At 62.1% G+C, this 56,729-nt stretch carries 53 protein-coding genes (2 of these 53 only partly in view); 27 read left to right on the forward strand and 26 right to left on the reverse strand.

All coding sequences use genetic code 11. The features are described from left to right. Positions 1–20: the final stretch of a hypothetical protein gene (locus BUB62_RS12880; RefSeq protein WP_073110664.1), read on the forward strand. The gene continues 361 nt to the left of window position 1, outside the view; 20 of the gene's 381 nt are visible here — the last part of the coding sequence; its start codon lies off the left edge, out of view; it ends in the stop codon at positions 18–20. A gap of 205 nt (positions 21–225) precedes the next feature. Next, positions 226–924, forward strand: coding sequence for a carboxypeptidase-like regulatory domain-containing protein (locus BUB62_RS12885; protein WP_200799927.1), 699 nt, complete (start codon positions 226–228; stop codon positions 922–924). Between the two features lie 98 nt (positions 925–1,022). On the opposite strand, the gene BUB62_RS12890 is transcribed toward BUB62_RS12885, so the two are convergent. From BUB62_RS12890 to BUB62_RS12900, 3 genes are all read right to left on the reverse strand, one after another. Next, the gene (locus tag BUB62_RS12890) at positions 1,023–2,063 is read right to left on the reverse strand and encodes an SGNH/GDSL hydrolase family protein (RefSeq protein WP_200799928.1); all 1,041 of its coding nucleotides are present in this window, start codon (positions 2,061–2,063) and stop codon (positions 1,023–1,025) included. A 206-nt stretch (positions 2,064–2,269) separates the two neighbouring features. Further along, complete coding sequence (locus BUB62_RS12895; RefSeq protein ID WP_073110667.1) at positions 2,270–3,619, reverse strand: TonB family protein; 1,350 nt, start codon at positions 3,617–3,619, stop codon at positions 2,270–2,272. Beyond that, positions 3,588–4,007 (reverse strand): BlaI/MecI/CopY family transcriptional regulator, encoded by a 420-nt coding sequence (locus BUB62_RS12900; protein ID WP_073110669.1) that lies wholly within the window; start codon positions 4,005–4,007, stop codon positions 3,588–3,590. Before BUB62_RS12900 ends, BUB62_RS12895 begins: the two co-directional genes overlap by 32 nt. A 391-nt stretch (positions 4,008–4,398) precedes the next feature. Between BUB62_RS12900 and BUB62_RS12905 the strand changes: the two genes are divergently transcribed. Beyond that, positions 4,399–5,625, forward strand: coding sequence for an alpha/beta hydrolase family protein (locus tag BUB62_RS12905; RefSeq protein WP_234988691.1), 1,227 nt, complete (start codon positions 4,399–4,401; stop codon positions 5,623–5,625). Between the two features lie 153 nt (positions 5,626–5,778). On the opposite strand, the gene BUB62_RS12910 is transcribed toward BUB62_RS12905, so the two are convergent. From BUB62_RS12910 to BUB62_RS12920, 3 genes are all read right to left on the reverse strand, one after another. After that, complete coding sequence (locus BUB62_RS12910; protein ID WP_143164155.1) at positions 5,779–6,087, reverse strand: hypothetical protein; 309 nt, start codon at positions 6,085–6,087, stop codon at positions 5,779–5,781. Positions 6,088–6,195: 108 nt separating this feature from the next. After that, positions 6,196–8,640 (reverse strand): penicillin acylase family protein, encoded by a 2,445-nt coding sequence (locus BUB62_RS12915; protein WP_073110672.1) that lies wholly within the window; start codon positions 8,638–8,640, stop codon positions 6,196–6,198. 143 nt (positions 8,641–8,783) lie between these two features. Further along, positions 8,784–9,590 carry a septal ring lytic transglycosylase RlpA family protein gene (locus BUB62_RS12920; protein WP_073110674.1) on the reverse strand — a complete coding sequence of 269 codons (807 nt, stop codon included), beginning with the start codon at positions 9,588–9,590 and terminating at the stop codon, positions 8,784–8,786. A gap of 406 nt (positions 9,591–9,996) precedes the next feature. On the opposite strand from BUB62_RS12920, the gene BUB62_RS12925 reads away from it, so the two are divergent. The 3 genes from BUB62_RS12925 (at position 9,997) to rlmN (ending at position 14,380) form a co-directional block, all read left to right on the forward strand. Further along, positions 9,997–10,908 carry a DUF72 domain-containing protein gene (locus tag BUB62_RS12925; protein ID WP_073110675.1) on the forward strand — a complete coding sequence of 304 codons (912 nt, stop codon included), beginning with the start codon at positions 9,997–9,999 and terminating at the stop codon, positions 10,906–10,908. 251 nt (positions 10,909–11,159) lie between these two features. Next, a complete protein-coding gene (locus tag BUB62_RS12930) occupies positions 11,160–13,241 on the forward strand; it encodes a matrixin family metalloprotease (RefSeq protein ID WP_159437466.1) in 2,082 nt (693 codons plus the stop codon). A gap of 68 nt (positions 13,242–13,309) precedes the next feature. Continuing rightward, positions 13,310–14,380, forward strand: a complete 1,071-nt coding sequence (gene rlmN / locus BUB62_RS12935) for a dual-specificity RNA methyltransferase RlmN (protein ID WP_073110678.1) — start codon at positions 13,310–13,312, stop codon at positions 14,378–14,380. Positions 14,381–14,591: 211 nt separating this feature from the next. On the opposite strand, the gene BUB62_RS12940 is transcribed toward rlmN, so the two are convergent. The 11 genes from BUB62_RS12940 to BUB62_RS19680 form a co-directional block, all read right to left on the reverse strand. Further along, a complete protein-coding gene (locus BUB62_RS12940; RefSeq protein ID WP_073110680.1) occupies positions 14,592–15,347 on the reverse strand; it encodes a LytR/AlgR family response regulator transcription factor in 756 nt (251 codons plus the stop codon). Continuing rightward, the gene (locus BUB62_RS12945; RefSeq protein WP_073110681.1) at positions 15,286–16,440 is read right to left on the reverse strand and encodes a sensor histidine kinase; all 1,155 of its coding nucleotides are present in this window, start codon (positions 16,438–16,440) and stop codon (positions 15,286–15,288) included. Before BUB62_RS12945 ends, BUB62_RS12940 begins: the two co-directional genes overlap by 62 nt. A 109-nt stretch (positions 16,441–16,549) precedes the next feature. Beyond that, on the reverse strand, positions 16,550–17,209 hold the full coding sequence (locus BUB62_RS12950) for a hypothetical protein (RefSeq protein ID WP_073110683.1): 660 nt from the start codon (positions 17,207–17,209) through the stop codon (positions 16,550–16,552). Positions 17,210–17,355: 146 nt separating this feature from the next. Next, positions 17,356–18,150 (reverse strand): hypothetical protein, encoded by a 795-nt coding sequence (locus BUB62_RS12955; protein ID WP_073110685.1) that lies wholly within the window; start codon positions 18,148–18,150, stop codon positions 17,356–17,358. Between the two features lie 32 nt (positions 18,151–18,182). Next, positions 18,183–18,650, reverse strand: a complete 468-nt coding sequence (locus BUB62_RS12960; protein WP_073110687.1) for a hypothetical protein — start codon at positions 18,648–18,650, stop codon at positions 18,183–18,185. 5 nt (positions 18,651–18,655) lie between these two features. Next, positions 18,656–19,384: an ABC transporter permease gene (locus tag BUB62_RS12965; protein WP_084539056.1), complete on the reverse strand. Its 729-nt coding sequence runs from the start codon at positions 19,382–19,384 to the stop codon at positions 18,656–18,658. A 12-nt stretch (positions 19,385–19,396) separates the two neighbouring features. Then, a complete protein-coding gene (locus tag BUB62_RS12970; protein ID WP_073110689.1) occupies positions 19,397–20,257 on the reverse strand; it encodes an ABC transporter ATP-binding protein in 861 nt (286 codons plus the stop codon). Next, on the reverse strand, positions 20,244–21,119 hold the full coding sequence (locus BUB62_RS12975) for a SagB/ThcOx family dehydrogenase (RefSeq protein WP_073110690.1): 876 nt from the start codon (positions 21,117–21,119) through the stop codon (positions 20,244–20,246). Before BUB62_RS12975 ends, BUB62_RS12970 begins: the two co-directional genes overlap by 14 nt. Before the next feature lie 65 nt (positions 21,120–21,184). Next, positions 21,185–22,486, reverse strand: coding sequence for a YcaO-like family protein (locus BUB62_RS12980; protein WP_073110692.1), 1,302 nt, complete (start codon positions 22,484–22,486; stop codon positions 21,185–21,187). A gap of 6 nt (positions 22,487–22,492) precedes the next feature. Further along, positions 22,493–23,476: a TOMM precursor leader peptide-binding protein gene (locus BUB62_RS12985; RefSeq protein ID WP_073110694.1), complete on the reverse strand. Its 984-nt coding sequence runs from the start codon at positions 23,474–23,476 to the stop codon at positions 22,493–22,495. A 116-nt stretch (positions 23,477–23,592) separates the two neighbouring features. Continuing rightward, positions 23,593–23,718, reverse strand: coding sequence for a hypothetical protein (locus BUB62_RS19680; RefSeq protein WP_262490511.1), 126 nt, complete (start codon positions 23,716–23,718; stop codon positions 23,593–23,595). A 444-nt stretch (positions 23,719–24,162) separates the two neighbouring features. Here BUB62_RS19680 and BUB62_RS12990 point away from each other — a divergent pair, with 444 nt between their 5' ends. Next, positions 24,163–26,295 carry a TonB-dependent receptor gene (locus tag BUB62_RS12990; RefSeq protein WP_073110695.1) on the forward strand — a complete coding sequence of 711 codons (2,133 nt, stop codon included), beginning with the start codon at positions 24,163–24,165 and terminating at the stop codon, positions 26,293–26,295. A 105-nt stretch (positions 26,296–26,400) separates the two neighbouring features. On the opposite strand, the gene BUB62_RS12995 is transcribed toward BUB62_RS12990, so the two are convergent. Further along, the gene (locus BUB62_RS12995; protein ID WP_073110697.1) at positions 26,401–26,652 is read right to left on the reverse strand and encodes a helix-turn-helix domain-containing protein; all 252 of its coding nucleotides are present in this window, start codon (positions 26,650–26,652) and stop codon (positions 26,401–26,403) included. A 184-nt stretch (positions 26,653–26,836) separates the two neighbouring features. On the opposite strand from BUB62_RS12995, the gene BUB62_RS13000 reads away from it, so the two are divergent. The 5 genes from BUB62_RS13000 to BUB62_RS13015 all read left to right on the forward strand — a co-directional run bounded on the left by BUB62_RS13000 (position 26,837) and on the right by BUB62_RS13015 (position 32,796). Further along, positions 26,837–27,652: a LytR/AlgR family response regulator transcription factor gene (locus BUB62_RS13000; RefSeq protein ID WP_073110699.1), complete on the forward strand. Its 816-nt coding sequence runs from the start codon at positions 26,837–26,839 to the stop codon at positions 27,650–27,652. Continuing rightward, positions 27,649–28,812 (forward strand): sensor histidine kinase, encoded by a 1,164-nt coding sequence (locus BUB62_RS13005; protein ID WP_143164156.1) that lies wholly within the window; start codon positions 27,649–27,651, stop codon positions 28,810–28,812. Before BUB62_RS13000 ends, BUB62_RS13005 begins: the two co-directional genes overlap by 4 nt. Before the next feature lie 144 nt (positions 28,813–28,956). Further along, on the forward strand, positions 28,957–29,103 hold the full coding sequence (locus BUB62_RS19345; protein ID WP_159437467.1) for a hypothetical protein: 147 nt from the start codon (positions 28,957–28,959) through the stop codon (positions 29,101–29,103). Next, positions 29,103–29,465, forward strand: a complete 363-nt coding sequence (locus tag BUB62_RS13010; protein WP_073110702.1) for a hypothetical protein — start codon at positions 29,103–29,105, stop codon at positions 29,463–29,465. The genes BUB62_RS19345 and BUB62_RS13010 overlap by 1 nt, the downstream gene beginning before the upstream one ends. A gap of 226 nt (positions 29,466–29,691) precedes the next feature. Continuing rightward, positions 29,692–32,796, forward strand: coding sequence for a lantibiotic dehydratase (locus tag BUB62_RS13015; RefSeq protein WP_234988692.1), 3,105 nt, complete (start codon positions 29,692–29,694; stop codon positions 32,794–32,796). Positions 32,797–32,836: 40 nt separating this feature from the next. Here the strand turns inward: BUB62_RS13015 and BUB62_RS13020 are convergent, their stop codons facing one another. Further along, a complete protein-coding gene (locus tag BUB62_RS13020; RefSeq protein WP_143164157.1) occupies positions 32,837–33,766 on the reverse strand; it encodes a YihY/virulence factor BrkB family protein in 930 nt (309 codons plus the stop codon). 182 nt (positions 33,767–33,948) lie between these two features. Between BUB62_RS13020 and BUB62_RS13025 the strand changes: the two genes are divergently transcribed. Continuing rightward, positions 33,949–34,758: a hypothetical protein gene (locus tag BUB62_RS13025; RefSeq protein ID WP_073110707.1), complete on the forward strand. Its 810-nt coding sequence runs from the start codon at positions 33,949–33,951 to the stop codon at positions 34,756–34,758. A 101-nt stretch (positions 34,759–34,859) separates the two neighbouring features. Here BUB62_RS13025 and BUB62_RS13030 read toward each other — a convergent pair whose 3' ends face one another. Beyond that, complete coding sequence (locus tag BUB62_RS13030; RefSeq protein WP_073110708.1) at positions 34,860–35,588, reverse strand: DUF3891 family protein; 729 nt, start codon at positions 35,586–35,588, stop codon at positions 34,860–34,862. 155 nt (positions 35,589–35,743) lie between these two features. Further along, complete coding sequence (locus BUB62_RS13035; protein WP_073110710.1) at positions 35,744–36,748, reverse strand: NAD-dependent epimerase/dehydratase family protein; 1,005 nt, start codon at positions 36,746–36,748, stop codon at positions 35,744–35,746. Positions 36,749–36,890: 142 nt separating this feature from the next. On the opposite strand from BUB62_RS13035, the gene BUB62_RS13040 reads away from it, so the two are divergent. From BUB62_RS13040 to BUB62_RS13055, 4 genes are all read left to right on the forward strand, one after another. Then, positions 36,891–37,946: a patatin-like phospholipase family protein gene (locus tag BUB62_RS13040; RefSeq protein WP_073110712.1), complete on the forward strand. Its 1,056-nt coding sequence runs from the start codon at positions 36,891–36,893 to the stop codon at positions 37,944–37,946. Between the two features lie 126 nt (positions 37,947–38,072). Continuing rightward, entirely contained in the window at positions 38,073–39,320 is a 1,248-nt protein-coding gene (gene kbl / locus BUB62_RS13045; RefSeq protein WP_073110714.1) for a glycine C-acetyltransferase, read from the forward strand. 217 nt (positions 39,321–39,537) lie between these two features. Beyond that, positions 39,538–40,503 carry an L-threonylcarbamoyladenylate synthase gene (locus BUB62_RS13050; RefSeq protein WP_073110716.1) on the forward strand — a complete coding sequence of 322 codons (966 nt, stop codon included), beginning with the start codon at positions 39,538–39,540 and terminating at the stop codon, positions 40,501–40,503. Positions 40,504–40,542: 39 nt separating this feature from the next. After that, positions 40,543–41,385 carry a DUF6671 family protein gene (locus tag BUB62_RS13055; protein WP_073110718.1) on the forward strand — a complete coding sequence of 281 codons (843 nt, stop codon included), beginning with the start codon at positions 40,543–40,545 and terminating at the stop codon, positions 41,383–41,385. Between the two features lie 101 nt (positions 41,386–41,486). Here BUB62_RS13055 and cdaA read toward each other — a convergent pair whose 3' ends face one another. After that, positions 41,487–42,335: a diadenylate cyclase CdaA gene (gene cdaA / locus BUB62_RS13060; protein WP_073110720.1), complete on the reverse strand. Its 849-nt coding sequence runs from the start codon at positions 42,333–42,335 to the stop codon at positions 41,487–41,489. After that, positions 42,332–43,132 (reverse strand): dihydropteroate synthase, encoded by an 801-nt coding sequence (gene folP, locus BUB62_RS13065; protein ID WP_234988693.1) that lies wholly within the window; start codon positions 43,130–43,132, stop codon positions 42,332–42,334. The genes cdaA and folP overlap by 4 nt, the downstream gene beginning before the upstream one ends. A gap of 299 nt (positions 43,133–43,431) precedes the next feature. Here folP and BUB62_RS13070 point away from each other — a divergent pair, with 299 nt between their 5' ends. The 6 genes from BUB62_RS13070 to BUB62_RS13095 all read left to right on the forward strand — a co-directional run bounded on the left by BUB62_RS13070 (position 43,432) and on the right by BUB62_RS13095 (position 50,684). Beyond that, complete coding sequence (locus BUB62_RS13070; protein WP_073110724.1) at positions 43,432–43,986, forward strand: DUF1599 domain-containing protein; 555 nt, start codon at positions 43,432–43,434, stop codon at positions 43,984–43,986. 136 nt (positions 43,987–44,122) lie between these two features. Next, on the forward strand, positions 44,123–45,223 hold the full coding sequence (locus BUB62_RS13075) for a BT_3928 family protein (RefSeq protein WP_073110725.1): 1,101 nt from the start codon (positions 44,123–44,125) through the stop codon (positions 45,221–45,223). A gap of 138 nt (positions 45,224–45,361) precedes the next feature. Continuing rightward, on the forward strand, positions 45,362–46,417 hold the full coding sequence (locus BUB62_RS13080) for an ABC transporter permease (RefSeq protein ID WP_073110727.1): 1,056 nt from the start codon (positions 45,362–45,364) through the stop codon (positions 46,415–46,417). Positions 46,418–46,668: 251 nt separating this feature from the next. After that, the gene (locus tag BUB62_RS13085) at positions 46,669–47,190 is read left to right on the forward strand and encodes a shikimate kinase (protein WP_084539057.1); all 522 of its coding nucleotides are present in this window, start codon (positions 46,669–46,671) and stop codon (positions 47,188–47,190) included. Between the two features lie 79 nt (positions 47,191–47,269). After that, the gene (locus BUB62_RS13090; RefSeq protein WP_084539058.1) at positions 47,270–47,947 is read left to right on the forward strand and encodes a sterol desaturase family protein; all 678 of its coding nucleotides are present in this window, start codon (positions 47,270–47,272) and stop codon (positions 47,945–47,947) included. Positions 47,948–48,257: 310 nt separating this feature from the next. Beyond that, positions 48,258–50,684 (forward strand): T9SS type A sorting domain-containing protein, encoded by a 2,427-nt coding sequence (locus BUB62_RS13095; RefSeq protein ID WP_073110730.1) that lies wholly within the window; start codon positions 48,258–48,260, stop codon positions 50,682–50,684. An 85-nt stretch (positions 50,685–50,769) separates the two neighbouring features. On the opposite strand, the gene BUB62_RS19425 is transcribed toward BUB62_RS13095, so the two are convergent. The 3 genes from BUB62_RS19425 to BUB62_RS19065 all read right to left on the reverse strand — a co-directional run bounded on the left by BUB62_RS19425 (position 50,770) and on the right by BUB62_RS19065 (position 53,180). Beyond that, a complete protein-coding gene (locus tag BUB62_RS19425) occupies positions 50,770–50,940 on the reverse strand; it encodes a hypothetical protein (RefSeq protein ID WP_200799929.1) in 171 nt (56 codons plus the stop codon). 274 nt (positions 50,941–51,214) lie between these two features. Continuing rightward, on the reverse strand, positions 51,215–52,573 hold the full coding sequence (locus BUB62_RS13100) for a site-specific integrase (protein WP_073110732.1): 1,359 nt from the start codon (positions 52,571–52,573) through the stop codon (positions 51,215–51,217). Between the two features lie 10 nt (positions 52,574–52,583). Further along, on the reverse strand, positions 52,584–53,180 hold the full coding sequence (locus BUB62_RS19065; protein ID WP_143164158.1) for a hypothetical protein: 597 nt from the start codon (positions 53,178–53,180) through the stop codon (positions 52,584–52,586). A gap of 323 nt (positions 53,181–53,503) precedes the next feature. On the opposite strand from BUB62_RS19065, the gene BUB62_RS13105 reads away from it, so the two are divergent. From BUB62_RS13105 to BUB62_RS19070, 4 genes are all read left to right on the forward strand, one after another. After that, complete coding sequence (locus BUB62_RS13105; protein ID WP_073110734.1) at positions 53,504–53,830, forward strand: helix-turn-helix domain-containing protein; 327 nt, start codon at positions 53,504–53,506, stop codon at positions 53,828–53,830. Positions 53,831–53,880: 50 nt separating this feature from the next. Beyond that, positions 53,881–54,837 carry a hypothetical protein gene (locus BUB62_RS13110; RefSeq protein WP_073110736.1) on the forward strand — a complete coding sequence of 319 codons (957 nt, stop codon included), beginning with the start codon at positions 53,881–53,883 and terminating at the stop codon, positions 54,835–54,837. Between the two features lie 29 nt (positions 54,838–54,866). Continuing rightward, positions 54,867–56,234: a replicative DNA helicase gene (gene dnaB / locus BUB62_RS13115; protein WP_073110739.1), complete on the forward strand. Its 1,368-nt coding sequence runs from the start codon at positions 54,867–54,869 to the stop codon at positions 56,232–56,234. A 420-nt stretch (positions 56,235–56,654) separates the two neighbouring features. Next, positions 56,655–56,729, forward strand: the beginning of a protein-coding gene (locus BUB62_RS19070) for an eL24 family ribosomal protein (RefSeq protein WP_143164159.1). Its footprint extends 510 nt past the window's final position; only the first 75 of its 585 coding nucleotides appear in the window; the start codon lies at positions 56,655–56,657; the stop codon falls past the right edge of the window.

Genomic DNA, 56,729 nt, shown 5'->3' on the forward strand with positions numbered 1-56,729 from the left:
AGTCGGATCTGCTCAAGTAAGCGGCTTTCTCACGGCCCGGCGCGGTTGCGTCGGGCTCCGCTACTCCTTCCCCTTATCTATCCTGCCGGCAATACGGCAGCCGGGCGTAGGGCCGGGGAGTAATTACACGTGTCTTGTTTTCAACTGGCTCAGCGCCCCGCTTTTTGCGTGCGTCAGGCCGCGCTTTGTCCTTTTTTCACCATTTCAAGCCTCTTTCTTATGAAGTTGACAGCTTCTCCCTTCGATCCCGCTTCGGGAAACCTGCTACCCGTCTACCGCGACGCGTACCTGCGTGGCGACCTGTCGCGCCAGAACATCGCGGCCGTAGACCAGTACCTTAAAACCAACCGCCACCTGGCCGACGACACGCTCAGCCGCTTCTACGAGATGAAGCAGCAGGGCGAGCAAGTGCGCCCCGTGGGTTGGGTGAGCCGGCAGTTTGAGCTGATGCGCACCGAGCCCAAGCGGCTGCGGCAGCGGGCTGCCGCCATGGTAGCCGGAGTGGCCCTGATAGCCGGTGCTTCTATGGCCGCCACCAACCTGCCCACCGAGAATCTGCCGGCTACTGCGCCCGCTACGCTGGAAGCTGCTGCTGCCCCCGTCGCCGCCGAGGCCAGCAGCGCAGCTGGTATGCGCATGATGACCGTGCGCGGCCGCATTCTGGACGAAAACGGCCGCCCGCTGGTAGGAGCCACCGTGCTCGATAAGCTCTCGGGCCGCGGTGTGAGCACCAATGCCCAGGGCCAGTACGCTATGGTGTTGCCGGCCGGCAAGCCCACGAAGCTGCAGTATGGCTACGGCGGCTACGCCGACGACGAAGTGCAGGTGAAAGGCACTTCGCTGCAGAACGTAACGCTGGTGCCCCGCGAGCAGGCCCCGGTTGAAAAAGCCGCCAAAAAGCACCGCCGCTGGTTGCTGTTCTAGTCCCGGCTGCCGGGGTTTTTACCTCGAATAAACGAACAAAAAAAGGACGCTGATTTGATCAGCGTCCTTTTTTTGTTCGTGCCAAAGCAGCAGCTAGCTTACTGATACTGAATGTACAGCGGGGCTGGCGTGAGGGCAATGACCTCTTTTGGAGTCATCAGGTGGTGCGGCTTGGGTTTTGGGTCGTACTCGTAGAACAGCTTGAAGCCGGTATACTGCACGGGCTCGGTCTGGATGTAGTCGTGGTACGAGTCCTTTTTCAGCGTGGGCTCGCCGTGGCCGTCCATGTGCATCACAATCTGCACCCGCGGGTCGAGCTTGATGTTTTTGTAGTTAGTCACCATTTTCCGGGTGAAGCGGTGCACCGTCAAGACTTTGGGCGGCAGGTTGTTTTCGCTCACGATGCGGGCCAGGAAACTCACGGCGAAGTTGATGTCCTTGGCATCGAGGGTGCCGATGCGCTGGTTGGGGCGCACGCCGGGCATGGTAGCCAGCGAAAACTCGGGGTCGATGCCGAGGTGGATAGTGGGGTCCTTCAGGTATTCTTCCAGCTTGGGCAGCTCAGCCTGCAGGGTGCTGTGGCCGGGCTGCACGTCCAGAAACAGAATGCAGTTGTGCTCTTTGGCCCACTTGCGCACTTCCTCAATGGTGGCTTTGGAGTTCATCAGGCGCCACTTGCCGTCTTTGCCGGGCGTGCCCTGAGCCGTGATGGTCACGTTGTGAATGGCGGCCTGCACCGGCAAGCCTGGGTCGGCAGCCTGCCACTCGGCCAGCACCTTATCAAACTTGCGGAACATCTGATCCTTCGGCTCGCGACCCAGAATACCCATACCCTTCGAGCGGATATTGCCATAGAAGGCCACAATGCGGTGGCCCGGCAGAATAGCACCCGGCAGCTGCCCGCTTTTCTTCACGATGGAGTCGGCGCGGAGTGAGTCGCGGCGCATGGCCAGCTGCTTGAGCTTCACGGAATCAACCGGGGCCGGAGCCGCGGCGGCAGTCGTTTCGGCAGTGGCTTTAGCATCGGCGGTTTCGCCATCGGTGCGGGTGCCGCAGCCGGCCAGAGAAAGGGAAAGCACCAGGCCCAGCGCGGAGGCAAGCGGCGCGGCGAAGCGGGTAGAAGAAGTGAAGTAAGCCACTGAAAAGGGGAAGGTTGAAAGCAAAACTGGTCAGCAAGTTAGGGCTTTTTGCCGCGAAAAAGCGGGCCCTACCGAGTTTGCTATTCGCCCAGAGAATCAGCTAAGCTATTTTCAATCCCGAAAAAAGCCTGATTCCACCGCGCCAGCAGCGAAATCAGGCTTTCTCAAAACTGCCAGCCGGCCAACCAACCGGCTAAGCAATGGCTCTACCGCGCCGGAGCCGGCTCCGGCGCGAACGTGAGCGGAATAGTGTAGCTGACCGCCACCGGGCGGCCCTTGTGGCGGCCGGGAGTCCAGCGGGGCTGTAGTGCCCCGATGGCCTGCAGCGCGGCGGCATCCAGCTCCCGGGCCGCCGCTTCCTGCCCGGCGGGCGGCGTGATGCCTTTCATCAGCGTGATGTCGCGCATTATCCCATCCGACCCAATCACAAACTGGATAAAGACCTTGCCGCCCAGGTTGGCGGCCTTGGCCGCGGCCGGATATTTCGTGTTGGCTCCCACATCCTTCAGCAGCTGATCCTGCCCGCCGGGATACTCGGGCATCTGGTCCACCATCGTGTACACTTTCTCCAGCTTGGGTGGGGGTGGGGGCGGCGGCATCAGGGACGGCGGCGGGAGCGGCGGGGGCGGCGGGGCGGTCTGGGCCGTGGCGTTGGCGGCGGCCAGCGTGAGCAGCAGCAGCGCAGTGGCGGGCAGCGGCAACCACTGCTTCCAGCGGCGCACCGATTGAGAGGGTTTCAGCATGGCAATTCGGTTAAGGGTTTGGGAATAAGTGAAAGAATGAGCCAGGGGAGAAGCCAGCTGCAGGCGCTGCAACGTGAGCCGGGCCAGCAAAGCCCCGTAGTGCGTGGCGGCCTCCGGCGCGGGCTTAGGGCCCAGCACGGCGGCATCGGCCAGGTATTCGTGAGTCAGCTCCAGCGCGCGGGGGTAGAGGTGCACGAAGGGGTTGGGCCACAGCACGCTGCGCAGCACCTCCAGCAGCAGCCGGTCGAGGGAGTGGCGCTGCCGCACGTGGGCTACTTCGTGGGCCAGGACCAGCGCGGCCTCGGCGGGAGCCAGCGGCGCGGTTTCGTCCCAGAATACCCAGCGCCCGAAGGAGCTGGTGGGCAGGCGGCCGCCCGTGCGCACCAGCACGTAGCCGGGGCGCGCCTCGCGGGGCAGCCGGCGCGTGAGGCGCCATAGCCGCCCCAGCCGGGTGCCCAACCCGGCCAGCCCCAGCGCCACACCCGCGCCATAGAGCGCCAGCGCCGCCAGCCGCCAGTCGAATGCAGAGGTCGGGGCACCGCCGGCACTCACGGCCGGCAGCAAGAAGCTGGCCATGCGCAGCGGCGCGGTGGGCGCGGCGGTCGGCAGCCAGCTCTGCAGCAGGGGCGTGGCCAGCGGCAGCAGCGGCGGCCCCACCAGCGCCAGCAGGGGCGCGAGGCACAGAAAGCGGCGGTTGTAGCGGAAGCCCGGCTCGGGGCGCAACGCCAGCTGATAAAACAGCCAGCCCGCGCCCAGCAGCAGCGTGCTTTGCCACCACCAGTTAAGCAGGGCGGGGAGGGTCAGGGGTTGCATCGGCATCGGGGGAGGGAGTGGAGAGGTCCTTTTGGGCCAAGTGCAGGAGCTGTTCGAGCTGGGCGGCATCCAGGTCTTCTTCTTTGGCGAAAAACGACACGAGCCGGCTGAACGAACCGCCGAAATAGCCGCCCAGCAGCTTGCGCAGTGAAAAGCGCCGGTAAGCATCCTGGGCTACCAGCGGGAAGTAGCGGTGGGTGCGTCCAAAGGCCTCGTGACCCACAAAGCCCTTCTGCTCCAGAATCCGGATGATGGTTGAGACGGTGTTGTAGGCGGGCGGCGGCGCGGGCATCTCGGCCAGCACGTCCTTCACGAACGATGGGCCGCGCTGCCAGAGCACCTGCATCACCTGCTCTTCGGCTTTGGTGAGTTCGGAGAAAGTTTCCATAGAGTGAGGGTTGATGAATGGAAGGTATAACTAATATTTTAGTTATACAACTATTTTTTTAGGAGATGGACGTAGATGTTGTCGCAGGAGTAAGAAAAACTGTCATCCTTCATCTGGCGTACGCTTGCGAAGGACCTTATCACATTAGCACGACTTCGTGCCAGCGACTCGCGTTGGCGTGATAAGGTCCTTCGCAAGCTCAGGATGACAGGTAGCTTGGCAACGTCAGCACGCGAGATTCCTCGGTAGCTGGCTTGCTGCGCCACACGCTCAGAATGACGTTATTTTAAACTTCCGGGGCTACTCTAGTCGCTTCAGCTGACGGAATCTTTTGGGCGCGGTGGTGTTGTGAAAAGCAGTAGAAACACCATTCATCTTTCTGAAATACAACGTGCTGCTTTCTCACTTACCCAACTCCCTGGCCCGCGTCACTTTCCTGCTCTGGGCCGGTATAGGCACTATTGTGGGCACGGGCTGCGCCAAAGAAACGGCCGCGCCGCAGCCTACGGTAGCGGCGCCCACCCCGGCCGCCGAAACGCACTTAGTCAGCAGCACGCTTATTGGCGAGTATCCGGCCAGCGTGCTGGCCGGGCGCGTGGCCACTATTCCGCTGGCCGGGGCGCTGGTGCGCTACCCGATTCGGGTGTACCGGCTCACCTACACCACCCGCAACACCGACGGCAATACCATCACGGCTTCCGGGGCGCTGCTGGTGCCCGAGGCTGGCGCGCAGCCGCTTCCGCTGTTGAGCTACCAGCACGGCACCATCCGGCCCGACGACGAGGACCGCGCCCCGTCGTATTACAGCGCCAGCAGTGAGGTGTGGTCGGCGGTGTCGGTGCTGGCTTCCACGGGCTACATCGTGTCGGCCCCCGATTATATCGGCTACGGGGCTTCCAAAGCCCTGCCGCACCCCTACGAGCATGCCGCCTCGCTGGCCTCGGCCTCGCTGGATATGCTGCGGGCCACCCGCGAGTTTGCCGCAAAGGAAAAGCTGCCCCTCAACCAGAAGAATTTCCTGTTGGGCTACTCCGAAGGCGGCTTTGCCACGCTGGCTCTGCACAAGCTGCTGGAAGAAAAAGCCGCCGCCGAATTTACCGTGACGGCCAGCGCCCCAGGAGCCGGAGCCTACCACAAATCGGTCTTCGCCGACTACATCCTTCGCGCCGACAAGCCCCTGAGCTTCCTGAGTACCTACGTGTGGGTGCTCGATACCTACAACCGTGTGTATGGCATCAACCGGGGTTTTGCCTACTACTTCAACCAGCCCTGGGCCACGCAGCTGCAGGCCAATCCGTTCGGGCCGGTGCCCGAGCTGTCGGCGGAGCTGTTTGCAGCGGCTTTCCGCCAGGGTGTGCTGGGCAAAACCGACCAGCCCCTGCTGAGCGCCTTCCGCGCCAACGACATCCACGACTGGCAGCCTAAGGCACCCCTAGCCCTCTTCCACGGCACCGCCGATGACTACGTACCCTTCTTCAACTCGCAGGATGCCTACAACGCCATGCGGGCCCGCGGTGCCACCCAGGTAGAGTTGCGCCCGATTGCGGGCGGCAACCATTTCACCTCCGCTACTACCTACACGCTGCAGGCCTACGCCTTTCTGGCGCAGTATTATTAAGGAGCTTCCAGGAAGTAGTGCCGAAATCTGTTCCGCAACGAGCACAGCGAGTTCCTACGCGTTGGGCCGCTCCATAAAGAGAGTGAGAACAACCTGCCGCCGCGCTGCGGATTTTCTGCCGGTTGGGCTCTTGTGCTTGTAAAGAAGGTTGGTTCAACTGGCCACCGTATCAGAAACCTCTACCGGCGCGGGCACCAGCGCCTGCCGCAGCCAGCAGCCGGCTAGCGCGGCCACGCCGCCCACCAGCCCGCCCACCACCGCCGTGACCACCACCAGCGCCCAACCCGCGCCACCCAGCGGCAGCAGTTGCGCTACGCGGTGGCTCAGCCGGGCGGCACCGTGCAGCTGCTGCCACGCCGCCAGCCCCAGCCACCCCATCCCGATACCGGCGAAGCCCGCCAAGAAAGCCTGGCCGCCGGTGCGCCCCAGCGCCGCGCCGGCCACGAAAGACAGAGGAGCCACCACCCACCAGGGCAGAAAAAGCTGAGCTACTGCGGCAGCAATTAGAAGAATAAGGAAAAGGCGCATCCGGAAGCTGATTCAGAAATAAAGAGAAGAGTACGAGCGGCGTTACTTGGTGCCTTGCAGCGTCCACTTGGCCTGCAGGCGCGGGTGGGCCTCGTCCGGCGTGCGCAGAAAGACCAGCTCATCGAGCTTGCCCGCACTCCAGGTGTCAATCATGTCATCATAATAGGCCGAGCCGGGATTGCCGCTCTGGCCGCCCGGAAACACGCCAAACGCCCGCACCCGCGGCCCCAGCGCCACCACCATCCGCCACGAGGGGCCGTTGCGCTCCGTGGTGGCATTCACGATGCCCGCGCCGCCGCCCACGTCCAGGTCCATACGGCCGAAGCCGGGCAGCTGGGCCATGTGCAGAATGTCGGTGCTTTTCTGGTGGGCCCAGCGCCACTCCGGCCCCAGCGGCCCGAATTTGCGCTGCAACGAATCGGCGGCAAACTGCAGCGACTGCAGCGCCAGGGTTTCCAGGGTTTCGGGGGCCGGCGTGCGGCGGTCGTCGATCCAGCGGGAGCGGGGCTCGGTCAGCAGCAGCGTGTTGGTCCGGTCGCGGGTGGGGTAGCGCATTTCGCCGGCCTGCGCGGCGGGGCCGAAATCATCGTCCCAGAGGCGCTTCACCAGCGTGTTGTACCACAGCTCAAAAATGCCGGGCCCGAGGGCGTCGGCTTCGTAGAAGTAGTTCCAGCGGCTCAGCTCCGCGTAAGCCTGGCGCTGCGTGGCCGTCAGGCGGGCGGGCGACACCAGGGCCAGCATGCGGGGCAGCATCAGCTGGGCATTCACCCCAAAGTTGTCGTTTTGTAGCCGGCGCAGGCTGTCGGGCGTGGCGCGGGTCATGCGGGCCAGCCGCGCATTGATGCGGTGGCCCCGCTCCCAGCTGGCAAAGTTCCAGTTCAGATAATACGGGTAGTCCGGCCCCGTCGAGGACTGATTGGCCGAGCTGACGAAGCCGCGGGCCGGGTTCTTTACATGCGGATTCTGGGCGGCCGGAATCCAGCCCTGCCAGTCGTAGGCCGGGTCGGTGCCGTCCAAGATGAACTTGCCCTGGTCTTTCCACTTCAGCGGAAACCGCCCGTTGGGCCAGATGGCGATGTTCTGCTGCTGGTCGGCGAAGATGAAGTTCTGGGCCGGCGCGCCGTAGGTGGCCAGCGCGGCGGTGTAGTCGGCGTAGTTGCGGGCGCGGTTCAGGCCATAGAAAGTCCGGAACTCGTTGGCCGCGTCGTGGGCCGTCCAGCGCATGGCGTGGCGGATGGGTGTTTGGGGCAGGAAGGGCTTCTCGTCGTGGTCGTACACCACGGGGCCGTGGTGCGTGTAGAGCACCGTATCGAGGCGGTCGGGCTGGCCGCGTACCAGTATGCGCTCCACCACGCGGCGCACGGGCTTCCAGCGGCCGTCGTGCCAGTACTCGCGCCGGGTGGCATCCCGGAATTTGAGCTGATACCAGTCCATTACGTCGGCGGCCACGTTGGTCACGCCCCAGGCCACGTGCTCATTGAAGCCGATAATGGCAAACGGCACGCCCGGAATGCCCACCCCATACACGTTCACGCCGGGCGCGGCCAGCTGCACCTGATACCAGATGCTGGGCAGATTCAGCTGCAGATGCGGGTCGTTGGCCAGCAGCGGATACCCCGAGGCCGACTTTGCCCCGCTCACCGCAAAGTTGTTGGAGCCCAGGTCCGCGGCCGGCTCCCGTTGCGGCACCTTATCCGACATAGCCGCCTGAAACGTGGGCGGCGCGGCGGGCACCGGCAGGGGCCGAAAATCCAGCGGCGTGCCGGTGGGCACTATCGGGTCTTCGCGCTGCGGATAGTCCGGAAACAGGTCTTTTATCACCGCCGGGCCGTACTTGCCCAGCGCGTTGCTCATGCGCAGATCGTCGGAGCGGCCACTCAGATCGAAGGCCATGTACTTCAGAATCAGGGCGCTTTTGAGCGGCTCCCAGGGCTCGGGCGCGTAGTCGAGCAGCTTGTACTCGAAGGGCAGCGTGGCGGGTGTGAGCGTGCCGATGTAGGCATTGATGCCGTCGGCGTAGGCCGTCAGCACGGTGCGCGTGAGCGGGTCGGCCATGGCCGCCTTCAGCGACTTTTGGGCCCCGTACACCATGCCCATGCGGCGAAAAAACCGGTCGGTTTCGAGCCGCGCCGGCCCCACGATTTCGGCCAGCCGCCCGCCGGCCACGTGGGCCACGAAATCCATCTGCCAGAGCCGGTCCTGGGCCGTGAGGTAGCCCTGGGCGTAGTACAGGTCGTGGTCGTTTTGGGCGAAGATGTGCGGGATGTGGCGGTCGTCGTAGCGCACCTGCACGGGCTGCTGCAGGCCGGGCAGCGCCAGAGTTTGGGCGCTGGGGAAGTCGTTGGCCGCCGCATTTTGCCAGAACCCGCGGAAGGGGCTGAGAAACTTGCCGAACGGCGGCACATCGCCCTGTTTTGTGTTCAGCACCCAAGTGAGCACCACGCTGAGCACCGCGGCCAGCATTGCCTTAATCCACTTCCACTGCATAAGCCCGAATTAGTCGAGCCGGTAAGATGGCGGAAGTTTCCCGGCCGCCCAAACCGCCGCCCGCGGCCAGCCACGAAAAAGGGCCGCTGGTGGGCGGCCCTTTTGAGAAAAAATCCGGCAAGCCGGCGCAGCGTAGCGGTTTACTACAGGTTTTCGGCCTGGCGTACCAGGCCGGCAATGCCCCACTGCATCAGGCGGCGGCGCACCAGCTCAGCTTCGGCCTTGTCGGCGTACTGCCCGACGATGACGCGGTTGAGCGGCTTGCCGTTCAGCTCACTTTGGGCCACGGTCACGGTCAGGCTTTTATCTAGGCTCTGAATCTTGGTTTGAATAGTCTGGGCGTTGAGCGCGTCGCCGAAGGTGCCGGCCTGCACCACAAAGCTGGGGGCCGGGGCGGGCACTACCACCACATCGGCGGCTTCGGTAGCGCCGGCCACGATGTCGGTGAGCGTGGTCATGGCCAGCGTGGTGGCGGCCGAGTCGGTGGCCAAGGCGGCCAGGTTATGCGGGGCGTCGGTGGGGCCCAGCGGCGTGGTGGCGGGCACTACTTCCGCTACCACCGACACGGCCCCGCGCCGCACGATATCCAGCGGCCGGGCCGCTACTTCCGACAGATCCAGAATGCGCTGGTGGCGGAATGGGCCGCGGTCCGACACGCGCACCACCACCGATTTGCCGTTGCTGGGGTTCGTCACGCGCAGCTTGGTGCCGAAGGGCAGGGTTTTGTGGGCGCAGGTGTATTTGAACCGGTCGAACCGCTCGCCGTTGCTCGTGCGCATTCCCTGGTGCTCTTTGCCATACCACGAGGCCCGGCCGCGCAGCACGGTGGCGCGCGCAGCGGTAGTGGTGTTTTTGCCGTCGTCGCCGGCCGTGGCCGGAGCCGTGAGCGAGGCAAACGTAAGCGTCAGCAGCAGGGTGAAAGCGGAGAGGCGTAGCGGTAAGAATTTCATCCGGATTACTCGATGGTGAACAGGACAAATCTAGAAGCCCCTGGGTAAGAGCCGACCGAAAGTCAAGGTTCCCGCTCAAAGACAAGGGTAATATATTGACCTTTTTCAAGAAAACTTGCATTTATTTTATCGAAATAAATTTTCCTAAATGGCCGATTGTGTTTGGTAAAGGCGGTTTTTGTATTATATGTGGACGAAATCCGGACCGCCAAAAAAATTAGACTATAAGCCGGATAAAAAATTTTGGCATTGGCCGGCGGGCTATGTCCGAAGCCCGGTTGCAAAAGTCCCGGGATTTGGCTATAGCCCAGCCAGGAATGGAAGGGGGATTTTCCTCGCTACCCCACGCCCACAAAATCCGGGGAATCCGAAAAATCCGCGGTAATCCGTGGTTACCTTTAGCCCCATGGATTTTGGCCGCCTTTCCGACCTGCGCTACGTTGATTTTCGCCTGCCCCCGGACCACCCCGACACGGCCGCGCTGCTGGCCCGTACTCCGGCACCGGCCGCGCCGCCGGCCGTCTATGTGGGCTGCCCCATCTGGACCAACAAAGCGTGGCTGGGCTCCTACTTTCCGGCCGGCATCAAGGACGCGGACTACCTGCACCACTACGCCCGGCAGTTCAACAGCATTGAGCTGAACACGACCCACTACCGCATTCCCGACGCACCCACCGTGCGCAAGTGGCGCGATGCGGTGCCGGCCGGCTTCCGCTTCTGCCCCAAAATGCCCCAGAGCATCAGCCACGAGCGGGAGCTGTACAACGCTGACGAGCTGACCACCACCTTCTGCCGGGCCATCAGCGAGCTGGGCGACAAGCTGGGCCCGGTGTTTTTGCAGCTGCCGCCTACCTTCGGCCCCGAGCACCTGCCGCGGCTGGAGCGCTATCTGCTCGATTTTCCGGCCTACGTGCCGCTGGCCGTGGAGCTGCGCCACCCGGCCTGGTTTGCGGATGCCGGCCAGCGCGACGCCGTGTTTGCGATGCTGGAAGCCCTGGGCAAAACCCTGGTGCTGACCGACGTGGCCGGCCGCCGCGACGTGCTGCACCAGCGCCTGACCACACCCACGGCCTTCATCCGCTTCAACGGCCACGGCCTCGTGGGCTCCGACTACGCCCGCGCCGACGCCTGGGCCGCGCGCCTAGCCGAGTGGCTGGCGGCCGGGTTGCAGACGGCGTATGTGTTCATTCATCAGAAGGATATCATGCATTCGCCAATCTGGACGCAGTATTTTCTGGAGAAGCTCCACGCCCTGACCGGGCTGACGGTGCCGCCGCCGCGCATCATTCCGCAGCCGGTGCAGGGTAGCTTATTTTAAAGGTGGAGCTGGCGGGTTGTTCCGGTTGGCAAAGTCAGTGGCCGGAAGCGCGGCTGAAATTTCTATCTTGAAGCTGTTTTAAATCAGGCCCAGTCAGGCTCTCGAACGGTGTAGAGACGCATACTTGCGTCTCGTCGTTGAACGAAAACGCCCTAACGGCGCGGCCGAGGAGACGCTGTGCGTCTCTACCTAGCCTAAAAACTGCCGCAGAACTCCGCGCTATGATATTTCCTACTATTGTTCGAGGGCTGTTGCCCGCTTTGCTAACCGGGTTTCTGCTTTGCGGGGCTAGCCGGCCGGCGCGGGCTCAGCAGTCCGCTGCCGCCACCCATTGCCTGCTGCTGCCGCTTGATGCCGCCCGCCGCAGCCAGCAGGCCGCGCTGGTAGTAGAGGGCGAAGTGCTCAGCGCCGACGGCTTTTGGGATGCCCGCCACCAGCGCATTTTCACGGCCCACCGGGTGCGGGTGTTCAGTGCTTTCAAAGGGCAGCCCGCCGCCGAGCTGACTGTGCTCACGGAGGGCGGCACCGTGGGCGAGGCCCGGCAGGAGCTAACCAACACGCTACGGCTGAGCATCGGCGACCAGGGCGTTTTCTTCCTTTATAACGCCCCCTGGCCCGCAGCCGCCGCCGTCGGGCCGGCCTGGGCCGCCTACGGCAGCCAGCAGGGCTTCATCCGCTACGACCTGGCCACGCTGGCCGCCGCCGAGCCTTTCCAAGTCTACCCAGCCATTGACAACGCATTTTATGCCGGCCTGAGCGCCCAGACCGGGCAAACGCGCCGGGTGCTGGCTCCGAACGAGGCGCTGGCAGCGGCGCAGCGGCGTAGCGCAGTGGGCGCGGCAGCTAAAGGGCAGGCTCCGGTGATTGGGCTGCTGGCGCCGCTGCGACTGGCGGCCGGGGCCGGCGAGGTGCTCACCATCACGGGCAGCGGCTTCGGGGCGGCGCGGGGGCAGGGCTTCGTGGAGTTTCGCAACGCCGACGACGGCGGCCAGACCTTCATCCGGCCCCAGCCCGCCGACTACGTGAGCTGGACCGATGGCCAGATTCGGGTGCGGGTACCCTCGTATGGCACGGCCGGCAACCCCGCCGGCACCGGCGACGTGCGCGTGACCACCACCGACCAGCTACAGGCTACCAGCGCCCAGCGCATCATCATTGCCTACGCGCTGGCCAACGTGCAGGACAGCGAAAGCAAAGTGGTGGTGCCCTCGCGCCATAGCAACCAGGATGGCCGGGGCGGGCTCACGTTTCAGATGGAAGCCGGCTTCGCGGCCAACGCCGGGGCCGCCCAGATTCTGCGCCGCGGCCTGCTGCAAACCTGGCGCTGCCAGACCGGCATCAACTGGACAATGGGCTCCAACCGCACCGGCCGCGGAGCTGCCAAGGATGGTGAAAACTCCGTGGGCTTCGACAGCGGCTCTGAGCTGCCCGCCGGGGTGCTGGGCCGCACCACTAGCTACTACCTGGGCTGCGTGGGGCCGCGCCGGGAGGTGTATTTCTACGTGAAGGAAGTGGATATACAGTTCGACGACGGCGTGAGCTTTTTCTACGGCCCGGGCACGCCGGGGCCGGGGCAGTTCGACTTTGAGTCGGTGCTGGTGCACGAGCTGGGCCACGCGCAGCAGCTCAGCCACGTTATTCTGCCCGCGGCTGTGATGCACTTCGGCGTGGCCCCCAGGCAGGTGAAGCAAACGCTGAGTCCCGACGATGTAGCCGGGGCGCGCCGCGTGCTGCGCACGCGCAGCTTCGCGGCCCCCGTGTGCGGCCCCGCCGCCATGCTGCCCGCACCCCTCACCACGCTGGCCGTCGGGCGCGTGAATACCGGCAACGAAGTGGCCTGGACCACCCGCGACGAATGCTTCGTGCGCGAATTCATAGTGGAGCGGGCCGCGGATACCACAGCCTGGCAGGTGCTGGCCACGCTGCCCGCCGGGGCCGGCACCAACGCCTACCGCTTCGTGGATGCGCAGCCGCTGCCGGGCCTGAGCTACTACCGCCTGCGCCTGCGTCGCCCCGATGGCACCCTGGATGCCGCCGCCCCGCTGTCCGTGACCGACGAGGCCGATGTCACCGGCCGCCTCGTGGTTTTCCCTAACCCGATTCAGGACGGGCTGCTGCGCCTGCAGTTCGTGAGCCCCGCCGCCGGGGCGCTGGCCGTGTATTTGCACGATGCGCTGGGCCGCTTCTACCGCCGCGAAGTGGTAGAGCTGGCCGCCGGCCTGAACATTCGCAGCGTGGCCACCGACGACCTGCGCCCCGGCTGGTATCTGCTCCGCTGGCGCGACCAGAGCGGCAAAACCGGCGCGACGCGCTTCATTAAGCTGGCCCCGTAAAGCGGCCGGGCGGGCGGCCACTCCATCTTTTCGGAACCCAACTGCCTCGGGCGTTGTATCTTTGCCCTATGATTCCTCTGACCGTACTTTCCAAGCGCGACATTCGCAAACTCACCCCCGACGAGCTCAAGGCCTTTATGGTGGAGCACGGCGAAAAGCCCTTCCGCGCCAAGCAGGTGCTGGAATGGCTCTGGAAAAATACGGCCTCCTCGTTCGAGGAGATGAACAACATCTCATTGGCCACCCGCGAGCTGCTGGCGCAGCACTTCGTTATCAACGGCGTGACGGTGCAGAACCAGCAGCTCTCGAACGACGGCACCATCAAGTCGGCGTTTCGGCTGCACGATGGCAACGTGGTGGAAGGCGTGCTCATTCCGCACGACACGCGCATGACGGCCTGCATCTCGTCGCAGGTGGGCTGCTCGCTCACGTGTAAGTTCTGCGCCACCGGCTACATGGAGCGCAAGCGCAATCTGGACGCGGCCGAGATTTACGACCAGGTGGTGCGCATCAAGGAGCAGTGCGAAAGTGAGTACGGCACGCCGCTGACCAACATCGTGTATATGGGCATGGGCGAGCCGCTGCTAAACTACGCCAACGTAGTGAAAAGCATTGAGCGCATCACCTCGCCCGAGGGCCTGAACATGGCCCCGCGCCGCATCACGGTCAGCACCGCCGGCATTGCCAAGATGATCAAGAAGCTGGCTGACGACGGCGTGAAGGCCAACCTGGCCCTCTCGCTGCACGCGCCCAACGACACGAAGCGCAATGAAATCATGCCCATCAACGAGGCCAACTCGCTGGCTTCTTTGAAAGATGCGCTGAAGCACTACCACCAGGTGACGGGCCGCAAAGTCACCTACGAGTACATCGTGTTCGAGAGCTTCAACGACACGCTGCAGGATGCCGAGGAGCTGTTCCAGATTTCGAAGTGGATACCCTGCAAGGTGAACCTGATTGAGTACAACCCCATCGAAAACGCCGACTACAAAAACACCGGCGAAGTGAAGCTGATGGCCTTTCTGAAGTATCTGGCCGACCGCGGCGTGCAGACCAACCTGCGCCGCTCGCGCGGCAAAGACATCGACGCTGCCTGCGGGCAGCTGGCGGTGAAGGAAAAGGCGGAAGTGGCGGAATAATCAACGGCACTTTCCTGAACGGGCAAGCGCCCCTCGAAACGTGTTTCGAGGGGCGCTTGCCCGTTCAAGCGGCATTGAATTAAGCAGTCGGCCACGAGCATTGCGGTTTAGCTGCGCAACGATTCGCCTCACCCCCCGGCCCCCTCTCCGAAAAGGAGAGGGGGAGCCAGACGAATGAAGCAAAGGGCTTTTGTTCACGAACCAGGACGCACTACAGCTCCATCAGGCGCTTGAGGTTGGTGCCGTAGGCGGTGCCGGTTTCCAGGCAGGAGGCGGCGCGGTCGGTGAGGGTGACCAGAAACTTGCCCCCAAAATAGCGCTGCAGGTTGTTGATGTGCAATGTGTTGACGATGCAGGAGCGGCTGATGCGCACGAACTGCGCGGGGAGCTTTTCTTCCAGCGCCGCAATGGTGTAGTTGGTCAGGTGCTGCTGGCCCTGCACGGTGCGCACAAACACGTAGCGCTCCTGCGACTCGAAGTAGCTGATGTCGCTCAGCGAGAGCAGCAGAATCTTGTCGCCGGACTTCACGGAGAGGCTGCGCAGGGTTTCGGCGGGTTTCAGGTGCTGCAGAAACTGGCCTAGGTCGTCCAGGTTCAGGCCCGCGGCTTGTTCCTGCCGGGTGCGGCGCAGGCGGGCAATGGTTTTGGCCAGCCTAGCCGACTCGATGGGCTTGAGCAGGTAGTCGATGGAGCGCTGCTCGAAGGCCTGCACGGCGTAGTGGTCGTAGGCCGTGGTGAACACCACGCTGGGCATTTCTTCCAGCTGGGCCAGCAGCTCGAAGCCGTTGAGCAGGGGCATTTCGATGTCCAGAAAAATTACGTCGGGGCGCAGGGCGCGCACCATCGCCAGGCCTTCCTGGCCATTGGCGGCCTGCCCCACCACCCGCACATCGGCCGGATACTGGCTAAGCAGGGATGCCAGCCGCCGCAGGGCCAGGGGCTCGTCGTCGATCAGTAGTGCTTCCATAGCTGGAGTCGGATGGGGTGAGCAGGTGCGCCGCAATGGCAATCTGCACCTGTTTGCGCGGGTGAGAATGAATGGTGAGGGCGGCCTGCGGGCCGTAGAGCAGGCGGAGCTTGTCCTGAATGCTCTGCAAGCCGTAGCCGGGCAGAAAATCGTCGGGGAAAGTGGGGCCATTGTCGTGCACGGCCAGCAGAATTTCGGGCCCCTGCCGGGCAATGCTGACGTGAATGTGGCCCTTGTCGGCCAGCCGCGAAATGCCGTGCTTGACGGCATTCTCGACCAGCGGCTGGAGCAGAAAGCGCGGAATCAGGAGCCGGTCCAGCCCCGGCGAAACCTGCACCGAGTACGTGAGCCGCTCCTGAAAGCGCACCTGCTCAATGTCGAGATAGGTGCGCACGATGTCCAGCTCGTCGTGCACCGAGTTCAGCGGCGAGTTGGCCACGCTGGTAGTGTAGCGAAACAGCTTGGCCAGCAGCAGCGTCATTTCCTCGGCACGGGCCGGATCCAGCGTCACCAGGCCGGCAATGCTGTTGAGGGCATTGAAAAGAAAGTGCGGATTCACGCGGGCCTGCAGCGCGTCCAGCTCGGCCTTGGTGCGCAGCTTTTCCAGCTGCAGCAGCTGGTAGGCCTGGTCGCTGATGGTCTGGCCCAGCTGCTTGTACCGCTCCCACAGAAAGTAGTACAGCGCCGCCACCGCCACCGGCGACACCTTGAACGGCAGCGCCGACTCGGGGCTGAACGGCAGCGAGCCGCCGCCGCTCAGGCGGCTGAGTGCCAGCCAGAGCACCCACTCCATCAGCGTGGCCAGCGCCAGCGTGGCCAGCACCACCACCATGTATTGCTGCCAGCGCTGCGGCAGGCGGCCCTGCCGGTAGCGCATCACCACCTGGCACACCACCAGCGCCACCAGGGCATCCAGTATGTTGCCGCTGATGATGCCAACGGTATACAGAAAGCTGTCTTCGGTAATGTAGATGAACTCGGTGGTGAAGTAGATGATGCCGCTGATGCCGTAGGCCATCAGCACGCACACGGCCAGCGAGCCCAGCAGCCCCCGCAGGGAGTGCGCAAATAAGTGGCGGGTGATGTTGTTCATGAGGCGAGGCGAGGGCGCGATGGGAGAGAAGACGAGGGCGAAAGCCCGCCGGCAGCCGACGGGCCGCCGGCGCTGCGCGAGTGGCAGCCCCGGCGGCCCGCTTGGCCCGCTACTTAGTGGTGGCCGACTTCTGGCAGGCTACCAGCATCTGCTTGGCCTGGTCTTCGCCCCAGCGGGGGTGTACCGATGAGGCGGGCTTGAAGCTGCTGAACTGGGCCAGCGACTCCTGCAGTACTGGCAGGGCTTTTTCCGTGCCGCCGCCGTACTCTTTGGGCGTGTAGAAGATGTTCTGGGCCTTGAGCAGCGTTACGCGCGGGTTTTTGGGGTTCAGCTTCTCGGCCTTCTTCAGGCTCGACGACACGATTTCGCCGTACTTGTTCCAGCGCTTCTCGGGGTCCACCGTGATGCGGGCGTTGGCGATGTTGGCGTGCAGCACCTCAATCTCCTCGTTTTTGGGCTGCAGCTTGGCGGCCTGCTGGTAGAAGATATCGGCCTTGTCCAGCAGCGCATCTTTCTTGGTCACGTCCTTCTCGGCGAAGGCCATCAGCGTGTTCACCAGCGAGGCGTAGTAGGAGGGCAGCCAGGCGGTTTTGTCGCTGAGGCTGAGGCGCTCGAAGTCGTTGGCGGTCTGCTGCACTTCGGGCAGCGAGCGGGCCGTGGTGAACTTGGTCACCGTGTTTTCCAGGCTGGCCTGGGTGGTAGTTTGCTGGGCCAGACCGGCGAAGGTGACCGAAAGCAGCAGGGCGAGGGAAAGGGTAATGCGTTTCATGGGAAAAAGTGAGGGGAAAAAGAGTGAGAAGTGAGAGAAAAAGAGTGAGCGAGTCGGTGAGCAAATGTGAGCGGAAGGGGCCGGCCGGGCAATGACCAGCGGTTATAATTTATGCCCGGCGGTTATAGTCGGCTGGTTATAGTCCGTCAGGGGTTGGCGGCCACGGGCCGGGCTAGGCTGCGGCCCAGCTCGGGCAGCGTCTGGCTGCCCGGAAACAGCCGCCGGGCCTCGGCGTAGTAGCGGCGGGCCAGCACCGGGCGGCTTTCGCGCTGATAGAGCTTCACCAGCAGCTCGTAAGCCTGCTCGCGGCCCCAGGCGGGCGTTTGGGCGGCTTTAGTGGTCTGGTCGGGCATTGTCAGGGCTTTAAGCAGGAAGGCCTCGGCTTTTTTGCCGCCGCCGTAGCGGGCCGGCGTGTAGAAGTCGGTGCTGCCCAGCACGTAGTAGGCGCGCAGGTTGCGGGCATCCAGCTGCAGGGCCTGCGTGGCATTGTCGCGCACTTTGGCCGAGGCGGCAGCGGCGGCCATACCCGAGCGAAACTGGATGGCGAACCCCTGCATATAAGCCAGCAGCGCGAAGTCTTCGGAACGCTGGGGCGGGTGCTCCTGAAACAGGGCCAGCCCCTGCCGGATGGCCTGTTCGGCCCGGCCGCGGTCGGCCTGCCGCAGGTAATAGATCGACTCGTAGAGCGCCAGGTAGCTCAGCCAGTAGCGGGTGTAGGGCGAGGGCGCGTGGCGGATGCGCTGGCGCAGCCGTCCGAACGCCGCCGGGCTCTGGCTCCGCAGCGCCTCGGCCAGGGCTTTGTCGCTTTCGGCCTGCACATTGAGCGGGCGCACTTCCAGCGGTGGGCGCAAGGAGGGCAGCTTGCCGCCCGGCGCACTGCCGCCCAGCAGCACCAGGCACAGGCCCGTCATGGCCGGAATCTTGGTCAGCATGAATTTCATAGTCTCAGGAAGGCTTAGGGGCGCGGAGCGGCTCAGAAGAGGTAGCCGTAGAGGTATTGGCGGCCAAACAGGCCGATGATCAGCAGCAGCCAGAGCAGCACGTGGGCGTACCACTGCAGGCTGTACTCGTGGCTGGTGCGGCCCTTGCCGCCCACAAACTGCTTGGCCAGCGTGAAGTCGGAGTAGAAGGGGTTGGTTTCGAGTACCAGCTGCACGCAGAAGCCGAAGTAGATGAAGGGCTGGTGGAAAAAGTGCGTGGTGAGCAGCAGCAGCCCAAACTGCAGCAGCGTGAGCCCCACGCCGGCGAAGAAGAACACCAGCACTTTCCAGCGCACCGGCGACCAGCGAATGGCCACGTAGGGGTGCGGAATGGGCTTGGCCAGAAACCCGACGTGCGTCACGCGCAAACCCAGCAGCTTGGCCGCGCCCAGGTGGCCCGACTCGTGAATGCACAGCAGCACAACCATCGTGAGCGGCAGCAGCAGCAGTTCCAGTTCCATAGCGCTTAGCGGGTAGAGGTGAAGCGGCGGAACTGATACACGAACAGGCCGATGCCCAGCACCGTCCAGACCACCAGCGGGGCCCAGGCCACGGGCTCGCCGCGCATGAGGTTCAGCACCGGGTTCATGGGCGACCAGCGGGTGATGTGCGCCAGCACCGGGTTCATCTCACCGATGGGGTAGAAGGCGTCGCTCATAAACACCAGCAGGTAGTACACCAGATTGCCCAGGCCACCCTTCTGGGCGGGGCCGGCGCTTTTCTTCACGTTCAGAAAAGCCACCGACAGGCCGATGAAGCCGAAGACCACGATGCCGGCCGCCAGCCCCAGCACCACCCGCGCCAGAAACAGCGGCGTGAGGCTCAGGCCGAAGAGCAGCGCCGCCGTGAGCAGCAGCAGGGCCGTGGCCATCAGCAGCATGAGCAGCTGGCTGGCAATGAGGCCGAAGAAGTGCACCAGAATGTTGAAGGGCAGCTTTTTAAAGTAGCGCAGTACCCCCGACGAGTAGTAGTCCTTCAGGGCCGGCCCGATGGCGAAGATGCCCTCCGTGGCCACGCTCATGCCCAGGATGCCGGTCAGCACGAAGGGCACGTACTCGGGGTTGCCCTGGCCCCACAGGTTGCCGAAGAGCACGAACAGGAAGATGGGGAATACCAGCGTGAAAAACAGCGCCTGCTTCATGCGCAACGACATCAGCAGCTGGTAGTAAATAGATAAGCGCAGGGTCCGGATCATGAGCGGAAAGCGTTAAGCGTGAATGAGATACTGGTACACGTCCTGCAGGCGCTTGGGCGCGAAGGAGAAGTTGGGCATGCGCCCGTTCACCTTGGCGAAGAAGGCCTTCACATCGGGCACGAACACGTGGTAAGACTCCTCGTTTTCCACGTATACCTCATCCGTGAGCAGGGCCGGGTCGCACTCGCGCTTGCTCATGATGATCTTCTTATCGGCCCCGATGTAGCGCTGCGAGAGCAGGCTGCCCGGCGACTCGGGCGGCAGCAGCAGCTGGCCCTCGTGCAGAAACACCACCTGATCGGCGTGGGCGCTGGCCTCTTCCCAGTCGTGGGTTACAAACAGGATGGAGCGGGCGTAGCGGCGCAGCACGCGGGTCCAGAGCAGCTCGCGGGTGGCCGGGTCCAGGTCGGCGGTGGCCTCGTCCAGCACCAGCAGGTCGGGCCGGTGCATCAGGGCCAGAAACAGGCCCACCCGCCGCCGCTCGCCGCCCGAGAGCACCTGCATGAACTTGGGCAGCAGGCCGTCCAGGCTCAGCACATGCAGCAGCTCCTTGTGCTCGGCGTAGCGCAGGCCATAGATAGCGGAGAAGTAGTCGAGCACTTCGCGCACCTTCAGCAGGCCGTAGGTGGGCACCTGGTCATACACCACCCCGATGTGCTTGCGCATCCGGGCGAAGGGCTGACCGTTGAAGGTGGCCGTGCCGGCGGTGGGCAGCACGTCGCCGAGCAGCACGGCCAGCAACGACGACTTGCCCGACCCATTGGCCCCCAGCAGGGCCACCGATTCCCCGTCGGCGATGCGCAGGGATATGCCTTTCAGAATCTCGCGGTCGGCTACGCTGTAGCGAACGTCGGTTAGCTCAGTGGTTAGCATGGCAGGCGGGGGCTAAGGGTTTTTTGCCGAGAATCATCACGTTCTGCACCGTTTCAAACACGCCGTTCAGGCCCAGGAAGCGGTTCACCTTCTGGTCGTCGTAGCCGCCCACCATGCACGAGCCCAGGCCCAGGGCCTCGTTGAGCAGCGTCATCATCTGGGCCACGAAGCCCGACTCGTGCAGCATGAAGCGGTAGCCCCGCTCGCCGTACTTGATCATCACCCGCTCGAAGATGCCGGTGGTGAGCACCAGGCCCGAGGCGGTGTTGATGTTGATGTAGGGCTCGGCCTGAATGAGCTGCTTGAGCTCGGCGCGGAAGTCGCCTTCCTTGAGGCACTCCAGGGCCAGCGTATCGGGGCGGAAGTGGTAGAGGCCGGGCGTTACGTGGCTGTCGAACAGCACCACGTAGATTTCGAGCGGATACAGGCCGCCCGGCGAGGGAATGTAGCGGAACGACATCTGCCCGCCCTCGCCCTTTTCCTGGCGGCTGATGCCGTAGGAGTAGTTCAGCAGCACATACAGCTCGTAGAGCGAGAGTTGGTAGCCGGGCTCGTAGTTGCGCACGCTCTGGCGGCCCTTCACCAGGTCGATGAAGTCGACGGCCGGGGCCGGCACGTCGCGGTAGTCGGCCAGCGAAATGGACTTGCTGGCCGGATACACCTTGTAGGGCTGGGTGGCCCGCTGCGTCACGTAGGGGCTGAAAAACCCGCGGATGCTGTGCGAGAGCTTGATCTGGTCGAACTTGGTGAGCTTGGTGTTCTGGTGGTAGAGCAGGGCCAGGGAGTCTTTGATGTTCTTGGCACCGTACATCCCCCGCTCGATGGTGTCAAGGCTTTGCTGAGCCGTAGAAATGCGTTTCATAAGAAGGTCCGGGTTTGAATGCGTGAGGGGTCAGGGCTGGGGCAGGCGAGCGGCGGGGCCGGCGCTCAAGGGAAGGGGTGCGGATACTTGTTCAGGTGGTCGTAGCCGTGGGCGGTGTAGCCCATCTTGGCGGGCACCTCATACAGGCGCTTGCCGCCGTGGTAGTAGAGTGGGTAGCCGCCGGCCAGGGCAATGAGCTGGGGCACCAGCACCTTGATGCTGTAGAAGCCCAGCTGGCGCACGTCGGGGGTTGAAATATCCTTGAACAGCACGTCGCAGCCGGCCTTTTTGAGCGTCTGCACCAGGTGGCGCACCTCGTCCACGTCGGAGCGCACGGGCTTCTCGTGCAGGTCGATGTCCTTGGTTTCCAGGGCCTGGCGGTACTCGTCGAACACGAACCACATGTCGGGGCGCTTCACGTAGAAAATCGAGTGGTCCTCGAAGCTCATCAGCTGGTTGTAGTTGTCGGTCGGCTCCCAGTCCTTCTTCTCGTTCAGCAGGTAGCGGAAGTAGGTCACGCCCTGCCCGATTTCCTTGATGACCTTCTGCACGGCCTGCCCGTAGGTGGCGCGGGTAGAGGTGCCCACGGCCACGAACTTGCCGAACTCCGCCTCGCCGAAGCAGATGCCGAACACGCTGGGCACGTCCAGGTCGTAGCGGATGTCGAAGAAGTGCCACTCGTAGCTGGTCGGGAAGCTGGCATCGATGTGGGCCTGCAACTCGGCCGAGATGCGAATCTTCGGCGGCACTATTTTCTGGGCCCAGGTAATCACGAAGCTGTCGCGCTCAATCACCTCGTAGAGGCCCGTGAGCATGGCCTTGTGCGGATTGGTGTGCGCGGCCAGGCCCGTGGAGGTGTTGGCATTGATCCAGGGCCGCTCGTGCGACCAGGGCAGGTAGATCATGCCGCCCGGAGCCCACTTCTCCTCGCCGGTGGCCAGGTCCGTCATCGGAAACCAGTACAGGTTTGTGTCGTCGGTGAAGGGCTCGATGGGGGTTTTGCCCTTCAGAAACTCGTACTGCTTGGGGTGGTAGAGGGCGTATTCGCTCGGGGCCACGGCGGCCTTGCCCAGCGTGCGGTAGGGGGCCTGCACGGCCTCGCGCAGGTTGTAGAAAGCGCAGGCGTAGCGTTCCACCGTTTCGCCGATGGTGCCCATGAAGGCTTCCTGCCAGGTGGCCCCGCAGCCGCTGCTGCGGCCCCCGAACTCCTCGCCCCCCATCACCTTGGTGCTGCCCGGCCAGATGCCGTAGCTCATCAGGTTGGGGTCCTGGTTCATAATGGGCATCTTGGAGATGCGCGAGAGCAGGCCAACCTCGGCCGAGATACTGTGCAGCGCTTTATTGACGCTGGTTTCGATGACGTTCATGGCTTCTTAGCGGGCTAGGGTGACGGGTTCGAGCCAGGGTGCCGGCGCGTAGGCCAGCTCGGGCTGGCAGACTTCGCAGAAGGGCACTTTCAGCAAGTGGTGCTTGGTAACGCCGTAGGTGAAGGCATCCACGCTGATGTAGGATTTCCAGGTTTCGGGCACGCTCCAGCAGTGCAGAAACTTGCTGGTTTCCAGCACCGCGTAACCCGCCAGCATATCCACCAGGATGTCGTAGCCGGGCAGGCGGTCGGGCTTGGCGGTCTGGTGGTTGGCCTTCAGGTGGCTTTCGTATTCCTCGGAGTAGTTCAGGAAGGTGTCGTGGCTTTTCAGGCGCAGCTTCAGGCAGTGGTAGCAGCCGCACTCCTCGCCCCAGAAGATGGGTCCCACCTTCAGATTCGGCCCTTCGATGCCGCCCAGGTAGAGCCAGGGCTTGTTGGCCGCCACGGCCAGCTCGTTGAAGCGCTCCAGGAACAGCGGGTTCCAGTTGTGGCCGTCTACCACCAGAAAGTCGCTGTCGGCCAGCAGCTTCTGAATCTGCGCGTCGTCGGCCTCGCCCAGGGCCGAGAACTGGTTTACCTGCGGAAAGCCATACTGTTCGGCTTTCTTGGCAAACAGCCGCCCCAGGCTTTTCTCGCCCACGAAGGTGATGGTGGCCGGCTTTTGCGCGTCGGTGGTGGTGGGGCCGTAGGGGTTGTCCTTCTTGGTGCCCATGGTCTTGGCCAGCTCGCGGGCATTCTCGAAGGAGAGGAAGTTGTTGGCATCCAGCTCCTGCAGCACGTCCAGGATTTTCTCCTTGGGGTAGGTGCGCTCCAGCTTCCGCACCAGCGCCGAGAGGGCCAGCTCGGGGTCTTTGGCCAGCAGGTCGGCCAGCTGCACGAACAAGGCGGCTTTGTCCTCGTCCTGAAATTCGATGGCGTACACGTCCGTCTTGGTGCGGACCTGGAACATGCCATTCTTACGGTCTTCGTAGATGTCGAAGTGATGGAGCATGATGAAGGGGAGTTAAGTGCGCGGGGTGTTTCCAGCCCGATGAAACCAAAGGCCCGCCAACGGACCGCCGAAACCAAATCAGCAGGCGACCGGGGCCGCCTGCTGATTTTTGGTCGTTACTCGGCAGCTACTGTGTCGAGCAGGAACCAGCAGCACGTGCAGGTATTGCAGTTGCAGCAGCAGCCGGCGGCCACAATGCTGCGGCTGTCCATCGTGTTGGCGGAGAGTTTGGTAATCTTCATCGGGAAAGGATTAAGAAATGAATGTGCCTACTCTGTTAGATGGGATTTTCGGCGACGTCCCTCTATTGTGCCATGGCTCACAATATGCAGTGGTCGGGGGCCCGGGGCCGGGGCAAAAAGCTCGCTGAGCGAGTGCCGCGGTGGTCTGGGCCGGTTTGATGATTCAAAGGTGGGCTACCCTGGGCCGGGGTTCAATAACGCCTGGTTATACCTTATGCGCTTTGGCTATAAAGCGCCGCCAAGCCGGTAAAAAATGGGGTTTGGCCGGGGTCGGGCCCGCGAAAAGCCGCCCGAAATGGTGGGCGGAGGCGTGCGGGGGCCACCAGGTTCATACACGTTTTTGCGGGGTCTGTACCGGCGGCAGGCCGGTTCGCCCGAAATGGCTGGTTGGGGGCGGTTCGGGCCGATAGTTTCGACCTATCGACCCTCCTAAACCCCCTCATTATGAAAGCTTTGTTCCTCTCGGCGGCCCTGCTCAGCGCCACCCTGGCCCACGCCCAAACCCCGCTCCGCGGCCTCATCACCGACAAAAACGGCCAGGCCATTCCGGGCGCCAACGTGTATCTGAAAGGCAATTTTGAAGGCACCTCCACCGACAGCGTAGGTCGCTTCGTGCTGCGCACCAAGCTCACCGGGGCGCACACGCTGGTGGTATCATCAGTGGGCTATGCCAGCCAGGAGCGCGTGCTGCGCCTGGGCGCCGATACCACGCTGCTGCGCATGGCCCTGCCCGAAGCCGCCAACGTGCTGGGCGGCGTGACCATCTCGGCGGGCCTGTTTGAGGCCGGCGACGAAAAGCGCATGACGGCCCTCAAGCCCCTGGACATCGTGACCACCGCCGGCGGCGGGGCCGACATCACCAGCGTGCTGCAGAACCTGCCCGGTACTGCCCGCGTGGGCGAGCAGGAAGGCCTGTTTGTGCGCGGCGGCGCGGCCAGCGAAACCAACACGCTCATCGACGGCATGATCGTGCAGAACCCCTTCTATAGCAGCATCCCCGACGTGGCCCAGCGCGGGCGCTTCGAGCCGTCCATGTTCAAGGGTACGGCCTTCAGCACCGGCGGCTACTCGGCCCAGTACGGGCAGGCCCTGTCGTCGGTGCTGCTGCTCGACACCCAGGACAAGGAAAACGACGCCAACAAGCTCACCTTCGATGCCAACCCCGCCAACCTCGCGCTGGGCTACACCCACCGCGGCAGCATCACGGGGCGCGTGTCGTATACCAACATGCAGCCCTACTTTACGCTGCTGAACCAGACGCGCAGCTGGGCCAAGGCCCCGGAAGGGCTCGATGCCTCGCTCACGGTGAAGGAAAAGCTCTCGACCCACGGCAGCCTGAAGCTCTACGCCACCACCAGCCACAGCAACTCTACCATCAATCTGCCTACCTACGAGCGGCCTGAGGAAATCTACCCGCTGCGCCTGCGCAACCGCAACTACTTCACCACCAATTCCTACCAGCATCAGTTCGGCGAGGGCAAGTGGGAGCTGAAGGCGGGCTTTTCCTACAGCCACAATTACGACTACATCAACGTGGCCGCCAATAAGTCCTTGGACCGCTACGACCGCCGCCTGCAGTACCGCACCGTGCTGACGCGCTTTCTGCGCGGCAACCACACGCTGCTGGCCGGGGCCGAGGTACATCAGATTCAGCTTACCAACGAATTGATTTCGGCCAAGTACACGCTGCAGGACTCGTATCGAGCGGCCTTCGCCGAGGGCGAGTTTCATCTGGGCCTGCGGGTGGCGGCGCGGGTAGGCGTGCGGGCCGAGCAGGCCACGGTGCTGGGCCGGGCCAATGCCGCCCCCCGCGTTTCGGTGGCCTACCAGGTGGGGGCGCACGGCCAGGTGTCGGTGGCCGCCGGCCAGTTCTACCAGACTCCCGACAAAAGCTACATCTACCGCAATCAGCAGCTGAACTTCGAGAAGGCCGGGCACTTCATGCTCAACTACCAGTTCATGCACAACGACCGCACCTTCCGGGCCGAAACCTACTACAAGCAGTACGCGCAGCTGGTGCGCGAGAAAGGCCTGATCGGCTTTGATCCCGACCCCTACCGCCTCGTAACGGCCGCCACCGACAACAGCGGCCACGGCTACGCCCGCGGCCTCGACCTGTTCTTCCGCGACCAGAAAAGCATCAAGCACGGCGACTTCTGGGTGTCCTACTCGCTGCTCGACACCAAGCGCCTGGCCGGCAACTTCGTGGCCCTGGCCACGCCTACCTACGCTTCCAAGCACAACCTGAGCGTAGTCTATAAGCACTTTGTGCCCAAGCTGGGCGTGTCGGCCAGCGGCACCTACCGCTTTGCCAGCGGCCGCACCTACTACGCCTACGAGGCCCCCGAATTCCTGGGCGACCAGCTGCGGGCCTACAGCAACCTGAGTTTGTCTTTGAGCAAGGTTGTGTTCGTCAAGCGCAGCTACGTGGTGGTCTACACCTCCCTCGACAACGCCCTGGGCACCCGCAACGTGTACGGCTATCGCTACTCGCCCGATGGCAAGCTGCGCTACCCGGTGCAGCCCCAGACCTACCGCACCGTATTTGCCGGCATCTCGCTGAACCTGAGCAAGTAGCCCGCCGCATTCCGTCCCGGGAGGGTCGATTCTCTTGGACGGAAGGCCGTCCTGCCCGGCCGCTTGCGCGGCCCGGCGGGGCGGCCGCTGGCGTTGGGGGGCGGCTCAGGCCGCCAGGCTCCCGTCGCTCCGAATACAGCGCAGCATCAGCTCCTGCGCGCTCAGGCTGATCAGGTCTAGCAGGCTCATCTGGTAGAGGGCGGCCAGCTTGGTCAGGCAGTCTACCGAAAGCTGGGTGCGGCCCGACTCCTTCTTGCTGTAGGCCGCCTGGCTGATGCCCATCTGGAAGGCCACGTATTCCTGGGGGTAGCCGTGAATCTCGCGCAGCTTGCGCGCTTTGAGGGAGAAAGCATTCATCGGTGGAAAGGCTGAAGCGGTTGGAGAAACGGAGGCTCCACGGCCCCCGACGATTCGAAATAGGCCCGTGGCGGCGCGCCGGCCAACATATTTCGCCCGATAGCAGGATTTTACCGGCAAATGCGTGTATACTTACGCTGTTTGAACCCGGTGTTTGCGCCGGCCGCCCTGCCGCTGCCCTGCTATGAGTCAACCTCTCCGCTGCTACGTAATCGACGACGAACCCGCTGCCCGTGAGCTTATTACCAAATACATTGGCCGAATTCCCTACCTGGAGCTGATTGGCCAGGCCACCAATGCCATAGATGCGCTGTTTGCGCTGGAAACGCTCCAGCCCGACGTGCTGTTCTTGGACGTGGAAATGCCCGAGATGACCGGGTTCGAGTTTCTGCGGGTGCTGGCCGCCCAAACCCCCGACGTGCGGATGCCCGCCGTGGTGATGATAACGGCCTATCCGCAGTATGCGGTGCAGGGCTACGAGCACGAAGTAGCCGACTACCTGCTCAAGCCCGCCTCGTTCGAGCGCTTCATGCGGGCCATCAACCGGGTGGCCCCGCGCCGCTTGGCTGCCCTGGCCGGGCCGCCCGCCGCCGCCGCTGCCGTTGCGCCGCCCGAGCCCGTCGCTCCGGTTCCGGCTCCTGCTGAGGCGCTGGAGACCGCCGAGGCCGGGCCGGGCAAGGCGGGCTTTTTTCTGGTGAAGGAGGACAAGAAGCTGATTCGGCTGGTGCCCCAGGAAATCGTGTTTGTGGAAAGCCTGAAGGACTACCTGAACATCTACCTGACCAGCCGCACCATCACCACCCACATGACCATGACCAAGCTTGAAGCCATGCTGCCGGCCGACCAGTTCATGCGCGTAAATCGCTCCTACCTCGTGCGGCTGGGGGCTATTAAGGAAATTGATGGCAACCTGATTACCACCGCCGACGGCAAGCGCGTGCCCATTGGCGTCACGTACCGCGAGCGGGTGATGGAGGCCATGAAACAGAACATGATGTGAGCCGGGCAAGCTGGCTTTCGGTACCGCGGCTGGCGTTGCCACCGCTCAGCTGGCAGCGCCTGCGGCAGCATGCGCTGTGGTGGCTGCTGCCGCTGCTGCTGGAGTATTACTTTATCAGCCAGCTGCTCAAAGACAACGCGCGGGTGGTGGTGCCGGCTACGGCCGTCATTTTTCTGCAAACCATCCTCACGTACTACTGGCTCGGGTACTTCTTGTTTCCGCGCTACCTGCACCGGATGCGGGCGCACTGGCTGGTTGGGCACATTGTGGTGGTCTTCTACGCGGTATATCTGAATAACTACCTGCTGTTCAGGTCGCTGCAGCCGCTCAGCAACGGCTTCGGCATAAGCCGGCTGGCGTACGTGGAGCGCATCTGGCATCACATTCTGGCCCCGGCCGGGCCGCTGGGGTGCTTCACCTCCCTGCGCGCCGCGCTCTGGAACTACGGCTTCAGCCTGTTCATCGTCACCATTCTGCTGCTCATCAAGTTTGTGCGCGATATAACGGTCTACCAGACCAAAAATCTGCGCCTGGAGCGGGACCGGATAGCGCTGGAAAACAGCAACCTGATGCTGGAGCTGAACTTTCTCAAGTCGCAGATCAACCCGCACTTTCTGTTCAATACCCTCAACAGCATCTACGTGCAGGTAGAAGACACCAACGAGCGGGTGGCCGAGCAGGTGCTGCAGCTCTCCGACCTGATGCGCTACGGCCTCTACGAATCCAACACCAGCCAGGTAGAGCTGAGCCGCGAGCTGGACTACATCAACAGCTACCTGCAGCTGGAAAAATCGCGCTACGGCGGCCAGGCCGACATTCAGTTCGAGCGGCATGACAACCACGAGGACTACCACATTGCGCCGCTGCTGCTGATTTCATTCGTCGAAAACGCCTTCAAGCACGGCGTGGGCCGCGTGAAGGGCGGCAGCTTCGTGCACGTGCGGGCCGTGGTGCAGAACCAGGCGCTGGAGTTTTCCATCCGCAACAGCGTGCCGGCCAATGGGCGGCCGGAGCCGACTAGCGTGGGCGGCGTGGGCCTCAGCAACGTGCGCAAGCGCCTGGAACTGCTCTACGGCGGCCGGCACGACCTTCGCATCGACGCGGGCCCCGAGCAGTATGCCGTGCGGCTGCGGCTGCAGTTTGCCGGCCCGGCCGCCTAGGCCGGGCCGCCCGAATTCATTCCCGGCTCCATACTCAGCATTCATCGACGCGCGGCAGGGCATTCGTCTAAACTTGTAGGTAGTGGCGGCGCATTGCGGCAGCTTTGGTTCATAATCATTTCACACCCTCACATTCTGACCCGTATGAAAACCTCTGCCAAAGCCCCCCGCCTGACCCTGAAAAAAGAGCGGCTCGTGTGTCTGACCTCCGCCCCCCTGAGCGGCAATGCCTGCGCTTCCAGCATCCTGTGCGACATTCTGACGGTGGGCGGAGTAGTGGGCAATATGTGATGTACCGCTGCCTGTTGCTCTGCTATTCGGGGGTAGCGCCGTCCAGCCTGTTGCTCAAGTTCATTGAGCGCACCGGCTGCCTGGAGCTTAGCTGGGTGGGCACCTACGCCGAACTGGCACCGTCGGCGCCGCCGGCCGCTGGCTGGGACCTGGTCTTTGCCACGCTGCCCGCCCCGGATCATCCGCTGCTGGATAGCTACTGGCGGGTGCTGCAGGGGCAAAAGGCGCTGATTCTCTCCTCGCTCTACCCCGAAAAGATGTTTGTGCGGGAAGGCTGGCGGCCCGTGGCTTTTCTGAATGAGCCTTTCTCGTTCGAGCAGTTTCAGGAGGCCCTGCAGCGTTACCTCGACCAGCGCCCCTAGCCGCTCCTGGTGCCCCTTCGCAATCCTCTGTACGCCTTCCCGGCGGCCCACCAGGTTTCTGGTAGCTGCCGGGGAGGCGTGCCCCGTTTCGGGCCCGCCGTGGGGTTTTCAGGCCATGGAAGGCCCTGTAGTTGAAGTAGGTGTTGTTCAGAGCTTTTTTCTAAAAAAATTTATACTGCGAACTAGCGCGTTTATATATCTTGCTTCTTGCATTGCCCCAATAAGCATGTATTCGCCTATGATTCAGCACTACGGCTTTTTTCTGCTTCGCCGCCCGGCGCTTCCTCTTCAGCGGCTGCAGCAGCTGCGCCAAAGCCTGCTAACCCAGCCCCTGGGCAAGCTCATGCGCGACTGGTACACCGATCCGGCGGCCCGGCAGGCCATCTACGTGGCATCGGCGGGGCTGCACGAGCGGCTGAGCCGATGGCTGGCGGGCGAGGTGATACCGGAAGAGGCCCGGCTACTGGATACGCTGCACAAATACGCCATCCGGATGAGCAGCCGCTGCACGCCCTACGGCCTGCTGGCCGGCTGCGCGCTGGGCCGGGTGGGGGCCGTTTCGCAGCTGGGTGCGGCCCGGCTGCCCGCCCTGCGCAGCCACACCCGCCTCGATGCAGAATACCTGCAAGCCCTGCACGAGTGGCTGCTGCTGCAGCCTGACGTGCGCGGCCAGGTGCTGCTCTACCCCAATACGTCGCTCTACGCCGTGGGCGACAGCCTGCGCTACGTGGAGCAGCAGCGCGATGCCCTCACGCGCCGCTACTTCATCAGTGCCGTAGAGGCCGATGAGTTTTTGCGGGGCGTGCTGGCGCAGGCGGCGGCCGGCACCACGCTGCCGGCGTTGGTGCGGCATCTGGGCGAACAAGGCATTGAGCCCGAGGAGGCGGAAGCGTACCTGGATCAGCTGCTGGCCGATGGCGTGCTGCGCTCGGCGCTGGAGCCCACCGTCATTGGCCCCGACTACCTGCCCGCACTGCTCGGGCAGCTGGCCGTTCTGCCCGGCGCGGAGGCCCTGGTGGCCGAGCTAAGCGCCCTGCACGAGCTGCTGACCACGCATCCGGACGCAGATTTTGTGGGCAAGACCGTGGAAAGCTGGCTGGCCGCGCGCCAGATTGCCGCGCCCGCCACCGGCCCGCTGCGGGTAGATGCCTACTACCCCGAAGCCGCGCCCCAGCTGAGCGAAACCCTGCTCCAGCAGCTCCAGCAGCAGCTCCAGCGGCTGTTCGTGCTCAATCAGCCCAGCACCCAGCCCGATCTGGACGATTTCAAGCGGCGCTTTCATACCCGCTACGAAGACGAGGAAGTGCCCCTGGCCCTGGCCCTGGATCAGGAGCACGGCGTAGGCTACGGCAGCAGCTCCGCGCTGGGCATCGGCTACGCCCCCATGATTGACGACCTGTCGTTGCCGGCCACGGAAGCCGCGCCGCCGCGGTCCGCCGCCGACTGGTGGCAGGCGCTGGTGCTGCAAAAATATTCGCAGGCCCTGCGCGAGGCCCAGGCCGAAATCGAGCTGACCGACGCAGACCTGGCCTACATCGGGCAGCAGCGCCCCGCGCCGGCCCCACTGCCCGACAGCTTCTACGTGTTCGGCAACCTGCTGGCGGCCCCGGAGCCGGCCGACTACCGCTTCAACCTGCTGGCCTGCCAGGGGCCGTCGGCCATTCAGCTGCTGGGCCGCTTCTGCGCCGGCGATGCGCAGCTGGCCGCGGCGGTGGCCGGCTGCGTGCGCCGCACCGAGGAGCACCATTCGGAGGTGGTGTTTGCCGAAATCGTGCATTTTCCGGAGTCCAGGGCGGGCAATATTATGACCCGGCCCACGCTCTACCGCTACGAAATTCCGTATCTGGGGCGGGCTTCGGTGCCGGCCGAACGGCAGCTGCCGCTGGCCGATCTGTACGTATCGGTGCGCAACGGCGAGCTGCTGCTCCGCTCGCGCCGGCTGAATAAGCGCGTGATTCCGCGCCTTTCCAACGCCCACAATTTTCACCAGGGCGTGCCCATCTATCGGTTTCTGTGCGACCTGCAGCAGCAGACCAGCCACCTGAATGTGCAGTGGAACTGGAGCGTGCTGGCCGAGCAGGCCTATCTGCCCCGCGTGCGCTACCGCAGCATCATTCTGAGCCGGGCCACCTGGCTGCTGCGCAGCGCCGAGCTGGAACCCGACAACCTGATGCGCCTAGCTACCATGCTCACGCGGCGCGGCGTGCCGGAGCAGTTTGTGCTGGCCGTGGGCGACAATGAGCTGAGCCTGTCGCTGCACGTGCCCGATTCGCTGCGGCTGCTGGCGCAGGAGCTGCGCAAATCGGCCACCGTGCGGCTGTATGAGGTGCTGCAAACCGCCGAAAGCTGCGCCGGCCCAGGGCGGCCGGCGTTTGCCAATGAGCTGGTGCTGCCCTTCTACAACCCCGCCGCCCCCGCCATTGCCGGGCTGCGGGCCGACACGCCCGAGCTGCCACCGCGCCGGTTTTCCATTGGCAGCGAGTGGCTGTATCTGAAGGTGTATACCGGCGAGAAAACCTCGGATGGGCTGCTGGCGCACACGCTATATCCGGTCATTCAGCGGCTGCTGGACTGCCGGGTGGTGGAGCATTTTTTCTTCGTGCGCTACCGCGACAACGACCCGCATCTGCGGCTCCGGTTTCGGGGCAATAGTCACCTGGAGTTCTACCATATCGTGATTCAGGCGCTGGAGCGCTGCCTGCGCGAGCCTGTGCGCACCGGCAGCGTGCACCGTATTCAGACCGATACGTACCAACGCGAGCTGGAGCGCTACGGGCACCAGCAGATTGGGCAGTGCGAAACCCTGTTTCACTGCGACAGCCTCAGCACGCTCCGCTTCCTGAGCCGCACCGGGGCCGTGTTTGCCGAGCCGGACCGCTTTTGCCTGGCCATTGCCAAGATAGACCGGCTGCTGGCCCTGCTGGCGCTGCCCTATGCCGAGCGCCACGCGCTGCTGCACCAGCTGCAGGAAAGCTTCTTTGCCGAGTTCAGGGGCGATGCCAACTTGCGCCGGCAGCTGAACGACAAGCACCGGCAGTACCGGCCGCTGCTGGAGCAGGCGCTGCGGCTGGCCGCCCAGCCCGCGCCGCCGGAGGAGGCCGCGCTGGAAGAGCAGCAGCGCGCGGCATTGCTGGTGCTACAGCAGACTTCACCCACGCCGGCCCACCTGCGCGGCCTGCTGGCTAGCCTGATCCACATGATTGTCAACCGGCTTTTTCCTTCCAAGCAGCGGGCTTACGAGCTGATGCTCTACCACTGCCTGGCCCGGCAGTATCAGTCGCTGCAGGCCCGCTCGCACGCGGCAGAGAAGGCCGCCGCCCTGGAAGAATAACTCTGGCCTGTGAGCCGGGCGCGGCCGGATAACCGGCCCGCTAGGCTCGGAACCGGCCCGTGGAGCGGGGCCGGCCAGTGGTGATTTCCTCCTTGCTTGCGCCCTCGGGCACCTCACGGGTTTCGATGCGCACGGCGTGGGCCTTGGGCTGCACACGCTGCCCGTAAGCATCGGCAAACTCCTGGGTGAACTCGGCCCCGAAGAAGATAATCAGCGACGAATAGTTGACCCACACCAGCAGCACGATAGCCGAGCCGGCGGCCCCGAACGCCGAGCCGGGGTCGGCGTAGGAAATGTAGGCCGCAATGAGAAACTTGCCCAGCACAAACAGCAGCGCCGTGATAAAAGCGCCCATCCACACGTCGCGCCAGCGGATGATGGCATCGGGCAGGAAGCGGTAGATGAGCGCAAACAGGGCCGTGGTGATGCCCAGCGACAGGGCAAAATCGATGAGGCGGATCAGGATGATGGTGACATCGGGCAGCAGGCGCTGCAGGTAGCCGGTGAAGGCCGACAGCACGGCGCTGATCATAAAGGAAATCAGCAGCAGCAGGGCCACGCTCAGAATGAGGCCAAACGACAGAAACCGGTCGTGAATGAACTGCCAGATGCCGTTGCGAGGCTTCACCTTCAGGTTCCAGATGTCGTTGATGCTCTCCTGCAGCGTGACGAAAAAGGTGGTGGCGGCGAAAATGAGCGTGCCAATGCCGACCACGGCGGCCACGCCGCTGCGCTCCTGCCTGTTGAACTCGTTGATGCTGTCCTGAATGAACTTGGCCGAGTCGGCCCCGACCAGGCCCTTCATCTGGGCAAACACCTGCCCCGTCACGGCCTCCGAGCCAAACAGCGAGCCGGCCACCGTGATGACGATAATCAGCAGCGGCGGCAGCGAAAAAATGGTGTAGTAGGAAAGCGCCGCCGCGTGCCGGAACGAGTTGTTGGTCATGAACTCGCCCGCGGTGGTTTTCATAGTGCTTATGATATTGCCGAAGGAGTAAGGGGTGGCCATAGGGAGGTGGTCGGTTGGAAGACAGTGTGCCTACTACGGCCTGGGTGCGTGAGGCGTTGGCAAAATGATGGCGGCGGCCGGCTACCTTGCGTATAGCGCAGTCCGCGCCTCCGGGCTGTGGTGCCACCAAACGCTCTGCACTTATGAAGAATCCAGTCATTTGCCTGTGGGCGGCCGCCTTGGCCGCGGCCGTGTTGCCGGCCCTGCCCGCGCCGGCCCAGAATCCCTCGGCTCCGCCCAAAGTGAAGCCCCTGCTCATTGATGGCCGCGCCGACCAGGCCGGCTCCGATGCCAAAGCCCTGGCCCTGGCCGACCGCGTGATGACGCAGATGGGCGGCCCCGAAGCCTGGCAGAAAGCCCGCCTGCTGGGCTGGGATTTCCTGGACGGCTCGTATCAGCTCTGGGACAAGTACACCGGCGACTTTCATTGGCAGAAAGGCGACCTGGTGGCCAACTACAACCTGAACACCAAAGTGGGCCGCGCCTACAAGGCCGGCCAGGACATCAGCGCCACCGACGAGGGCAAGAAGCTGCTGGACAAGATGTACCCCATCTGGGTGAACAACTCCTGGTGGCTCGTGATGCCCTTCAAGCTCCGCGACCCAGGCGTTACGCTGACTCACCAAGGTGCTGGCAAGCTGATGGATGGCACGCCCGCCGAGGTGCTGCACATGACGTTTCAGAACGTAGGCGTGACCCCCGACAACAAATACGAGCTGCTGATAAACCCCAAAACCAACCTGGTAGAGGAGTGGGCCTACTTCCCCAAAGCCGCCGACGCGCAGCCCGCCTTCCGCCGCCGCTGGACCGAGTACCGCACCTACGGCTCCCTTCAACTAGCCGCCGACCGCTCCGACGGAAAAGACAACCGCCGAATCAACAGCATAGCCGTACTCCAAACCGTGCCCCCCGGCCTGATGGACAGCAAAGTGCTGGTGGAGAAAGTGAAATAGTGAAATGGTGAGATAGTGAGTTTGATGTTCGGCTTGCACAAATGGCGCATTTGGCGCAGTTAGCGCAAGTCGAACATCAAACTCACCATTTCGCCATCTCACTATTTCACTATCCCCCAGCTCAGCGTTTCGATGGGGGCGGTGCGGAGGGCGGCGGCTAGCTCGGGGTCGTCTTTGAACTGGAGCTGGGTGAGCAGGGAGGTTTCTACGCTCACGGTGAAGGATTTGGCCTGGAAGGGCCAAGGCGTGATGGTGATGGGGCCGTCGGCGGTGGGGCGCACCACGTCGTAGCGCTGGCCGTCGGAGCCGGTGTAGATTTCGAGGCTGCGGCCCATCTCGGGCAGCTCCTGGCGGCACAGAATCAGGCTGAGCCGGTCGCACCAATGCATCAGGTCGTAGGCCTGCTGCGCCTCTTTTTTGCTCACTTTGAGCTGTTTGCGCCAGGTTTCCTGGCTGGCCAGCTGCTCATCCAGAAACGCATCAGTAGCCTTCTGCTGCCCGCGCAGCGGCTCGTAGAGCACGCTCAGGTGCATGCTGGTGAGCAGGCTGCGCCACCGGCCCTGAAACCGGGCCGCCCGCACCACGCCCTGCGCCTGTTCGAGCGAGAATTCCTGCAGCGTGAAGTCGGCCGGGGCGCCGGCGGGCGTGAGGCCGTAGTGGCCGTCCCAGGCTTTCTGCTCGTCGTCGTGCTGGGCAATGGCGGCCAGCAGGCTCACCCAGCGGTCGGCGGGGCCGAAGGGCTGCCAGTGCCACGCCAGCTGCATAGCCAGCAGCGCATGGGCTTGTTGATAGATGATTTGCCAGCCGGCTTTGGTCAGGTTTACGATCATAAAATCAGTTTGTCATTGCGAGGCACGAAGCAATCCGTCCTCTGAAATGTACCCAACTCTATTTCAGCAGAAAGCCCCGACGCGGATATACGTAAGGGCTTTCCCACAGGTACTTCGCTGCTCAGGACGGATTGCTTCGTACCTCGCAATGACAGCTAGTAGGCCGTCGTGGGTTCGGCCTGTTGCTGCTTCAAATGCAGCAGCATATCGGCCGTCATCTTATCCAGGTCAAACTCGGGCTGCCAGCCCCAGTCCTGGCGGGCGCGCGAGTCGTCGATGCTGGCGGGCCAGGAGTCGGCAATCTGCTGGCGCGAATCGGGCTGGTAGGTCACCTGGAAATCAGGGATATGGCGCTGGATGCTGGCCGTGATTTCCCGTGGGCTGAAGCTCATTGCGCCCAGGTTGTAGCTGCTGCGGATTTTGATCTGGTCGGCCGGCGCGTGCATCAGGTCCAGCGTCGATTTCAGCGCGTCGGGCATGTACATCATCGGCAGGTAGGTGTCTTCGGAAAGAAAGCACTCGTAGTTCTGCCCGGCCACGGCTTTGTGGTAGATGTCCACGGCGTAGTCGGTGGTGCCGCCGCCGGGCAGGCTCTTGTAGCCGATCAGGCCGGGGTAGCGAAGGCTGCGCACATCCAGGCCGTGCTTGCGGAAGTACCACTCGCACCACTGCTCGCCGGCCAGCTTGCTGATGCCGTACACCGTGTTGGGGTTCATGATGGTGAGCTGGGGCGTGTTTTCGCGGGGCGTATCGGGCCCGAATACGGCGATGCTGCTGGGCCAGTACACCTGCTGCACGCCCAGGTCCACGGCAGCATCGAGCACGTTAAACAGCCCATCCATATTCAGCTGCCAGCCAAACTTGGGGTTTTTCTCCGCCGTGGCGGATAGCAGCGCGGCCAGGTGGTACACCTGCTTGGGCCGATACTGGCGTAACACTTCTTCCAGCCGCTTTTTATCCAGCACGTCGAGCTGCTCAAAGGGGCCGGCCTGGGCGGTTTCGGCGTCTTTGGGCACCCGCACGTCGGCGGCTACCACATTTGAGTCGCCGTAGCGCTGGCGCAATTCGTGGGTCAGCTCCAGGCCTAGCTGGCCGCCGGCACCGATAACGAGAATGGTGTCGCCGGCAGGGGTGGCGGCGGAAGTGCTGGATGTGCTCATTCGGGAATAATTGGGGGAAAACGGGTGGGAGAGGAGTGCAAAGATACGGGAGTGGCAGGCTTTCGGTGGCATAAGCCGGCGGGCCCCGTGGCGACAGCTCCGCCCGGTATTCCGTATTCCTTCTCTATCTTGATCAGCTAATATGCGCTACTTTCTCCTGCTCGCTGGGCTGCTGACCTTGCCGCTGGCCGCCACGGCCCAATCTGGCCCGCCCGCCGCCCGCCCCGCCTACCGCAACCTGGTGATGGAGGGCGGGGGAATCCGGGGCGTTGCCTACGGCGGAGCTTTGCAGGAGCTAGAGCAGCAGGGCGTGCTGGCCGGCATCCGGCGCGTGGGCGGCACGTCCGCCGGTGCCATTCAGGCCGCGCTGCTGGCCGTGGGCTATTCGGCCGCTGAAATAATTGCCATCGTCAACAACATGCCGGTGCAGCGGCTCAACGACGGCCGGCTGATTTTCTTCGGCGGCGGCACCCGGCTTATCCGGCAGTACGGCTGGTATCGCGGCGACCAGTTTACCCGGTTTATGAGCGAGCTGGTGGCCCGCAAAACCGGCTCCCCGAACTGCACGCTGGGCCAGTTGCACGAACTGGCCGCTCAGGGCAAAGCCCGCGACCTGTACGTGACGGGGACCAACCTCAGCCGCCAGCAGATCCAGATATTCAGCTACGAAACCCACCCCGATCTGCGCGTGGCCGACGCCGTGCGCATCTCGATGAGCATTCCGCTCTACTTCCGCGCCGTGCTGCTCGACGGACAGGGCCATGTGGTGCAGCAGCCCGCCAAGGGGCAGGCCGTGGAAGTGCTGGTAGATGGTGGCCTGCTGGCCAACTACCCGATTGATCTGTTTGATAAGCCGTCGTACCGGCCCGAAGGCGCCGCCGCGCCAACTGCCATCAACCCCGAAACCCTGGGCCTGCGCCTCGACCGGCCCGAGCAGATTGCCTACGACACGCTGGCCACTGGCCGCCAGCAGCTGGCCCCGTATGCCATCAACAGCTTTGGCTCCTATGTGGGGGCGCTATATAATTTGGCCATCGAAAATCTGAACCCGCCCCGTGCCACCGATTGGGCGCGCACCATCAGCATCAGCACTGCCGGCTTCAACCCGAAGATCAAGCGTGTGTCGGCCGCGCAGAAGCAGCAACTTATGGACAGCGGCCGGGCCGGCGTCCGCGCCTTCCTGGCCCGCCGGCCTTGAGGAGGACCGGGGCTAAGCGTGGGCCAGTCGGCAGGTAGTCATAGCACCGAACAAGCAAGGCAAACGACTTACCTTTGCGCTCCTTCCCATTCAGAATTCATAATTCAACATTCAGAATTCAACAACATGTACGCCACCCTCCAGTCCGATCTTCAGCAGCAGCTTCAGGAAATAAAAGACAACGGCCTCTACAAGCAGGAGCGCATCATTACCTCGCCCCAGGGAGCCGAAATTGAAACCGAAGAGGCCGGCGAGGTGCTGAACTTCTGCGCCAACAACTACCTGGGCCTGTCGTCGCACCCCGAGGTAGTAAAAGCAGCCAAAGAAGCCATTGATACCCACGGCTACGGCCTGTCGTCGGTGCGCTTCATCTGCGGCACCCAGGATATTCATAAGGAGCTGGAAGCCAAGCTGGCCGAGTTTCTGGGCACCGAGGATACCATTCTCTACGCCGCGGCTTTCGATGCCAACGGCGGCGTATTCGAGCCGTTGTTCAACGAGCAGGATGCCATCATCTCCGACGCCCTGAACCACGCCTCCATCATCGACGGGGTGCGCCTGTGCAAGGCCCAGCGCTACCGCTACCAACACAACGACATGCAGGACCTGGAAACCCAGCTCCAGGATGCCGTGCAGAAAGGCACCCGCCACCGCATCATCGTCACGGACGGCTCGTTCAGCATGGACGGCACCATCGCCCAGCTCGATAAAATCTGCGACCTGGCCGATAAGTACCAGGCCCTGGTGATGATTGACGAGTGCCACTCCATGGGCTTTCTGGGCCGCACCGGCCGCGGCACCCACGAGTACCGCAACGTGCTGGGCCGCGTCGACATCATCACCGGCACGCTGGGCAAGGCGCTGGGCGGGGCCATGGGCGGCTTCACCTCGGGCCGCAAGGAAATCATTGACATGCTGCGTCAGCGCAGCCGGCCCTACCTGTTTTCCAACACCCTCGCGCCCGCCATCGTGGGGGCCAGCATCCGCGTATTGGAGCTGCTCACCGAAAGCACCCAGCTGCGCGACCAGCTCGAAGAAAACACGAAATACTTCCGCGAAAAGATGACCCAGGCGGGCTTCGACATCAAGCCCGGTGAGCATCCCATCGTGCCCGTGATGCTGTACGACGCCAAGCTCAGCCAGGAATTCGCGGCCCGGATGCTGAAAAAAGGCATCTATGTGGTCGGTTTCTACTTTCCGGTAGTGCCCAAAGGCCAGGCCCGCATCCGGGTGCAGATGTCGGCCGCGCATACCCGCGCGCATCTGGATAAGGCCATTGCCGCCTTTATTGAGGTAGGCCGGGAGCTGGGCACGCTCAAGGACCGCTCGGCCCAGCAGCCCGAAGCCGGCCAGATAGTGACCAACACGCCGTAGGTTTTTTGAAGGGATATGAGTAGCCGAAGCCGCTGCTGACGACCAGCAGTGGCTTCGTGTTTCAACGAAGTGCCCGAGACTGTGGGGGCCGTTGGCAGCAGGTCTGACCCGCTGAACCGCCCGCAAAGGCCGGGCAGCGCTTATCTTTGCCGCCATGCCCGCCGCCCCGTCTGATTGGCAGCGAGGACCCGCTAGTTTGCCGCCCAGCCTCAGCCCTATGACGCCCATTTCCCCTGAACTGGCCCAAGCTGCCCGCCTGCTGCGGGCCGATGAGCTGGTGGCCATTCCCACCGAAACCGTGTACGGGCTGGCCGGCAACATCTTCAGCCCCACGGCCATTGCCAAGATATTCGCCCTGAAGCAGCGGCCACTGTTCAACCCGCTGATTGTGCACATCCACTCCATCGGGCAGCTGCCGACGCTGGCCCGGCACGTGCCCGAAAAAGCGCAGCGGCTGGCGGCGGCGTTTTGGCCCGGCCCGCTCACGCTGGTGCTGAAAAAGCAGCCTAGCGTGCCCGACCTGATTACGGCCGGCAAGGACACGGTGGCCGTGCGGATGCCAAACCACCCGCTGGTGCTGGCCTTGCTGCAGCAGGTGGGCTTCCCGCTGGCAGCCCCGAGCGCCAATCCGTTTGGCAGCATCAGCCCCACCCGCGCGGCGCACGTGGAGGAGTATTTCGGGGCCACGGGGCTGCTGGTGCTCGATGGGGGCGACTGTGCGCGGGGTATCGAGTCAACCATCGTCGGCTTCGACGACGACGACGAGCCGGTGGTGTACCGGCTGGGCTCTTTGGCGCTGGAAGAGATAGAGGCGGTGGTGGGGCCCGTGGCCCTCAACAACAAGAAGGAGACTGCGCCCGATGCGCCCGGGATGCTCAGCCGCCACTACGCTCCCGCCACGCCCACCCACCTGACGGCCGACCCGGCCGCCTTCATCGCCCCGCTGGCCGACAAGAAAATCGGTCTGCTGCTGTTTCGCCGAAAGCTGGACGCGCCCTTCGTGAAGCACCAGGTGGTACTATCGGAAGCCGGCGACCTGGGCGAGGCGGCCAACGGACTGTATGGGGCTCTGCACGCGCTGGATAAGCTGCAGCTGGATCTGATTGTGGCGGAAAGAATGCCCGACGCGGGGCTGGGAAAATCGATAAACGACCGGCTGGAGCGGGCCACGAAAACCCGCTAGCCAAATGCCTGACGCTGCCCTCTGAACCATCCGGCTGCCATGAACCTATTTGCCAACCGCAAGCTGCTCATCGCCACCAAGCACGCCAAGGAGCGGGTGATGGCGCCCCTGCTGGAACCGGCCCTGGGCGTGCAGTGCTTCACCGATCCGGCCTTCGATACGGACGCCTTCGGCACATTTACGGCGGAGGTAGCAAGAGCCGGCGACCCGCTCACCACCGTACGACAGAAGTGTCTGCGGGCCCTGGAAGCCAACCACTGCGACCTGGGCGTGGCCAGTGAAGGCTCGTTTGGCCCGCACCCGGCCAGCCCGTTTGTGCGTGCCGACGAAGAGTGGGTGCTGCTGCTCGACCGGAAGCACAACCTGGAAATTACGGTGCGGGAAATAAGCCTGAATACCAACTTCAACGGCCAGACCGTGGCCAGCGAGGAGGCGCTGTGGGCCTTCGCCGACGCCGCGCTTTTTCCCTCCCACGGCCTGATTCTGCGCCGGGCCGCCGACGACCCCACTGGCATCATAAAGGGCATTACCACCTCGGAGCAGCTCCGCCGGGCCTTTCAGAAAATCTACGGCGAGAGCGGGTCGGCCTACGTCGAAACGGACATGCGGGCCCTGTACAACCCCACGCGCATGGCCGTGATAGAAAAAGCCACCGCGGCTTTGGTAGCCAAAGCGCAGTCCTGCTGCCCGCAGTGCGCGATGCCGGGCTTCGGCATCACCGCTGCCCGGCGGGGGCTGGCGTGCGGCCTGTGCGGCAGCCCCACCCGCTCGGTGCGCAGCTACGAGTATGCCTGCCAGCACTGCGGCTTTGCCAAAGAAGAACTCTACCCGCACGCCAAAACCAAGGAAGACCCTATGTACTGCGACTTCTGCAACCCGTGAGGCGGCAGAGCGGCTGGCGCTGGCAGCGTGAATGCTGCAGCAGGTGTAGCACCCGTGCCGGGGTAGGCGCGCCGCCACGCGTACGTCGTCGGCGGCAGCTGCTACGCCACCACCTCCGCCGCCGGGGCCGCACTAGCCGCCGCGGCCCCGGCGGCCTTCGGTGATACGTCAAAGAGGAACTCATTGAGCCGGGTCCTTAAATCGGCGGACGACAGATTGCGGAATACCTCGCCGCCGCGCACCAGCGACATCTGGCCGGTTTCCTCGCTCACCACCAGCACCACCGCGTCGGTCACTTCCGTCAGGCCGATGGCGGCACGGTGGCGCAGGCCCAGGGAGGCGGGCACGTCGGGGTTTTCGCTCACGGGCAGAATGCAGCGGGCAGCCTTGAGGCGGTTGTTGGCAATGATGACGGCCCCATCGTGCAGAGGGCTGGTTTTGTTGAAGATGGACATGAGCAGACGCTTGCTCACGGCGGCGTCGATCAGGTCGCCGGAGTCGGCGAAGAACTTCAGGTCGGAAGCCAGCTGGAAGGCAATGAGGGCACCGGTGTTTTTGCCGGCCAGGCTTTTGGCCGCCTCCACGAACGCCGTCACGCTCAGGCGCTCGGCAGGGGCTTCGCGCCGCCACGGGAAGCTCAGCATCCGGTCGAAGGCCGTGGCCTTGCCGATGGTGAGCAGAAAGCGCCGGATTTCCTGCTGAAACAGAATGATGCTGGCCAGCACGCCCACGCTCATAAACTGCCCCAGAATGCTGGTCAACAGCTCCATACCGGCTGCCTTCACTACTAAGTACAGCAGGTACACTGACATCAGCCCCAGAAAAACCTTCAGCGCCACGCTGCCCGTCAGCAGCTTATACAGCTGATAAAACAGCATAGTCACCAGCACCACGTCCACGACGTCGATCCAGCCAATGCGCAGGAAGCCGATGCTGAAGGAGCTGGTCACGGGGAGGGGGGAGAAGAGTACGTGTTGGCCACGAGGCGGATGGTTTGCACGGCCTCGGCTACATCGTGTACGCGCAGCAGGCACGCGCCGTTGAGCAGCGCCATCGTATTCACGGCCACCGTGCCGGGCAGCGCAGCCTCGGGCGTGAGGCCCAGCGGCCGGTAGAGCATGGCCTTGCGCGAGAGGCCCGCCAGCACGGGCAGCCCAAACAGCTGCAGCTCGCGCAGGCGGCCCAGCAGCTCGTGGTTTTGGGCCGCGTTTTTGGCGAAGCCGAAGCCGGGGTCCAGCACCACATCCACCACGCCGGCGGCGCGCAGGGCGGCCAGCTTGTCGCGGAAGTAGCGCACCAACTCCGGCACCAGCCCATCGGGGTAGTCGGTGAGGGTGGCCATGGTTTGGGGGGTGCCGCGCAGATGCATGAGCACGTAGGGCACCTGCAGGCGGCCGGCGGTGGCAAACATATCCGCGTCCAGCTCACCGCCGCCGATGTCGTTGATAATGTCGGCGCCGGCAGCTACGGCGGCGGCGGCCACGCTGGCGCGGAAGGTATCGACGGACAGAAAGGCCGCCGGAAAGGCCCGGCGCACGGCGGCCAGGGCCGGCAGCAGGCGCTGCTTTTCTTCTTCTTCGGAAATGTGCTCGGCCCCTGGGCGCGAGGAATAGCCGCCCAGATCGAGCACGGCGGCCCCGGCCTGGAGCATGGCCTCGGCCCGGCGCAGCAGGTCGGCATGGTCAGCCTGGGGCGCTACGCGGCTGGCGGCGAAGAACGAATCAGGAGTCAGATTGAGAATTCCCATCACCTGGGGTCGGCGCAGATCGAGCACGCGCCCACCAGGGCAACGCAGGGTTTGCCTCGGGGAAAAACATGTATCTTTCGCGGCCTGGAGCATGGTTTCGGGCTTTTGTCGGCTGGTTTTGGGCAGAGTTGTTAGTCACATTAGTGACTGTCATCCTGAGCTTGCGAAGGACCTTATCACGCCAGCACAAGTCGTTGGTTCGATTGTCGTCCAACTGGCATAAGGTCCTTCGCTTTGCTCAGGATGACAGACGGTATTTACCCCAAAAAGTCGTTCTTCAACAAAATAGGCTGAAAATTTTGAGTAACCAAACCCAGCACGAGTACGACCGGGTTATCGGGCAGTGCCGGACGTTGTTTCTGGCCAAAACCCACGACTACGGCACGGCGTGGCGCATCATGCGCCTGCCCAGCATCACCGACCAGATTTACATCAAGGCCCAGCGCATCCGCTCCATTCAGGAGAAGGGCCTGCAGCTGGTGGCCGATGGTGTGGACGAGGAGTTCGTGGCCATCATCAACTACTGCGTTATTGCCCTCATGCAATTGCGCCTGCCCGCCGACGCCCCCCTCGACCTGGACCCCGCCGACGTGGCCCGTGCCTACGACGAGCAGATTGAGGAAAACCGCCGCCTGCTGTTTGCCAAAAACCACGACTACGGCGAGGCCTGGCGGCAGATGCGCATCGAAAGCATCACCGATATCATTCTGATGAAGCTGCACCGCACCAAGCAGATTGAGGACCTGGCCGGCGCCACGCGCGTATCGGAAGGAGTGGAGGCCAACTACCGTGACATGCTGAACTACGCCGTATTTGTGCTCATCAAAAGGGAGCTTGGGGGCTTGGGGTCTTAGGGTCTTGGCTTTTGACGAAGTACCTTCGAGCAGCCGCAGTTTTTCATCCTTGACGGCGGTCTGCCCGTAAGCCTGAGGCTATAAGCGTTCCGACCTTACACCCAAGACCCTAAGTTCCTAAGACCCCAAAAACCGAATGAAACTTATCACCCGTATCTGCTGGCTGCTGCTGGGCGCTGTATTTATCTTCTCGGGCCTGATCAAGCTCAACGACCCCGTAGGGACGGCGCTGAAGCTGGAGGAATACTTCGACGTGTTTGCCGAAGATTTTGGCCGGTTTTTTCTGGTGTTTAAGGGCAGTGCCCGCACCATTTCCATCGTTCTCAGCTCTTTGGAGGTAGTGCTGGGCGTGGCGCTGCTGCTGCGCTGGTATCTGCGCAAAACCATGTGGGTGCTGCTGGTGCTGCTGGTGTTTTTCGGCTTCCTCACGTTCTACTCGGCCGCCTTCAACAAGGTGACCGACTGCGGCTGCTTCGGCGACTTCATCAAGCTCACGCCCTGGACTTCGTTTGCCAAGGATATGGTTCTGCTGGGGCTGTGGCTGGTGGTGTTCTTCAATGTGCGCTACCTGCGCCGGGTATTTGCCAGCGGGCAGCTGGGCGTGATGTACATCACGCTGGCCGCGGCCATTGCCATCGGCATTGGGGTGCGGGCGCTGGGTCACTTGCCGTATTTCGATTTTCTGCCCTACAAAGTCGGCAACGATATTGGCAAGCTGATGCAGGCCTCGGAGCCGATGCGCTACAAGTACATTATGGAGCGCAACGGCGAAACCAAGGAGTTCACCGAATATCCCACCGACTCGACCTGGAAGTACAAGCAGATGGTGAGCCTGAACCCCGAAGCCGGCCCCAAAATCACCGATTTCCGGGTCTGGAACGATGCCGGCGACTACACCCAGGAGCTGCTGAAGGGCAACAAGCTGGTGCTCATCGTGCAGGGCACGGAAAAAGCCGACCGCGACCGGTTCCTGCTCATCAACCAATTGATGCTCTCGGCTGACTCGTCGAAGAAGAAAATCACGCCGCTGATTATCACCAGCAGCAGCCCCGCCGACTTCGACGCCTTCCGCCACGATGTGAACCTGTCGGCCCCTTTCTACTACGCCGATGCGACGGTGCTCAAATCCATGATCCGCTCCAACCCCGGCTTCATTCTGCTGCAGAATGGCGTGGTGAAAGGCAAGTACCACTACCACGATATCCCAACCCGCGGCAAGCTGGAGGAGCTGTTGTAGGGTGTGGGCTAAAATAGAACGTCATACCGAGCGAAGCCGAGGTATCTCGCGTGCTTCGTTGGATTACTACTCAACGGTCAGCACGCGAGATACCTCGGCTTCGCTCGGTATGACGTTCTGCTAAAATCCCCTCTCCCCATGATTTTCTTCCTGCTGCGGCGCCTGGCGCAAGGTGTATTGGTGCTGCTGGGCGTGGCTCTCACGGTGTTCTTCCTGTTCACGGTGCTGCCCGGCGACCCGGTGGCGCTGCTGGCTGGCCAACGCTCCGATGCCGCCACCCGCGCCGCCATTGCCGCCGACCTCGGCCTCGACCAGCCTGTGCCCGTGCAGCTGGCTGGCTACCTGAACGACGTATCGCCGCTAGGCCTGCACCCGCGCGACTCGGCCGGCGTGGCCAAATACGGCGGCGTGGCCCTGCTACCACTGGGGGAAAAATCCCTGGTGCTGAAAACGCCGTACCTGCGCCGCTCTTTCCAGAGCAATAAAGACGTGCTCAGCATCCTGCTCGACCACTTCACGGGCACGCTCTGGCTGGCGCTGGCTGCCATGCTGCTGGCGGCGGTGCTGGGCATCGGGTTCGGCGTAGTAGCCGCGCTGAAACCCCATTCCTGGCTCGACCGCGCCCTGATTACGACTTCCGTGCTGGGCATTTCGGTGCCTTCCTTCGTGGCCGGTATCCTCATTGCCATGACGTTCGGCTTCTACTGGAGCCACTGGACCGGCCTGAACCTCACCGGCCAGCTCTACGAAACCGACCCCTTCACCGGCCGCCACCTGGTGCTGCGCAACCTGGTGCTGCCGGCCTTCGCGCTGGGCATCCGGCCGCTGGCCGTCATCACCCAGCTCACGCGCAGCTCCATGCTCGACGTGCTCAGCCAGGACTACATCCGCACGGCCCGCGCCAAGGGCCTTTCCGGCTACCAAACGGTGATGGGCCACGCGCTGAAAAATGCGCTGAACCCGGTCATTACGGCCGTATCGGGCTGGCTGGCCTCGCTTATGGCCGGCGCATTCTTCATCGAGTACATTTTCAACTGGAAAGGCTTGGGCACCGTAACGCTGCAGGCCGTTCAAAGCCTGGATTTCCCCATCGTAATGGGGGCCACCATATTCATTGCCTTCCTCTTCGTGGTCGTCAATATCGTAGTAGACGTGCTCTACGCCGTACTGGACCCGCGGGTAAAACTCAGTTGATGTGCTGATAATGAAGCCGTTTGGAAAGTTTATTGCCCGTCATGCTGAGCTTGTCGAAGCATCTCTACCGCTTCGTTGCAATACTAATCAGGCGAAGCGGTAGAGAGATGCTTCGACAAGCTCAGCATGACGTTCGGGTTAGTATTGAAGACTTTCTAAATAGCTTCAATCGTTGAAATACGAACGCATCTGTGTTGTCCATACTGCTTACGTCAACACATCAAAAAATCAGCACATCAGCAAATCAAACAATGCGTCTTTACCTAATCGGAATGCCTGGGGCGGGCAAAACTACGCTGGGCCGCGCCCTGGCCACGGCGCTGGAACTGCCCTTCTTCGATCTGGATGAGGAGATAGTCCGGCAGGAGGGCCGGAGCGTGGCGGAGGTGTTTCAGACCGAAGGCGAAGTCTATTTTCGCTGCCGCGAGGCGGAAGTGCTGCGCGAATTGGTGGAGCGGCAGCCGCGCCTGGTGTTGGCCACCGGCGGCGGCACGCCCTGCTTCCACCACAACCTGGAGCTGCTGCTCGAAACCGGCCTAACGCTGTATCTGGCCGTACCCCTGCCCGAGCTGGTGCGCCGTCTGCACGAGTCGGCCGCCGCCCGCCCGCTGCTGGCCCAGCTCTCCGACGTGGCCGCGCTGGAGGCCCGGCTGCACGAAACCTTAGCCGCCCGCCAGCGGTTTTACGACCGAGCCCCGCTCCGTTGCGCCGCGCCCACCTGCACCGTGGAAGCAGTTCTGCACCTGCTCGCCACCTACCAGGCTAGCGCCTGACAGAGGCATCAGTTGGTCTTTGGCGCAGCATTTGCGCGGTGCTGCGTACTTTTGCTCCCTAATCAGCCCGTGTATTCCCATGAATTCCGCTTCCGCTGCTGCCACCGATATGTACCCAACGCCGGCAAAAGAGCCTGCGCTGGTCAAGCCTAAGCACAAAGGTTCAGCCGTTCTGTTCAAAAACCCCGTTCTGGAGCGGCTGTCGCATACGCATATTGCGCTGCCGGTTTCCATTTTTCTGCTAACGGCTCTGGTCAGCCTGTATTATGGCCTGAAAAACGACTTTATCGGCGGCGCTTCGGCCTTCGGCCTGTTTCTGGCGGGCTGGTTCCTGTTCACGTTCGTGGAGTACGCCATGCACCGCTACCTCTATCATATTCCGGCTACCACACCCAAGCGCGTCAAGTTTCAGTACACCATGCACGGCGTACACCACGAGTTTCCGAAGGATAAGACGCGACTGGCCATGCCGCCTATCATCACCGTGTTTGTCGCCTCGCTGCTGTTTTTCATCTTCCGGTTTATATTTGGCAGCCATGCCTTTGGCGTGCTGGCCGGCTTCACTTTTGGCTATGCGCTCTACCTGTTCGTGCACTACGCCATTCATGCCTACGCGCCACCCAAAAACTTCCTGAAAGTGTGGTGGCATCACCACGCCCAGCATCATTACCGGCAAGATGAAATTGCTTTCGGCGTATCCAGCACGCTCTGGGACCACATCATCGGCACCATGCCCGACAAGCCGGCAAAAAGCTAACCCCGCCACCCGTATCATCTTCAGAGCCTGACCTGTTATGGGTCAGGCTTTTTGTCGTTTATATAGGCCCGAATCTATGTTTAAAACTGTTTTTGTGAGGTTATTCTGCTATGAAATGAATATAACTATGATGATAAAATGATGTCATGTTAATGGTTTTTGTCATAATTATTTTCATATAGACTATATATTATGCAGATGTATATTGCTTATTAAATAGATAATAGTATAATTTTGATTCAAAGTCGTTATGCTTCCGCATTGCGCTGAAGCTGCGCTTGGGTCTTCTTGTCAACTCTATCTGGATCCTATGAAAACACGTTTTACCAAGCTGTTTCTGGCGGTGATAGGTCTGTTTGGCGTGCATAGCGCAGCACAGGCTCAGTATGAATTCAAGAACGTGGCTTCCGGCACCTCGGCCGGGCTGGGGCCCTACAGCCAGAACTTCAACGGACTTGCCGGCTCCAATGCTTATTTCTACAGCAATACTACGCTGCCCGGTGTGTACGCCCGCTTCACGCTCGATAGTTTTGGCGGGCAGGAGTTGGAATCGTATCAGCGCTTGGGCACGGCAGCTAAGCTAACGCCAGATGATGGCCGCGAAGGAACTGCTAGTGCCGCCACGGTAGATGCCGACGGCACGCCGCATGGCGCGGCCTGGTATCACTTCGGCACTACCGGCAGCACCGACCGCGCGCTGGGCGGTATTGCCTCCACCTCCATAGCGGCCGGCGTGGGTTACATTGGAGTCCGGTTGAAAAACAGCTCCAGCGTGCCCATCAAAAACCTGGAAATAAAGTATGCCATGGAGCAGTGGTACAACTCCAGCAACACCCAGCAGGCTACCATGCGCGTGCATTATCAGCGCTCCAGCAGTGCCATCACGCAGCTCACCAGCGGCACCTGGACCCCAATCACGGCGCTGGATGTGGCCGCCCCCTCCACTAGCACGGCCATCACCCCGCGCGACGGCAACGCCGCCACCAACCGCCGCGTGGTGCAGGCCAAGCTGCTGGGCGGCAACGGCAACAGTGTAATACTGGCACCCGGCGAAGAGATTATGGTGCGCTGGTCCTACGTCTTCAACTCGTCCAGCAATGGCAACGGCCTGAGCGTAGACGACATCATCATCACGCCCGAAACCAATATTTTCTACTCGAAAGCCACCGGCGACCTGAGCGACCGGAGTAATTGGGGCACCAACACCAACGGCGGCGGCACCGCGCCCGCCAGCTTCGCCCTGGATAACACAGTATTCTACCTGCGCGGCACCGATTCGCTGGCCAGCCGGGCCACGGCGGCCTGGGCCATCACGGGAGCCAACTCCAAGCTGGTGCTGGGCACCGCCACTGAGCCCGCCGTGCTTTACGTGGGCAGCAATGACAACATCTCGGCCTCTATCGATGTAGCCTCCGGCTCCCGGCTGCGCATCGCCAAAGCGCAGAATACGCTCACGCTGGGCACGCTAAATGCCAAAAGCGTAGTGGAGTACCTCAACAGCTCGGCCACCGCCGTGCAAACCGTGAATGCCGGCAGCTACGGTATTCTGAAGCTCAGCGGCATCGGCGCCAAAACTGTGGCCGGGCCGGTGCTGATCAGCAGCGATGTTGCTTTCACCAGCACCGGTCTGGCCACGCTGGCCCTCAACGATTACGACCTGACCATTCTGAAAAACGGCCGGATTCGCACCCTGGCTGGCTCCGCTTTGTTTGTCACCAATGGCAAAGGCGGCCTGCGGCAAACCGTATCCGACGATGGGCAGGAAGTGAGCTTTCCAGTGGCCGTAGCGGCCGATACGGCCGACTACACGCCCGTCATCCTTTCGCAGAGCGCGGCCAATTCCGAAGACACCTACAAGGTGCGGGTAGCCAATGGCGTATACCGCAGCTACGATGCCAACGAAAACGGCATAACGCCCGTCACGGCCGGCGTTGTGAAAAAAACCTGGTTCATCAGCGAGGAAGTCATCGGCAACTCCGACATCACTCTGCAAACTCTGTGGAAGGGCAAAGACGAAGCCACCGGCTTCGATGTCTCCAATGCCTACCTGGACCACTACACCACCGGCAGCGGCTGGGACCGGTTGCCGGGCCCGGGGAGCAACAAAAACTCGAAGAAGAAGTCGGCTAAAAGGAGCGGGGTCAAGAAATTTTCCCCATTCGGTGTCACTTCTCAGAGCGGCGGGGTCCTGCCGGTCGAGTTAGTGAGCTTCGGCGCTCAGCGCTCGGGTCGCACCGTAAGCTGCCGCTGGAGTACCGCTTCAGAGATGAATAACGCTTATTTCACCGTCGAGCGCAGCCTTACCAACGCGCAGGGCTTCAAGCAGATTGGCCGGGTAGCAGGCGCGGGCTCCAGTACCCAGGCGCACGCTTATCTGTTCGTAGATGAGCAGCCCGCTACCACCGTGGCCTACTACCGCCTCCGCCAAGTAGATTATGACGGCACCGAATCTTTCTCGCCCGTTAGCGTCGTGGCCGGTACCGAGCAGGCCGCCGTCAGCATCACCCCCAATCCGGGTTCTGGCCGCTACGAAATCCGCACCAGCTTCAGCGTGCCAACCTATCTGCACGGCAGCGTGGTAAACACGCTGGGCCAGCATGTCCTGGCCATCCGGCAGTCGGTAGCCGCCGGCAGCACCCAAACGCCGCTCGACCTGAGCCAGCAGCCCGCCGGCCTCTACATCGTGCGCCTCAGCACGCCGGCCGGCCCGGTCACGCTCCGAGTGCTGAAGCAATAGCGGGGTTGTTACTCTGCTTCCATCATAAGAAAAGCGGCCTACTATACAGTAGGCCGCTTTTCTTATGATGGAAGCAAACACGAGCTTAGCCCCTCATTTTACGAATAATGAAGCCAACCAACAGCACCACCAAAACGATACCGATAACCGCCGTCCAGGCACCGGCTTTGAAAATATCCCCGGCCAGCTCACAACTGCTAAGAGAGAAAGTGAGCAAAACCAGGCACAGAGCGAAAAATGACTGAAAGCGTTTCATGGCAGGAAGGCGAGAGGGTGGAAAGGAGAGATTCTGTAAAAGCAAGATTTTGCTGATACTGCCACTCGCGCCAAAAGGTTGAGCTGACGTACTTTGGTGAGGCCGTTCGGCGCTATAGCCCGGAAACGAAGAATGCCCGCCGGTTAGGGCGGGCATTCTTCACTCGAGGCGCTCCCTCCTGGGGCCAGTCGTTTGCCAGTCCTTGCCACAATATGCCGCTTCTGTGGCTGCTCAGCCACTTTTGACCGATGCTTTCTGTTACTATTCGGCATGATTAGGAAAGGATATTCCTAAAAACCGGGGGCAGATTTTGTTTTAGCCCCCGGTACGGTATCTCTTGTCTGGTCGACCCGACAGTGGGGACCGCCGCCGGCAGTACGCGCTCCCATGCCTGGAGCAGCTGCGGGCCATAACGCTCCAGCGTGTCATAACCGTATACACTGGCCGAGACGTGCCCCAGTGCAATTTCTTTCAGGGTTTGATCACCCTCGCTTCCCAGCACCAGGAGAGCTGCGCCGGTGTGGCGTGCTGTGTGCGTTGAGAGCACCTCATACATTGGCCGCACTTCTTCGGTGCGCGTCTTGCCTGAAAAGCCCACCTCCACAAATTCGCGGGTTAGGCCGGCTGCCCGCCCGAGGTACTTGAGCCGGCGGTTGCGCTCCTGCTGGCTAGCTAATGGAAGCTGGCCACCATAGCGCTGCCAGATGGTGGCTGCCGCTGGCGGCAAGGGAATCAGCACTGGCTCGCCGGTTTTCTCTTGAAACAGCTCCATGCACAGCGTTGGACCGTAACCGGGCAAATCGTGAGGCGTAACATGGTGGGGACGTACGGCGCGCAAGTCCACGTCGCGCAGTAGCAGTAGCATTTGGAGCAGGAAGGCATCACGCTCCTCTGCTAAATCATCTTCCACCGCCACAGCAAATAGAGCCTGCACCTCTGACGTTCGAAGCGCTGGGGAGCGGCCGTAGCGCACGGTAAGCTTGCTGAGCCACCGGGGCACGGCTTGGTCTACCAGGCGCAGGCAGTCTCGAAAAAACTTGTAGTGCCGCTGCACTGTCGAGTCGCGTTTGCCCTGCGCGTAAAGCCAGGCAGTGTACTTAGCCAACTGCTCACGGGTGAGTGTTGCCAGCCGCAACTTGGGGTCAAACTCTGCTAAGGCGGCTACCACCTGATTGGCTCCACGTAGGTAGCTCTCGCTGAGCAATTGCTTATTCTCAGCTTGCCATCGCTCAGAAAACTCAGGCCAAGTGGCGTTAGGAGTGAGTGGGGAAGGGCCGGATATCTCTGGTACCGGTACGACTTTGCGGCGCTGCCCGCCTGCACCCACGCTGTGAATAGCTTCCTCAATGTCGCCCTGCGTTACGTCAGCCTCGGCTTTACCAGCTGCTTCAGCGGCCAGAAATACACCCTGTATGGCGGCCAGCAGCCGGGTAAGTCGCAGATTAAGCTGGTTAGCGTCGGGTGCGCTGGTATGAATGCGCTTGGCTTTGGTGGGTTGCCAGTGGGCGGGCAGCACCTTAACGCCTGTGGGCATTTTCCACCGGTGGCCGCCGGCCCAGTGTAGATCCCCGAAAATGTTGGCCCGACCTGCTTTGTCAGGACGGTCTAGCCGCTGACGAAAGATAAGCTCCATGAGGTATGTACTATTCTATAGAGGGGCCTGTCATGAAGTCTAGAACCCATTGTTCGGTAACTCTAAACCCTTCTTCGTCACTAATGCGCTTCGACTTTATCTCTCCACTAAGTACAAGTCGCTCCGCCTCTTTTTCAGAGACTGCAAGACGTTCTGATAGTAGCGCTCGCTCATGTGCATTCAGAGATTTGTCGGCAACTGAATAAACAGAGGCAGGGTTGTTATGTATGCTCTGACTGCTATTCATCCGATCAACGTAAGAAGCGCCCCAATCTGCAAGAGACGCATCCGTAGGTCTCGTTAGAAGGTGCATAAAATCCTTCTTTTTTCGAGTACCTCCAGAAGTAGGACGCAAAGGCTTTTCCTTTTCAAGCATCTGGCCATGCCCCAATATGAGCCATTGCATCCGCACTTGTGGGAAAGCAACGAATATCTTTTGAAGTGCTGCAAAGGATGGTGCACTTTGACGTCTGCCAACAATCTCGCCTAGGCTTTGATTACTAATCCCAATTGCCTTAGCGAAAGCAGATTTATTGCCCTGGCTAAAAAAATTAACAAGCTCGTTAATCCTTGCATTTACAGTGTCTTCAGGCAATGCTTCCATCATTTACTACACAATTTTTTACATTTGTCAAACAATTGTTTAGAAATTTCAAACAATTGCGTATACATTTGTCGTATTGCAGAACACAATAAACAAATGTAGGAAAATGGGGACAAATACCACAATACTTAGTCGGATGCTCCCTTATGGTGGAGTGGGAACAATAGCGAAGAGGCTCGGCCTATCTGTAGGAGCCACTAGTGCCGCGCTCCGGCGTGGCAATCCTGGACATCCTGCTGTGCAAGAAGCCATACGCATGGCCAAGGAAAGCGGCGCGCTCGAAGCGGCTCAAACCATAGCCACTCTCACGCCTGCTGATTAATCCGATGGTACGCTTCAATCTACCCACCGGCACCTTCTCCTTCGAGGACCCAGTTATCACCACGCGGCTGCTGGAGCACGAACAGGCTGCGCGTCTGGCTGCTGCTGCCGAGCAGGCAGCCCTTTCGACTGTTTATGTGGTAAGCGGAGACCCTGACCCCAGCCGCCCCCATCAGGGACTACTTACTGTGCGCCTGAATATTTCGGAGCGTACCGCCTATCAGCTTCTACGCGATGGCAAGCTGCGCTACACCTGCGCAGGCCAGAAGAATATGCGGGTAAGTGAATTAGCAGTGCGCGAATTTCTCGGTGACGCTCCCGTTTCTCACTAATAACGTCGGAAGAATAAACGCAGGGGCTTGCCCCCATATAGCCTGCTAAAATGAACTTCCACAAACTACAAAATCACTTTTGGCAACTCTATGCAGTGGAGCGTTTCAGCGGCAACGTAACCTTGCTGTATTTCTATTGGCTGAACCGCTTCAATGCGGGACTCAACGGCGTATTCTGGCCGACTGAGTACCCACGCTGGAGCAAGCAGGTAGAGGCTGACCTAGGCATCACCGACAAACCCCTGGCGGCGGCCCGGAAAGTGCTTGAACAGCGAGGCCTACTGTACTACCGAGAAGGCTCCAAGTCGAAAGCACCTATTTGGAGCCTGAGCCCGATTGTCCGGAAAAACTCCGGGCAACACGAAGGTGTCAGCCGGATTAACTCCGACAAATCCGAGTCAATTGCCCCCCACATCAGCCGGAATAATTCCGGACAATTAGTCGGATTACCCCTTGCATTAGCCGGAGAAACTCCGGACTCTATAAGGAGAAGACATAAACCTGTTCTAGAACAAGAAGACAAAAACAAAAAAAACGCGGAGGCAGGTGCGGATTTTTCCGAAGATTTTGCTGCGTGCCCTGCAAGCAAAATAGATGCTGTCCCTACCCCATCGGAGGGAGTGGGTGCACCCGATGCCTCCGACAAAGCGCTGGCTTTCGTGCCCGAAATGGCAGCCCTCTGGCATGTGAGCCAAGAGCACAACGAGCGCAGCTGGACGAAGCTCACCCGTTTCGCCTTGGAGCAGGCGGCGTTGGGCAAGCTGGATTACCTGCGAGAGCAGTTTGCTGGCTTCAAGAGCTATTTCGGCAATTCGGGCCTAACGCCACACAACCAAGACAAGTACACCGGCCACGACGGACAAATGCCGCCTTATTCGGGAACTTGGTGTGAGTGCGATTGGGTGGCCAAGGCCAAAGAGCGAACACCTAAACCGCTGAACGGCGCGTCGCCGGTACCCACGCGGGCCAGTGTAAGCATCTCCAGTACCCCCAAAACTTTCCGCTGATTCATTCCTCACCTTTACACCACAACGCTATGCGCCAACCCGCCCGTCCTGAATTGGGGTACTTGCCGCCTCAGGCCCTGAAAATTGAAGCAGCCGTGCTCGGAGCTGCCATTTTAGAAGCACCGTCTCACCACTTGGTGTTAAGCATGCTCCCGCTGGAAGCGTTTTACAAACCGGCCCACCAGTTTGTCTACCGGGCGCTGCTCGCGTTGGCCGAGGACCACAAGCCCGCCGACCTGCTGACGGTGGTGCATCAGCTGCGGGCGCACGGCACCTTGGAACGGGCGGGCGGGCCGGCATTCATTGCTGGCCTAACCGCATGCATAAATTCAAGTGTTCACGTAGATGGCCACTGCCGCATTTTGCTGGAGCACTTGGCTCGTCGAGTTGTCATCGACGCCGGAAAATCTATGCAGGCGAAGGGCTACGACGAGAGCCGCGACCCGCTGGTCTTGCTGGCAGATGCACAGAGCCAGCTCATCAGTCTGCACCGCACCTTTGACCACCGCCCTGCACGGTCGGTAGCCGATGCCTTCGACGGCGTGTTTGCCACCTTAGCCGATGCTGTAGGCAAGCTTGGACTGACGGGTGTACCCACCGGCCTGCAGGCCCTCAACCAAGCAACCGGCGGGTGGCAGCCGAGTGACCTAGTCATCCTAGCGGCACGGCCCGGAATGGGCAAAACGGCGGCAATGCTCCATATGGCCCGCTCCGCTAGCCTCGACAACAACCTGCGCACGGCCATCTTCTCGCTGGAGATGCCTACGGCCCAGTTGGTACAGCGCTTGGTCGCAGGCGAAGTACCTGGTTACTCCAATGCCGACCTGCGCACAGCGGACCTGCCCGGTGGCCGGGAAGAAGTAGACCATTTGCGCCAGAAGGCTCTGCGTCTCAAGACTCACGGTGACCGTCTACTTATCGACGATACCCCAGGACTCTCAATTTATCAGTTGCGGGCCAAATGCACTCGCCTGCACGCAGAGCAGCCGTTGGGCTTAATAGCTATTGACTATCTCCAGCTTATGCGTGGGGACGTCAAGGGCAACCGTGAGCAGGAAATTGGCAGTATTACCCGCGGGCTTAAAGAGCTGGCTAAAGAACTTAATGTGCCGGTGCTGGCTCTCTCGCAGTTGTCGCGGGCAGTTGAGACCCGGGGCGGAGAGAAGCGACCACAACTCTCGGACCTTCGTGAATCGGGTTCCATCGAGCAGGATGCCGATATGGTGGTGTTTCTCTGGCGGGGTGAGTACTACAATATTAGCCAATACGCCGACGGCGCGTCTACCAAAGGCACCCTGCTAATCGACATTGTCAAGCACCGCAACGGCGGCATTGGGGAAATCATCGTGGGCTGTAATATGTCGCGGGGTGTACTGAAGGACCTCTATGGCAACTAACCGTTCGGGGCCCCGGCTGGCTTCGCTGCCTTACCGGCGTCTTGGCTCAGGTGCCATAATCCTAAATTTAATTTTCGACCTCCTTCGACCTTTGGGAAATGGATGACTTTTTTGACACTCGGCGCATTCCTCACGATGGAGAGCCAATAGGAATTCTGCTAAAGGAGATTGCTGCGCACGCAATGCCTCATGACTGGCGGGGCCATACTTTTATCGCTCGCACCATGCTAAAATCAGAACTAGCGCGGCCTTATGGCTGGGGAAAGGGCACTTTTCGAAGACGCCTACATAGTGTAGGGCTGAATTTTGGCCGAAGCAAACTGCTGCTCCCTCGCGAGGTTGCAGCAGTGATACGAGCACTAGGGCCACCTAGCTACGAAATCACCTTGTAAGTTATTTATCCATTAAAAGCTAACGCAAATGGCCAGATTGAAACCAACATTTACGCAAAGCTGTGACTATTGCCATGGTGATTTTGTACCCCGCAAGCGTGGT

The sequence above is a fragment of the Hymenobacter daecheongensis DSM 21074 genome (genome assembly GCF_900141805.1).
Taxonomy (GTDB): Bacteria; Bacteroidota; Bacteroidia; order Cytophagales; family Hymenobacteraceae; genus Hymenobacter; species Hymenobacter daecheongensis.

Bases quoted from the DNA above. Each gene is read 5' to 3' on its own strand.
- BUB62_RS12895 (WP_073110667.1), bottom strand. From the start codon at position 3,619: ATGCAACCCCTGACCCTCCCCGCCCTGCTTAACTGGTGGTGGCAAAGC.
- BUB62_RS12900 (WP_073110669.1), bottom strand. From the start codon at position 4,007: ATGGAAACTTTCTCCGAACTCACCAAAGCCGAAGAGCAGGTGATGCAG.
- BUB62_RS12915 (WP_073110672.1), bottom strand. From the start codon at position 8,640: ATGCAGTGGAAGTGGATTAAGGCAATGCTGGCCGCGGTGCTCAGCGTG.
- BUB62_RS12920 (WP_073110674.1), bottom strand. From the start codon at position 9,590: ATGAAATTCTTACCGCTACGCCTCTCCGCTTTCACCCTGCTGCTGACG.
- BUB62_RS12925 (WP_073110675.1), top strand. From the start codon at position 9,997: ATGGATTTTGGCCGCCTTTCCGACCTGCGCTACGTTGATTTTCGCCTG.
- rlmN (WP_073110678.1), top strand. From the start codon at position 13,310: ATGATTCCTCTGACCGTACTTTCCAAGCGCGACATTCGCAAACTCACC.
- BUB62_RS12940 (WP_073110680.1), bottom strand. From the start codon at position 15,347: ATGGAAGCACTACTGATCGACGACGAGCCCCTGGCCCTGCGGCGGCTG.
- BUB62_RS12945 (WP_073110681.1), bottom strand. From the start codon at position 16,440: ATGAACAACATCACCCGCCACTTATTTGCGCACTCCCTGCGGGGGCTG.
- BUB62_RS12950 (WP_073110683.1), bottom strand. From the start codon at position 17,209: ATGAAACGCATTACCCTTTCCCTCGCCCTGCTGCTTTCGGTCACCTTC.
- BUB62_RS12955 (WP_073110685.1), bottom strand. From the start codon at position 18,150: ATGAAATTCATGCTGACCAAGATTCCGGCCATGACGGGCCTGTGCCTG.
- BUB62_RS12960 (WP_073110687.1), bottom strand. From the start codon at position 18,650: ATGGAACTGGAACTGCTGCTGCTGCCGCTCACGATGGTTGTGCTGCTG.
- BUB62_RS12965 (WP_084539056.1), bottom strand. From the start codon at position 19,384: ATGATCCGGACCCTGCGCTTATCTATTTACTACCAGCTGCTGATGTCG.
- BUB62_RS12970 (WP_073110689.1), bottom strand. From the start codon at position 20,257: ATGCTAACCACTGAGCTAACCGACGTTCGCTACAGCGTAGCCGACCGC.
- BUB62_RS12975 (WP_073110690.1), bottom strand. From the start codon at position 21,119: ATGAAACGCATTTCTACGGCTCAGCAAAGCCTTGACACCATCGAGCGG.
- BUB62_RS12980 (WP_073110692.1), bottom strand. From the start codon at position 22,486: ATGAACGTCATCGAAACCAGCGTCAATAAAGCGCTGCACAGTATCTCG.
- BUB62_RS12985 (WP_073110694.1), bottom strand. From the start codon at position 23,476: ATGCTCCATCACTTCGACATCTACGAAGACCGTAAGAATGGCATGTTC.
- BUB62_RS19680 (WP_262490511.1), bottom strand. From the start codon at position 23,718: ATGAAGATTACCAAACTCTCCGCCAACACGATGGACAGCCGCAGCATT.
- BUB62_RS12990 (WP_073110695.1), top strand. From the start codon at position 24,163: ATGAAAGCTTTGTTCCTCTCGGCGGCCCTGCTCAGCGCCACCCTGGCC.
- BUB62_RS12995 (WP_073110697.1), bottom strand. From the start codon at position 26,652: ATGAATGCTTTCTCCCTCAAAGCGCGCAAGCTGCGCGAGATTCACGGC.
- BUB62_RS13000 (WP_073110699.1), top strand. From the start codon at position 26,837: ATGAGTCAACCTCTCCGCTGCTACGTAATCGACGACGAACCCGCTGCC.
- BUB62_RS19345 (WP_159437467.1), top strand. From the start codon at position 28,957: ATGAAAACCTCTGCCAAAGCCCCCCGCCTGACCCTGAAAAAAGAGCGG.
- BUB62_RS13010 (WP_073110702.1), top strand. From the start codon at position 29,103: ATGTACCGCTGCCTGTTGCTCTGCTATTCGGGGGTAGCGCCGTCCAGC.
- BUB62_RS13015 (WP_234988692.1), top strand. From the start codon at position 29,692: ATGTATTCGCCTATGATTCAGCACTACGGCTTTTTTCTGCTTCGCCGC.
- BUB62_RS13020 (WP_143164157.1), bottom strand. From the start codon at position 33,766: ATGAAAACCACCGCGGGCGAGTTCATGACCAACAACTCGTTCCGGCAC.
- BUB62_RS13025 (WP_073110707.1), top strand. From the start codon at position 33,949: ATGAAGAATCCAGTCATTTGCCTGTGGGCGGCCGCCTTGGCCGCGGCC.
- BUB62_RS13030 (WP_073110708.1), bottom strand. From the start codon at position 35,588: ATGATCGTAAACCTGACCAAAGCCGGCTGGCAAATCATCTATCAACAA.
- BUB62_RS13035 (WP_073110710.1), bottom strand. From the start codon at position 36,748: ATGAGCACATCCAGCACTTCCGCCGCCACCCCTGCCGGCGACACCATT.
- BUB62_RS13040 (WP_073110712.1), top strand. From the start codon at position 36,891: ATGCGCTACTTTCTCCTGCTCGCTGGGCTGCTGACCTTGCCGCTGGCC.
- kbl (WP_073110714.1), top strand. From the start codon at position 38,073: ATGTACGCCACCCTCCAGTCCGATCTTCAGCAGCAGCTTCAGGAAATA.
- BUB62_RS13050 (WP_073110716.1), top strand. From the start codon at position 39,538: ATGACGCCCATTTCCCCTGAACTGGCCCAAGCTGCCCGCCTGCTGCGG.
- BUB62_RS13055 (WP_073110718.1), top strand. From the start codon at position 40,543: ATGAACCTATTTGCCAACCGCAAGCTGCTCATCGCCACCAAGCACGCC.
- folP (WP_234988693.1), bottom strand. From the start codon at position 43,132: ATGGGAATTCTCAATCTGACTCCTGATTCGTTCTTCGCCGCCAGCCGC.
- BUB62_RS13075 (WP_073110725.1), top strand. From the start codon at position 44,123: ATGAAACTTATCACCCGTATCTGCTGGCTGCTGCTGGGCGCTGTATTT.
- BUB62_RS13080 (WP_073110727.1), top strand. From the start codon at position 45,362: ATGATTTTCTTCCTGCTGCGGCGCCTGGCGCAAGGTGTATTGGTGCTG.
- BUB62_RS13085 (WP_084539057.1), top strand. From the start codon at position 46,669: ATGCGTCTTTACCTAATCGGAATGCCTGGGGCGGGCAAAACTACGCTG.
- BUB62_RS13090 (WP_084539058.1), top strand. From the start codon at position 47,270: ATGAATTCCGCTTCCGCTGCTGCCACCGATATGTACCCAACGCCGGCA.
- BUB62_RS13095 (WP_073110730.1), top strand. From the start codon at position 48,258: ATGAAAACACGTTTTACCAAGCTGTTTCTGGCGGTGATAGGTCTGTTT.
- BUB62_RS19425 (WP_200799929.1), bottom strand. From the start codon at position 50,940: ATGAAACGCTTTCAGTCATTTTTCGCTCTGTGCCTGGTTTTGCTCACT.
- BUB62_RS13100 (WP_073110732.1), bottom strand. From the start codon at position 52,573: ATGGAGCTTATCTTTCGTCAGCGGCTAGACCGTCCTGACAAAGCAGGT.
- BUB62_RS19065 (WP_143164158.1), bottom strand. From the start codon at position 53,180: ATGATGGAAGCATTGCCTGAAGACACTGTAAATGCAAGGATTAACGAG.
- BUB62_RS13105 (WP_073110734.1), top strand. From the start codon at position 53,504: ATGGTACGCTTCAATCTACCCACCGGCACCTTCTCCTTCGAGGACCCA.
- BUB62_RS13110 (WP_073110736.1), top strand. From the start codon at position 53,881: ATGAACTTCCACAAACTACAAAATCACTTTTGGCAACTCTATGCAGTG.
- dnaB (WP_073110739.1), top strand. From the start codon at position 54,867: ATGCGCCAACCCGCCCGTCCTGAATTGGGGTACTTGCCGCCTCAGGCC.